This is a genomic window from Xylophilus sp. (assembly GCA_009914555.1).
Taxonomy (GTDB): domain Bacteria; phylum Pseudomonadota; class Gammaproteobacteria; order Burkholderiales; family Burkholderiaceae_C; genus WNDY01.
In genome coordinates, this window is sequence record WNDY01000020.1 from 1 (window position 1) to 54,880 (window position 54,880).

Sequence of the window (54,880 nt, forward strand, 5' to 3'; positions counted from 1 at the left end):
CACTGCGGACTGGGGCCGCGCAGCCAAGGAATGGCGCGAGGCGATGAATCAGTTCGCCGTGCTCTACGATGAACGCTTCACGAGGCACGCGCATGGCAGCCTGTGAGGGGCTGAGCCATGGGTCCATAGGCCAACCGGGGGGGCCTCCGGCGGCCTGGCAGGGGCCTGATAGATCAACAGCCAGAAACCAGTTCACCAACCGCCTCACACACAGAAATACTGACAGCCCCGCGGCGTGGCGGCTCCCGAGTCGGCCAACAACGCCGGCGCGCAGACCTCCTTCATCCCGCTGCTGACGCTGGGCATCCCGCCCAATGCCGTGATGGCGCTGATGGTGGGCGCGATGACCATCCACAACATCCAGCCGGGTCCGCAGGTCATGACCAGCAACCCCGCGCTGTTCTGGGGCCTGATCGCCTCGATGTGGATCGGCAACGCGATGCTCATCATCCTAAACCTGCCGCTCATCGGCATGTGGATCAAGCTGCTGACCGTGCCCTACCGCTGGCTGTTCCCGTCCATCGTGCTGTTCTGCGCGATCGGCGTGTACTCCACCAACAACAACACGTTCGACGTGTGGCTGGTGGGCGCCTTCGGCGTGATCGGCTACATCTTCCACAAGCTCGGCACCGAACCGGCGCCGCTGCTGCTGGGCTTCATCCTGGGCCCGATGATGGAGGAGAACCTGCGCCGCGCCCTGCTGCTGTCGCGCGGCGAATGGTCGGTGTTCGTGACCCGTCCGATCTCCGCCACCCTGCTGGGCGCCGCTGTCCTGCTGCTCGTGATCGTGCTGCTGCCGGCCGTGAAGAGCAAGCGCGAGGAAGCCTTCGTCGAGGATTGATGCATCCTTGCGGGACGGCCGGCCGTCCCGCGACGAACGAGACGGGCCCTGCGGGCCCGTTTTTCCTGGGGTGACCGAAAAAGCCCGGCTCCCTGCGCAGGAGCGTCGGCTTGCCGATAATCGGCAGGACCTGGCCGCGGGCCAGGTGCGTTCCGGACCGACCCTTGTCTTCTGCTTCTTCCTCCACCCTGTCCCCGCGCACTGCGGCCCGCCCGCTGGCAGCCGGCGGCATGCTGCTGGCCCTGCTTGGCTCGGTCACGTTCGCCGGCAAGGCCATCATCGTCAAGCTGGCCTTCCGCCACGGCGTGGACGCGGTCACGCTGATCATGTTGCGCATGCTGTTCGCGCTGCCGCTCTTCGCCGCGATGGCATGGTGGGCCGGGCGCGGCAGACCCCCGCTCGGCAGGCGCGACTGGGCCGGCGTGGTCTGGCTCGGCGCCACCGGCTACTACCTCGCGAGCTTCCTCGACTTCGCCGGCCTGGCCTATATCAGCGCCAGCCTGGAGCGGCTGATCCTGTATCTCAACCCGACGCTGGTGTTCGCGCTGGGCTGGGTCCTGTACCGCCGCCGCATCGCCCGCGCGCAGGCGGTCGGCATGGCCATCAGCTACCTCGGCGTGGTGCTGGTCTTCGGCCTGGAGGTGCACCGGCAGGGCGCGGATGCCGCCTGGGGCGCGTTGCTGGTATTCGCCAGCACGGTGAGCTATACCTTCTACCTCGTCCACAGCGGCGAGATGGTGCGCAAGCTCGGCGCCATCCGGCTCGTGGGCCTGGCCACGTCGGTGGCCTGCGTCCTGTGCATCGTGCAGTTCCTGCTGCTGCGGCCGCTGTCGGCCGCGCTGGAGGTGGCGGCGCCGGTGGTCTGGCTGTCGGTGCTCAATGCCACGCTGTGCACCGCCGCGCCGGTGGTCATGGTGATGATGGCGGTCGAGCGCATCGGCGCCGGGCCCACGGCGCAGATCGGCATGATCGGGCCGCTGGTCACCATCCTGCTGGGCGTGCTCATCCTCGGCGAGCCGCTGACGGCCTGGATCATCGCCGGCACGGTACTCGTCGTCGCCGGCATCCTGGTCTTCACGCGCGGCGCGCGGGTGGCGGCCCCGCCGATCGATTGAAGACCAGCCGCGCTTTCTTTCACACACACACTCCACCGGAGGCGAGGACATGGATTTCGGAATCGCAGGGCGCTGGGCGCTCGTCGGCGGCGCCAGCAAGGGGCTCGGCTACGGCTGCGCGCTCGCGCTGGTGCGCGAGGGCGTCAGCGTGGCCATCGTGGCCCGCAGCGCGCAGCCGCTGGAAGAGGCCGCGGCCCGGCTGCGGCAGGAGGCCGCGCACGGCGCGCAGGTGCTGCCGTTGGCGGCCGACATCACCACGGAGGAAGGCCGCGCGCGGGTCTTTGCGGCCCGCCAGGACTTCGACATCGTGGTCACCAACGCCGGCGGCCCGCCGCCCGGCGACTTCCGCGACTGGGACCGTGCGGCCTGGATCAAGGCCCTGGACGCCAACATGCTCACACCCATCGAGTTGATCCGCGCCACGGTCGACGGCATGGCCGCGCGCGGCTTCGGCCGCATCGTCAACATCACCTCCAGCGCGGTGAAGGCGCCGATCGAGGTCCTGGGCCTGTCCAACGGCGCGCGCAGCGGGCTGACCGGCTTCGTGGCCGGCGTGGCGCGCAACCCCGATCTGGTGTCGCGCAACGTGACCATCAACAACCTGCTGCCGGGCCGCTTCGAGACCGATCGCCTGCGCGCCGGCTGGAAGGCCGCGGCCGGCAAGACCGGCCGCGACGCGGCCGAGTTGCGCGCCGCGCAGGAGGCGCAGATCCCGGCCAGGCGCTTTGGCACGCCGGAGGAGTTCGGCGCGATCTGCGCCTTCCTGGCAAGCGTGCATGCCGGCTACATCACCGGCCAGAACATCCTGGCCGACGGCGGCATCTACCCAGGGACGTACTGAAGCCCCCGGCACCGGGCCGCGCCCGAAGGAGACCCACATGAGCAAAGCCGTCCGCATCGACCGCCACGGCGGCCCCGAGGAACTCAGGATCGTCGACGTGCAGGTCGGCGCGCCCGGCCCGGGCGAGATCCGCATCCGCCACCATGCGATCGGGCTGAACTTCATCGACGTCTACCAGCGCAGCGGCCTGTATCCGTTTCCGATGCCGCTCACGCTCGGCATGGAAGGCGCCGGCGTGGTCGAGGCGGTGGGCGAGGGCGTCACCCACCTGGCGGCCGGCGACCGCGCCGCCTATGCCAGCCATCCGCCCGGCAGCTACAGCGAGGTGCGCGTGCTGCCGGCCAGGACGGTCGTGCGGCTGCCCGATGCCATCCCGTTGGAGACCGGTGCGGCGATGATGCTCAAGGGCCTGACCGCGCAGTACCTGCTGAAGCATTCGCGTCCGGTCGAAGGGCTGCAAGCCGGCGACTACGTGCTGTTCCACGCGGCTGCGGGCGGCGTGGGCCTGATCGCCACGCAGTGGGCCAAGGCGCTGGGCCTGCGGCTGATCGCCACCGCGGGCTCCGACGAGAAGACCGCGCTGGCGAAGGCCAACGGCGCGGCGCACGCCATCAACTACCGCACGGAGAACTTCGCCGAACGCGTGAGGGAGATCACCGGCGGGCAGGGCGTGAAGGTGGTCTACGACTCGGTCGGCAAGGACACCTTCGAGGGCTCGCTCGACAGCCTGCGGCCGTTCGGCCTGCTGGTCAGCTTCGGCAGCGCGTCGGGGCCGGTGCCGCCGTTCCCGCCGTCGGCGCTGGCCAGGAATTCGCTCTACGTCACGCGGCAGACGCTGTTCTCGCACATCACCACGCGCGAGCGCACCCAGGCCATGGCGGACGACCTGTTCGAGGCCGTGACCAGCGGCAAGGTGAAGATCCGCATCGACCAGCGCTATGCGCTCGACGACGTGCAGCAGGCGCATCGCGACCTGGAAGCGCGCAAGACCACGGGCAGCACCATCCTGACCTTGGCATGAGCGCCGCCCGGCCGTACGAAGGCGCTGCTGGCTGCATAGGGAGTATAGGTCTCTAGGCCGTGTGGAATGTGCGTTGGCGGATGCCATGCCGGGGAGTATCAGGCCGCCAGGAAGCCGCGCAAGGCGCCCAGCACCGCATCCGGCGCCTCGGCCATCAGCGCATGGCCGGCCTCCAGCTCCACCACCTGCGCGCCCGCGATGCGCGCGGCCAGTGCCCGTCCGGCGTGCGGCGGCGTCATCTGGTCGCGCCGGCCCAGCACGGCGAGCGTGGGGCAGGTGACGGCCGCTGCGGCCGCGGCCCCGCCCTGGTAGCCGTCGCAGGCGGTGAAGCCGGCATGGAAGGCGTTGGCCTCGCGGCGGCCGGCCAGCACCCGGCGCATCAGCGCCCGCGTGCTGCCAGGCAGCCAGAGGCCGGCGGCGACCGCGCCAGCCGGCGGCGCGAGGGTGGAATGCGACAGCGCGGCCACCAGGTCGATGGCGCGCTGCGGCGTGCGCAGGGCGCTCTCCAGCAGCGCCGGTGCCACCGGCATCGGCCAGGCGGTGGCGACCAGCGCCAGGTGCGTCACCCGCCGCGGCGCGTCGGCCGCGGCCTGCAGCGCGATCAGCGACCCGAGGCTGTGGCCGACGAGCGCGGCGCGCTCCACGCCGGCCGCGTCGAGCAGCGCGACGGCGAAGCGGGCCGCGTCCTCCACGCTCGCGGGCGGCGCGCCGGCGCTCTTCGCATGGCCCGGCAGGTCGGGCGCGAGCACGTTCCAGCCGTGGTGGGCGAACCAGCGCGTCTGCAGGCCCCAGACGCTGTGGTCGCCCAGCACGCCGTGCAGGAACACGGCCGTGGGCTGGCCGGCCACGGACGGACGGCCTCCGGTGTAGACGAAGCTGCGCTGGCCGAGGACGTCGATTTCCATGGTCAGCTCCCTGCCTTTTCGGCTGCCTTCAGCGCGCGCTTCAGGTCGTCGATCAGGTCGGCCGGGTCTTCCAGCCCGATGGACAGGCGGATCGTGCCCTGCGCGATGCCGGCACCGGCCAGCGCCTCGTCGCTCATGCGGAAGTGCGTGGTGCTGGCCGGGTGGATCACCAGGCTGCGGCAGTCGCCCACGTTGGCCAAGTGGCTGAACACGCGCAGCGCCTCGACGAACGCCCGGCCCTGCGCCCGGCTGCCGCGGACGTCGAAGCTGAACACCGCGCCCGCACCGCGCGCGCCGCCGCGCAGCAGGCGCTCGGCCAGCGCATGGCTCGGGTGGCTGTCCAGCAGCGGATGGCCGACGCGCCCGACCAGCGGATGCGCGGCCAGGAATTCGACCACCTTTTCGGTGTTGCCCACGTGCCGCTCCATGCGCAGCGGCAGCGTCTCGATGCCCTGGAGGATCAGCCAGGCGGTGTGCGGGCTCATGCAGGCGCCGAAGTCGCGCAGGCCCTCGCGGCGGGCGCGCAGCAGGAAGGCGCCGACGGTCGATTCCTCGCTGAACACCATGCCGTGGAAGCCGTCGTAGGGCGCGGTCAGTTCGGCGAAGCGGCCCGCGGCCTCCCAGCCGAAGCCGCCGCCGTCCACCACGATGCCGCCGACGACGGTGCCATGGCCGCTCAGGAACTTGGTGGCCGAGTGGCAGACCAGGTCCGCGCCCAGGTCGAACGGCCTGACCAGATAGGGCGTGGTCAGCGTCGAGTCGACCAGCAGCGGCACGCCGGCGGCGTGGGCGATCTCGGCCACGGTCGGGATGTCGAGCACGTCGAGCCCCGGGTTGCCGACCGTCTCGCCGAACAGCAGCCTGGTCTCCGGCCGGATCGCGGCGCGCCAGCCGTCGATGTCGCCGGGGTGCACGAAAGTGGTGGCGATGCCGAAGCGCCGCAGCGTGTGGTGCAGCAGGTTGTGCGAGCCGCCGTAGAGCGCGGTCGAGGCGACGATGTGGCTGCCGGCGCCGGCCAGCGTAGCCACGGCCAGGTGCAGCGCCGCCTGGCCGCTGGCGGTGGCGATCGCGCCGATGCCGCCTTCGAGCGCGGCCACGCGCTGCTCCAGCACGGCGTTGGTCGGGTTGGAGATGCGCGAATAGACGTGGCCGCTGCGCTCCAGGTTGAACAGCGACGCGGCCTGCTCGCTGGATTCGAAGACGAACGAGGTCGTCAGGTGGATCGGCACGGCGCGCGCGCCGGTGGCCGGGTCGGGCGCGGCGCCGGCATGCAGCGCCAGGGTGTCGAAGCCGGGGGCGGAATAGCCGGGCATGCGATGGGTCTCCTTGGTGGGCATCGGTCCATCATAGGAGGCGCCGCACCCGCCGTGCCGGCCGTCGCCGGCTCAACTGTGGCAGACCAGCCCGTCCTGCAGCTGCGTGCTCTCGAAGCTCAGGTCGCCCACGCGGCGCTGCCGCGCCTCGGCCCAGGCGCCGCTACTGCGCCAGTAGCGCACCACGCGGTCGAGCAGTTCGGCCGACTGCGGATCGGCGCGGCGCAGCAGCACCTGCGCCGGCGCTCCGCTGGCAGCCACGCTGCCGTCGAGCGCGCGGTAGAAGCGCCATTCGGGCTGCTGGCGCAGGCGCGCCAGCACGGCCGGGTCTTCGACCAGCGCCTGGCATTCGCCGGCCATGAAGGCCGAGATCGCATGGATGGCCGACGGGTAGATGCGCGGCTCGGCCGCCAGGTCGCCGCGCAGGCTGCCGGCGTACGGGCTGCCTTGCGCGGCGCAGACGGCGCGCCGGTGCAGGTCGGCCGCGCGCTGCAGGGCGCTCTCGTTGCGCAGCACCAGCAGCTGGCCGGCGCTGTACACGTAGGGCGTGGCCACCGGCTGCGCGCCAGCGGGCAGTGCGGCCTGGGCGTCGGCGCCGGCGATCACGATGTCCAGCAGCGTGTCCGGCGGCTGGTAGGCATGGGTGCGGGCATCGGCTTCCAGGTTGACCAGCGTGACCGGCAGGCCCAGCCGCAGGCCGATGAAGCGGGCCAGATCGGCATCGAAGCGGTCGGGTTCCGACGGCGCCGGGCTGCCGGGCGGGGCCGGGCGCGGGTAGGCGCGCACGCCCACGCGCAAGCTGCCGCGTTCGCGGGCCGCGGCCAGTACCGGGCCGACGGGCAGGCTGCGCCAGGCCGGCTCGGGCTGCAGCCGGCCCAGCCATTCCTGGGCTTCGAGTGGCAGCAGTTCCTGTGCTTCGGGGTAGCGCACGGCGGCGAACGCGCCGGCGGCCAGCAGGCCGGCAGCGGCCAGGGCCGCGGCGCTCCAGCGCAGCCAGGTGGAGCGGCGTCGGTCAGCCATTCAAGGTCAGGCCCTTGCGCCAGCGGGTCAGGCGGCGCTCCACCAGCGCGAGCAGGTAGTTCAGCAGCAGGCCCAGCAGCGCCAGCAGCAGGATGCCGGCATACATCGTCGGAATCTGGAACACCTCCTGCGAGTTCAGCGTGAGAAAACCCAGCCCCGAATGCGCGCCGATCATCTCGGCGGCCACCAGCGCGGTGATGCAGTAGGTGCCGGCCAGCCGCACGCCGGTGAAGATGGACGGCGAGGCCGCCGGCAGCACGACCTTGGCGAACACGAACAGGTTGGACGCGCCCATGGACCGCGCCGAATGCACCAGCAGCTGGTCCACGCCCTTGACACCGCCGATGGTGTTGAGCAGCACCGGCCAGAACGAGGCCCAGAAGATGATCGCGACCTTCGACGTTTCGCCGATGCCGAAGAACAGGATGAACACCGGGAACAGCGCCAGCGCCGAGGTCTGGCGGAACAGTTGGAGGATCGGGTCCACCACCGTCTCGAAGCGCGAGAACCAGCCCATCAGCAGGCCCAGCACCACGCCGGACACGATGGCCAGCAGCAATCCGTAGAGCGAGCGCTGCAGGCTGGCGAACACGTGCCTGGCCAGGCTGCCGTCGCGCGCCAGGTCGGCGATGGCGGCGACCACGTGGCTCGGCGGGCTCAGGTAGGCGGTGCTGACCACGCCGAGGCGGGGCAGGGCTTCCCAGAGCAGCAGGAAGGCGGCGACGCCGGCCAGGCCCAGGCCGTGGTCGCGCAGGCGGCGCAGCCAGGCGGCCCGGCTGCGGCGCGGGTGCAGGCCGGCGCGCACGGAGGCGGGCGGTTGCACGGCGCTCACTGGATAACCTCCGCGCTGCGCGCTGCGGTGCGAGCGCCTTCGGGCGGCCGGGCGGCGCTCATGCTACGGTCTCCGCCGCAGGCGCGGCCACCCGGGCGCCGCGCCCCGCCGGGTGCAGCAGCTCCACCTCGTCCTTGAGCACGTCCCAGGCGCGCTGGCGCAGCCGCACGAAGGCCTCGCTGTTGCGCAGCTCCGGCAGGCGCGGGCGCGGAAGGTCGATCTCGATGATCTCCTTCAACGTGCCGGGCCGCTTGGTCATGACGGCCACGCGGTCGGACAGGAAGATCGCCTCGTCCAGGCCGTGGGTGATGAAGACGATGGTCTTGCGGTACTGCTCCCAGATGCGCAGCAGCTCGACCTGCAGGATCTCGCGGGTCTGCGCGTCGAGCGCGGCGAAGGGCTCGTCCATCAGCAGCACCTCGGGCCGGTAGGCCAGCGCGCGGGCAATGGCCACGCGCTGCTTCATGCCGCCGGAGATCTCGTGCGGATAGCGGCTGGCGAAAGCCTCCAGCCCGACCAGCGCGAGGAATTCGCGCGCGGTGCGGGTGCGCTCGGCCCGGTGCACGCGGCGGATCTCTAGGCCTACTTCCACGTTCTGCAGCACGGTGCGCCACGGGAAGAGGGCGTAGCCCTGGAACACCACGCCCTGGTGCGGGTTGATGCCCGCGAGCGGACGGCCGTCGAAGTCGATGGTGCCGCCGCTGCGCTCGGTGAGCCCTGCCAGGATGCTCAGGAAGGTGGATTTGCCGCAGCCCGAGGGGCCGAGGATGGAGATGAACTCGCCGTCGCGCACGTCGAGGTCGAAGTCGCGCAGCACGGTCAGCTCGCCGGGCTGGCCCTGCTCGTCGCGCACGGTGTAGTCCTTGCGCACGCCGCGGGCGGAAATCTTGGCCGTCATGCCCGCGCGCCTCAGGCCTTGGCGGGTGCCGGCCGGGCGTGGGGGTTGAACTCGTTGGTGTAGACGTCCTTGACCGCCACCTTGCCCGGCGGCAGCTTGCCCTCGCGCTCCAGCACGTCGATGTAGTACTGGATCGGCGGCTCGGTGATGACCAGGTCCTCGACGTAGGCGTAGCGGTCGACGAATTCGAGCTGGAGCTTGATGCGGTCGGAGATCAGCTTGCGCGCGTCCTCCGGGTTCGCGTTCACCCAGTTGCCGGCCTTGGCAATGGCGGTGACCACGTCGCGCACCGCCTCGGGATGCTCGCGGATGAACCTGCCGTGGGCGCTGTACGGCGCCATGCCGCCCAGGCCGCCGTCGAGGTCGTAGTCGCTCCACAGGCGGGTGAGTTCCTGCGCATGGTCGGCACGGCCGGAGAAGGGCGCGTGGATGATGGCCAGGTCGGTGTTGCGGGTGACCAGGGTCTGCTCGGCCTGCTCGTCGGGGATCACGACAAAGTTGACCTTCTTCACGTCCACGCCGTGCTGGCGCAGCCAGGTCTTGGTGACGAACTCGGCGCAGGCGCCGAAGCTGTTGAAGCCGATGGTCTTGCCTTCGAGGTCCTTGGGCTGGCTGATGCCGGAGTCCTTGCGCACGAAGTACTTCATGTGCGGCGCTTCCTGCAGCGTCTTGCCGCCGGCGGCCACCACCTTGAGGTCGGCGCCCGCGGCCAGGGCCGAGATCACCAGCGGCACCATGCGCGAGCCGAAGTCAATCTCGCCGGTGCCCACCAGCGGGATCACCTGGGGCGCCGCGACCTTGCCGATGTAGTTCGGCCGGGTGTTCGTGCCTTCGAAATAGCCGAGCTGGTCGGCCAGGTAGACCAGGTCGAAGCTCGGGTTGTCGGGGTACTTGAACTGCACCTTGTCGCCCACGGCCCGCACCACGGCCGGGCCGGCCGGCGAGGCGGCGGAAGCGGCCTTCTCCTCGCGGGAGCATCCCGCCAGCCAGAGGCCGGAGCCGGTGGCTGCCAGGGTGGCGAGGGTCTTGAGCGCCAAGCGGCGGCGCGGTTGCGGTGTGGACGTCATGGTTGTCGGAGGAATGGACGCGGGCCGGGGCGGGCAGGGCCGCCGCCGGGAAAGCCGGAAATTGTAGAAGCCGGCCCCGGGCTGCGGCAACGACGAAAACGGAGCATCGATATGCCGGCCGGCGCGGACGGGCGCGGCATGTTGCGAGGGCCCCGGGCGCTGGCCGATAATCCTCAGCCCACCCCCGTCTCACAAGGCCTCACCATGAAAGTCAGCGACATCCTCCGCGTCAAGGGCGGCACGCTCTACACCGTCACGCCGGACGAGCCGGTGGCCAAGGCGGTCGATATCATGGCCGAGAAGGACATCGGCTCCCTGGTCGTCATCGACCACGGCGACCTGGTGGGGGTGCTGACCTTCCGCGAAGTCATCCAGGCCATCGTGCGCAACGGCGGCTCGGTCGGCACGACGCTGGTGCGCACCGTGATGGACGGCGCGCCGCTCACCTGCACGCTGGAGACCGAACTCGACGAGGTGCGCCGCATGATGCTCGACCGCCATGCGCGCTACATGCCGGTCATGGACCGCCGCATGCTCATGGGCGTCATCAGCCTCTACGACGTGGCCAAGACCGTGGTGGACAGCCAGAACTTCGAGAACCAGATGCTCAAGGCCTACATCCGCGACTGGCCGGCCGAGGAAAACACGGCGAACTAGGGGTATGGGCCCACAGCGGGCTTTGTGCGCCCGCTGTAGCTGGTCAGGGCTGGGGGTATACGTACGCGGCTGCGGTAGCGCGAGTCGCTTGGCCGGCGAGGGATAATCGCCCCCCATGAGCGGCAACACCCTAGGTACCCTTTTTACCGTCACCAACTTCGGCGAGTCCCACGGCCCGGCCATCGGCTGTGTCATCGACGGCTGCCCCCCGGGGCTCGCCCTCTCCGAAGCCGACATCCAGGCCGACCTGGACCGCCGCCGCCCCGGCACCAGCCGCCACGTCACCCAGCGCGCCGAGCCAGACCAGGTCGAGATCCTCTCGGGCGTCTACGAAGGCCGTACCACCGGCACGCCGATCGCGCTGCTCATCCGCAACACCGACCAGCGCAGCAAGGACTACTCGGCCATCGCCGACAGCTTCCGCCCCGGCCATGCCGACTATGCCTGCTGGCACAAGTACGGCCTGCGCGACCCGCGCGGCGGCGGCCGCTCGTCGGCGCGGCTGACGGCGCCCACGGTGGCCGCCGGCGCGGTCGCCAGGCAGTGGCTGGCCGAGCGCCACGGCACCGTGGTGCGCGGCTGCATGACCCAGGTCGGCGAGGTCGCGATCCCGTTCGAGTCATGGGAGCACGTGCCGCACAACCCGTTCTTCGCGCCGGTGGCCGACGTGTCGGCGCTGGAGGACTACATGGATGCGCTGCGCAAGGCGGGCGACTCCTGCGGTGCGCGCCTGCGCGTGGTGGCCAGCCACGTGCCCGTGGGCCTCGGCGAGCCGCTCTACGACAAGCTCGATGCCGACATCGCCCATGTGATGATGGGCCTGAACGCGGTCAAGGCGGTGGAGATCGGCGCCGGCTTCGCGAGCGTGGCGCAGCGCGGCACGGTGCACGGCGACGCGCTCACGCCGCAGGGCTTCGCATCGAACAACGCCGGCGGCATCGTCGGCGGCATCAGCACCGGGCAGGACATCGAGGTGTCGATCGGCATCAAGCCGACGAGTTCGATCATCAGCCCGCGCCAGTCGATCGACACCGCCGGCCGCCCGGTCGAGGTGGTGACCAAGGGCCGCCACGACCCCTGCGTGGGCATCCGCGCCACGCCGATCGCCGAGGCGCTGCTCGCGCTCGTGCTGATCGACCATGCGCTGCGGCACCGGGCGCAGTGCGGCGACGTGGTGGCGGCGGTGCCGCCGATCGCGGCGTCGGCCGGCTGAGCGGGCGGGGCCGGACGAAGAAAAGGGCTGGCGTCGACCGGCCCTTTTCCTTTTGCCTTGGCGCTTGCCGTGGCCGCGCGGCCGCCTACTTGCGCACCTCGTCCACGAAGGTCTTGAACGCGTCGATGTCCTCGAAGCTGCGGTACACGCTCGCGAAGCGCACGTAGGCTACCTTGTCGAGCTTGCGCAGCTCGCGCATCACGAACTCGCCGAGGCGGCCCGTGGGCAGTTCGCGCAGGCCCAGGGCGAGCAGCTTCTCCTCGATGCGCTCGATGGCGCTGTCGACCTGCTCGGTGCTGACCGGGCGCTTGCGCAGCGCCAGGTTCATCGAGGCGCGCAGCTTCTCGCGCTTGTATTCGACGCGGCGGCCGTCCTTCTTGACCAGCGCGGGGAAGGTCAGGTCGGGCCGCTCGTAGGTGGTGAAGCGCTTGTCGCAGGCGCCGCACTGGCGGCGCCTGCGGATGAAGTCGGCCTCTTCCGAGACCCGCGTCTCGACGACCTGGGTCTCCAGATGGCCGCAGAACGGGCACTTCATGGCCGGAAGCGGGGCCTGCTTACTTGTAGACCGGGAAGCGCGAGGTCAGGGCCTCGACCTTGGCGCGCACGGCCTCGATGCTGGCCGCATCGCGCGGGTTGTCGAGCACGTCGGCCAGCAGGTTGGCCGTGGTGCGCGTTTCCTCTTCCCTGAAGCCGCGGGTCGTGATGGCCGGCGTGCCCACGCGGATGCCGCTGGTCACGAACGGCTTCTCGGGGTCGTTGGGGATGGCGTTCTTGTTGATCGTGATGTGGGCCTGGCCCAGCACGGCCTCGGCCTCCTTGCCGGTGATGCCCTTGGCGCGCAGGTCCACCAGCATGACGTGGCTTTCGGTGCGGCCGCTGACGATGCGCAGGCCGCGCGCGGCGAGCGTCTCGGCGAAGACCACGGCGTTCTTCACGACCTGCTGCTGGTACGCCTTGAACTCGGGCGCAGCCGCTTCCTTGAAGGCCACGGCCTTGGCGGCGATCACGTGCTCCAGCGGGCCGCCCTGGAGGCCGGGGAAGATGGCGGAGTTGATCGCCTTCTCGTGCTCTGCCTTCGTCAGGATGATGCCGCCGCGCGGGCCGCGCAGGCTCTTGTGCGTGGTGGAGGTGACCACGTCGGCGTGGGGAACCGGGTTCGGATACTGGCCTGCGACCACGAGGCCGGCGTAGTGGGCGATGTCCACCCAGAAGATGGCGCCGACCTCCTTGGCGATCTTCGCGAAGCGCTCGAAGTCGATGCGCAGGCTGTAGGCCGAGGCACCGGCGATGATGAGCTTGGGGCGGCTTTCGCGGGCCTTGCGCTCGACGTCGTCGTAGTCGATCTCTTCCTGGGCGTTGAGGCCGTAGGAGACGATGTTGAACCACTTGCCGCTCAGGTTCAGGGGCATGCCATGCGTGAGGTGGCCGCCTTCGGCCAGGCTCATGCCGAGGATGGTGTCGCCGGGCTTCAAAAAGGCCAGCAGCACGGCCTGGTTGGCCTGCGAGCCGGAATTGGGCTGCACGTTGGCCGCGTCGGCGCCGAACAGGGCCTTCACGCGGTCGATGGCGAGCTGTTCGACCACGTCGACGTACTCGCAGCCGCCGTAGTAGCGCTTGCCCGGGTAGCCTTCGGCGTACTTGTTGGTGAGCTGCGAGCCCTGGGCGGCCATGACGGCCGGCGAGGCGTAGTTCTCGCTGGCGATCAGTTCGATGTGCTGTTCCTGGCGGCGGTTCTCGGCCTGGATGGCGGCCCAGACTTCGGGGTCGGCCTGCTCGACGAGGATGTTGCGGTGGTACATGGATGGCAGTCCTGAAGAAATCTTCCCTTGACGTCAAGCAAGGGCTGCCCAGGCGAACGGCGGAACGCAGCGGAAGACCGGTGCGGCACGCTTCCCAGTGGTTGAGCGGAGGTGTCTTCTCCGGGGATTCCACGTCAGCGGCGGCACCGCGCTGAGGGTGCCGCGCCTATCGCCAGTCGCGTGCGGCCGTAAGTGTACCAGCGGGGCGCAGCGCCCCGGGATTCAGGAGGTCGCCGCCAGCGAGGCGATCTCCTCCGGCGCGGCTGCGGCCGGGCTGCCGGCGGGCGCCGTGGGGGTGTTGGCGATCACGGGGATCGGCTGCGGGGCGATCGGGCGCTCCAGCGCCGGCGGGATCACCGGCACGTTGCGGCCGGCGGCGACCTGGCGCAGGCGTTCGTGCTCGGCCATGACCTTGCCGGCGTAGCCGCCGTCGTCCTCCAGGTTGCCGGCGCCCACGTAGAAGCGCAGGCCGCCTTGCAGCGAGCCGGCGCGGGCGATGCATTCCTGCAGCACCTTCACGCCCACGCGCAGGTTGGTCACCGGGTCGAACGCGGCCAGATGGCCGCCGAAGTTGCGGTACTTGTCGGTGTGCACCGTGGTCATGACCTGCATCAGGCCCTGGGCGCCCACGGGGCTCTGCGCGAACGGGTTGAAGCCCGACTCGATGGCGACGATGGCGAGGATCAGCGTCGGGTCGAGCTTGGTGCGCCCGCCGATCTCATAGGCCTCGGTGACGAGCGCGCTCAGCGGCTCGGGCGCGACGCGGTACTTGCGGCTGAGCCAGTAGGCCACGGCCGCCTGCTGGCGCGGCAGGTTCTTGGGGTTGGCCGCGGTGGCGCGGTCGATCGCGCCCGGCTCGATCGGCATGCCGACGACGGCGACCTGGCGGGCCTGGAGCCAGCCGCGCAGGTGCTCCTCGCCGAGCTGGCGCAGGTCGGGGCGGGCGGCGAGGGTGATGCCGGCAAACGCGACAGCCAGCCCCAGGAGGGCGAAGCTGTTGTGGGTGATCACGAAGAAGCCTTCGGCGACGTCGGACAGACAAGTCCGCAAACCTCGGGCCAACTTGCCTGACGCTGTCATAGCTCTCCTTTCTACGCGGGGACGGCAGTCACCCGGCACGGCAACCCTTCATGGGGTGGCATGCAACGGGGTACGGACGTGCCTCGTTTGGATTGGTAACGCCATCAAGTTCGTGCGACGCCATCGGGTGAAGGATGGGGTGGCGTCTGAGGCACAGAACTGACTTAGCCGATAACGGCAGCGGGTTCGGTGGCGTCCCGGAAGGGTCGAATTCGGGACTGGCGGATTTTAGAGGCCGTCAAAATATCGAGTCAATACTTAAGAAGCCGATCGATGGATTTATTGGTTATTACAAATGCTGTATGGAAACGCAGATCGAGCATGCCGGGCCACATCGGAATCCGTCCTTTTTTCCAGCGTCAATGGCGAGCGCCGTGCCCATTTGAAAATGCCATTGGCCGGGCCTGGCAACCGGCGGTAACGTAGGAGTGCCTGAGTGATTCAGGCATCCGGCCCCGCAAGGACTGGCCCGCATGCTCGCACAGGCCGGCATGCCACCGGGACGGTCTCCAGGGGCAAACCGATGGAAGCAATAACTTGCTTCCTGCTCGGCGCGGACGGTTGAACTCCGTGCCTTGCAAAGATGGCAAAAGGCCGTTGTGCCCGCCGTCAAGCCCGGAAACGGTTCGCCGCTTCCGGGCTTTCCGTTTGTGGCGTGGCTGCTGGCTTATCCTCCAGCCGCACATACGCTCGAACGAGACCATGCCCAACAGCGCGCCGTCCCCAGTTCCGTTCTCCCCGCACTGGACCGTAGGCCGTCGGCGGTGGCTGCGCCGCGCGGCCTGGACGCTCGGCGCCATCGTGCTGCTCTGGGCCCTGGGCTGGCTGGCCGTGCCGCCGTTGCTGCGCATCCAGGGCGAGCGCATCGCCAGCCGCGAACTGGGCCGCGCGGTCACCATCGGCGCCGTCGATTTCCGCCCGTGGAGCCTGGAACTCACGCTGCGCGACGTGGCCGTCGCCGCGGCCGGCGGCCAGGGCGCGCCCCAGGTGGAGGTGGGGCGTATCTATATAGATGCGGCACTCCAGTCCCTGGCGCGGCTGGCGCCGGTGATCGATGCCGTCACGGTGGACCGGCCGGTGCTGCGCATCGCGCAGACGGCGCCCGGCCATTTCGACTTCGACGACGTCCTTGCCAAGCTGCGTGAGAAGTCGTCCGGGTCCGACGGTCCTCCGCCGCGCTTCGCTCTCTACAACATCGCTGTTCACGGCGGGCAGGTCGACGTGGACGACCGCGCCGTCGGCAGAGTGCACCGCTGGCGCGGCGTGGAACTGGGCGTGCCCTTCGTCAGCAGCCTGGATTCGCAGCGCGAGGTGACGGTCAGGCCCCGGCTGGCGTTCTCGCTCAACGGCACGGCCTTCGACAGCGCGGCCGAGACCACACCGTTCGCCGACAGCCGCCGCTCCGACGCCACGCTGCGCCTGGCCGGCCTGGACCTGTCGCCCTTTCTTGGCTACCTGCCGGCGGACCTGCCGGTGAAGGTGCAATCGGGCCGGCTCGATGCGGACCTGCGCGTTGCCTTCGAGCAGGCCGCCGACGGCCCGCGCCTGGCCGTCAGTGGCACGGCCGCGCTGCACGGATTGCGCGTGGCTCAGGCGGCGGACGGCGCGCCGCTGCTGTCGTTCGACCACCTCGCGCTGCGCGTGGCCGAACTGCGGCCGCTGGCGCGGGTGCTGCATGTGACGTCGGTCGAACTGTCCAGGCCGGTGCTGACCGTGCGGCGCGACGCCGGCGGCCGCGTCAACCTGGACATGGCGCCGCAGCGGCCTGATATACCCCCAGGGGACAAGGACGCTGGCGGGCAGGACAAGGGCGTTGAAGGGGCATACCCCTGGAGCATCGCCATCGACCGCATCGGCGTGCGCGGTGCCGAGGTGGCCTGGCGCGACGACGCCGTGCCCGGCGGCGCCGAGGCCGCGCTGCACGACCTGGCGCTCGACGCCCAGACCGTGGTGCTGCCGTTCGCCCAGCCGCTGCAGTTCGCGGCCAGCGCCGGCGTCGGGACCGGTGCCCGCATCGTGCTGCGCGGCGAGGCCGCCGACCGCATCGCCACGGCCGCCGTCTCGGTGCGGTCGCTGCCGCTGGCGATCGCCGCGCCGTACCTGGCCCGGCAGCTCGCGCCCCGGCGCGACGGCTCGCTTGATGCCGACCTCGGCATCGGCCGCAACGGCGACGCCATCGCCGTGCAGGTCGCGCGGCTCCAGGTGGACGATGCCCGCCTTGGCTGCGGCGCGGCCAAGGCGCCGTGCACGGCTGCGCTGAAGCAGCTGCGCGTCGAAGACGCGGCCATCGACCTGGCCCGCCGCCACGTCGTGGTCGGCAAGCTGGCGCTGGCCGCGCCCAGGCTCCAGGTCCGCCGCGACGCCGACGGGCGCTGGATGGCCGAGCGCTGGCTGGTCCGGCCGGCGGCCGCCGGCGGCGCTGCCGCCACGGTGCGGACGCCCGCCGGCACGCCCTGGGCGGTGCGCCTGGGCGATGTGGCCCTGGACGGCGGCGCACTGTCCTTCCGCGATGCGTCGCGCAGCGGTCCGGTGGCCGTCGACATCAGCGCGCTGCAGCTGCGCCTGCGCGACCTGTCGCCGCTGGGTGCCCGGGCCGGCGCCAGGCCGTCGCCGCTCACGGTATCGGCCCGCATCGCGGAGACCGGCCGCGGGCGCGTCGAGCCGGGCCGCCTGACCTTCGACGGCACGCTGGCGCTCGATCCGCTGGTCGCGCAGGGCCGCCTCACGGCCGAGCGGCTGCCGGTGCAGGCGTTCGAACCGTACTTCGGCGACGCACTCAACGTGCAGATCCGCCGGGCGGAGGCCGGCTTCAAGGGTACGGTGCGCTATGCGGCCGCGCCGGCCGGACCGCAGGTGGAGGCCGCGGGCGACGCCGCGCTCGACGAAGTGCGGGTGCGCAGTGCGCCCACCGCCGAGGCCGCCCAGGCCACTGGCACGGGGCCGTGGCCCAGGCCGAATCGGGCCGTGGCGAGGATCTGCTGCAGTGGAAGTCGCTCGGCCTGCGCGGCCTGCGGCTGGCGCTGGCCCCCGGCCGGGCCACGCAGGTGGAGGTCCGCGAGACCGCGCTGTCGGACTTCTTCGCCCGCCTCGTGGTGCAGGAGAACGGGCGCATCAACCTCCAGAACCTGGTCAAGTCCTCGGCCCGGACGCCGGCGGGGCAGGGAGCGGCGTCCACGCCGCCGCCGGCCGCGGCCGGCCCGTCGCCGAGGATCCGCTTCGGCCCGGTCACCGTCGCCAACGGCCGGGTCAACTTCTCCGACCGCTTCATCCAGCCCAACTACTCGGCCGACCTGACCGCACTGAGCGGCACGCTCGACTCCTTCTCTTCCGAGACAGCCGCCGGCCAGCCGCCGCAGATGGCGGCGCTGGAACTGCGTGGCCGTGCCGAGGGCACTGCCTCGCTCGAAGTGACCGGCCGCCTGAACCCGCTGGCCCAGCCGCTGGCGCTCGACATCGTCGGCAAGGTGCGCGACCTGGAACTGCCGCCGCTGTCGCCCTATACGGTCAAGTACGCCGGCCACGGCATCGAACGCGGCAAGCTCAGCATGGACGTGGCCTACCAGGTCGAGCCCGACGGCCGGCTCACCGCGCGCAACCGGCTGGTGCTCAACCAGCTGAAGTTCGGCGACGAGGTGGCTGGCGCGCCGGCCAGCCTGCCGGTGCGCCTGGCCACAGCGCTGCTGGCCGACCGCAACGGCGTGATCGACGTGGACCTGCCGATCAGCGGCTCGCTCAACGACCCGCAGTTCAGCATTGCCGCAGTGGTCTTCAAGGCGCTGGGCAACCTGATCGTCAAGGCGGTGACCGCACCGTTCTCGCTGCTGGCCAGCGCCATCGGCGGCGGCGACAGCGACGGTCGCGGCGGCGACGTCGCCTTCGCGCCGGGACGCGCCACGCTTGACGCGGCGGCGAAGGAGCAGCTCGACAAGGTGGCCTGGGCCCTGGCCGACCGGCCAGCGCTGCGGCTCACCGTCATCGGCCTGGCCAGCCCCGGAGCCGAGCGCGACGGCTGGAAACGCGCCCGGCTCGACGCCCTGGTCCAGGCCGAAAAACGCCGCGCCGCCCGCAGCGGCGGCGCCCGGGCCGCCGACGAGGTCGCGCCCTTCACCGCGGCGGAATATCCGGCGCTGCTCAAGGAGGCCTATGGCCGCGCCGACATCAGGAAGCCGCGCAACGCCGTCGGTTGGCCCAAGGACCTGCCGGTGCCCGAGATGGAGGCGCTGCTGCTGGCCGACATCGCCGTGCCCGAGGCCGCCATGCGCGAACTGGCCGTGGCCCGCGGCGTGGCCGTGCGCGATTACCTCGCCGGGCGGCAGCTGCCGGCCTCGCGCCTGTTCCTGGGCGCGCCGCGGGCCGACGTGCCGGCCGAAGGCGGCTGGAAGCCGCATGCCGAACTGAACCTCGAAGCCTCCTGACCGCGTCGCAAGCGGGCCTGAGCGTCGCGCTCGGGTACCTCCGCCGCGGACCGGGCCAAACCCGGTGAAAATAGCCCCTTTGCCTGCCCCGCCGCCGCCCGGCCGGCTCCACTTTCAGCCAAGAACACACCAGATGTCCGATACGCCCGATCACCAACCGTCGTCGTCCAAAGCCGCAGACGCGCACCCGCTCGACGCCCTGACCGGCGGCGCGTTCTCGGCAGCCACCTCCGGCGAGCGCGCCGCCCGCATCCGCGACTGGCTGGCGACCAACCCCACGCCCGAACAGCTCCAGGAAGTGTTCAGGGACCTGAGCCACCGCGACAAGGGTGCCGCCCGCCCGGTGCGCGAGCGCCTCGACGAACTCAAGCGCGCCCGCGGCCAGGAAGCCATCGCCGCCGAATGGGCCGCCCGCGCCCAGGCCCTGCTCGACGCGCCCAAGCTCAACATCGCCGACGCCCTGGCCTGGCAGCGCGACGCCGCCCGCGCCGGCGCGCCGCTGTCGCGCGAGCCGCTGTCGGCATTGAAGACCCGGCTGGCCGACCGCGTGAAGGTCATCGAGGACCTGCAGCACCGCGTGCAGGTCCAGCGCGAGGCCGCCGTGCTGCTGGCCCAGCGCATCGAGGTGCTCTCCACCAAGCCCTGGCGCGACGCCCAGGCCGCGCTGGAGCAGCTGCGCGCCGACGTGCAGCGCTGGCAGGACCAGGCCGCCGAGATCACCGGCGACGCTCACTGGGCCAGCGTCGAGGCGCGCTTCCCGCCACTGCTCGACGCCTCGCGCGGCCAGCTGCTGGTCGTCTGGGACGCCTTCCAGCTCGCCATTGGCCAAGCCGCCGCCGCGGCCGAGGATGCCGCCGCCCCGCTGCCGGCCGTGCCCGTCTGGGCCGACGAGATCACTGTCGCCCGGGGCGGCGCGCCGGCTGCGGCCGCGGTCGACGCCGCAGCAGCCGCAGGGGCCGAAGGCGCCGCCGCCCGGCCGGCCCGCGGCCCGCGCGCGCCGGTCGACCCGGCTGTGCGCGAGAAGGCCGTCGCCGCCGTGCGCGAGGCGCTCGCCAGGCTCGAACAGGAAACCGCCGAAGGCCACGGCAAGGCCAGCGCCGGTGCGGCCGCCGCGCTGCGCGCCGTGCTCAAGGACCACGGCCGCCACATCGACGACGCGCTGGAGCACCAGGTGCACACCGCGCTGGTTGCCGCCGGCGAACTCGAAGGCTGGCAGCGCTGGAGCGCCGACAAGGTCCGCGAGGATCTGATCGCCAAGGCCGAGGCCCTGCTCAACCGCCCCGAGGACCAGTCGCTCGGCGGCCGCAAGATGCAGGAAAGCCTGCGCGCCCTGCGCGAGCAGTGGAAGAAGGTCGACCAGGGCGGCGCCACACCCAACCACGCGTTGTGGAAACGCTTCGACGAAGCCTGCAACCAGGCCCACAAGGTCGTCGAGGCCTGGCTCGACAAGATCAAGAGCGAGACGGCCGAGCACAAGGCCCGGCGCGTCGCGCTGATCGACGAGGTGCGTGCCTGGGCCGCGGCCCAGGCCGGCTCGACCGACTGGAAGGGCATTCACCGGGCGCTGCAGCAGTTCGGCAGCCGCTGGCGCGAAGGCGGCCACGTCGGCGAGAAGATCTTCGCCGACCTGCAGCAGCAGTGGAAGCAGGTGATCGGCGAAGCCGCCGCGCCGCTCGAAGCCGCGCAGAAGGTCAGTCTGGAGCGCCGGCAGGCGCTGATCGCCGAAGCCGAAGCCATCGGTGCGGCGCCCGCCCTGCGCATCGACGCGGTCAAGAACCTCCAGCAGCGCTGGCAGGCCGAGGCCCAGTCGGTGCCGCTGGACCGCCGCCAGGAGCAGAAGCTCTGGGACGCCTTCCGCAAGCCGATCGACGACGCCTTCAACCGCAAGACCGCCGAGCGCGAGAAGACGGTCGGCGAGATCAGCGCGCGCGACCGCGCCGTGCTCGACGCCTCCAGGGCGCTCGAAGCCGCCAACGCCACCGGCGACGCCCAGCAGATCCGCGTGGCCGTGGCCGCGCTCGAAGCCGCGCTGCGCGGCCAGGCCGTGGGCGCGCCCGCAGCGCCGGCCGGCGATGCCTTCGCCCGTGCGGCCGAGCAGGCTGCCGCCGCCGAGTTCAGCGAGAGCGGCGAGCCCGCCGGCACGCCGGCGGAGGACCAGCCCGCGCCGCTGCCGGCGCCGGCCGCCGCACCCGGCGCCGACCTGGTCGCGCCGGACGGCGGCGCCGACGCATCGGCCACGGCCGATACCGGCTCCCGCGCTGCGGACGCTGCGCTCGAGGCCGCTGCGCCCGCGCCGGTTGCGGCCAGGCGCGTGGTCGCCGTGCGCGGCGACGACCGCCCGGGCAGCAGGAAGGACGCGCAGGCCGCGCCCGCGCGCGGCGGCAAGTTCGGCGACCGCCGCGGCGGCGGCCCGAACGACCGCGGCGGCCGCTTCGGGGACCGTCCGCCGCGCGAGGACCGCGGCCCGCGCCTGGGCGACGCCGCCTTCCGCGCCCAGCGCGATGCGCTCGAGCATGCCCAGTCCGCCCTGCGCAAGCTCGCGGCCCAGGCCCATGGCGAGGCGCTGACGCAGCTGCTCGGCGCGTGGGAACACCGCAACGCCGAGGAGGTGCCGGGCGCGCAGGACCTCGGCGGCCGCGTGGCCCCGGCCGTGCGCGCGTCGTGGACACAGGCGCTGTCCCGCGCTCCCGAGGGCGAGGCCGGCGAAGCCCTGCTGCGCCTGGAAATCGCGGCCGAGGTTCCCACGCCGGCCGAGCAGGTCGGCGCGCGCCGCGCGCTGCAGCTCCAGCTGCTGACCCGCCGCAACGACCCGCAGCCGGCCGAGACCTGGGGCCAGGACACGGCCCGCGTGCTGGCCAGCCCGAGCAGCGCAGGTCAGGCGCGACGACTCCAGGCGGCCCTCAAGGTGCTGCTCAGGAAATGACGGCGGCGACCGGGGCCGGCCTTGCCATCCGCTCGTTCGCCGACGCGGACGAGTCTGCCGTCATCGCGCTGTGGCATGCCTGCGGGCTGGTGCGGCCGTGGAACGATCCGCAGCGCGACATCGCCCGCAAGCGCACGGTGCAGCCGGAGCTGTTCCTCGTCGCCACGCTCGACGGCGCGGTGGTCGGCAGTGCGATGACCGGCTACGACGGCCACCGCGGCTGGGTCTACTACCTGGCCGTGGCGCCCGAGCGGCAGGGCCTGGCCATCGGCCGGCGCCTCATGGCCGAGGCCGAGCGCCTACTGCTGGCGCTGGGCTGCCCCAAGATCAACGTGCAGGTGCGCGGCACCAACCTGGGCGTGATCGCGTTTTACGACAAGCTCGGCTTCGCGCCCGATGGCGCAACCGGCCTGGGCAAGCGGCTGATTCCCGATGATTGAACGTCGTGCCGCGCGGCATGCCTGCTGCCGGTCGCCACGATCTTCGGTTATGGTGCGCACTGCTGCCTTGTCCAATCCGCATCCTCAACAGGAGATTCGCGCATGTTTTCCTTCATCGGCACGATCATCGTCGGTTTCATCGTGGGCCTGATCGCACGGGCCATCAAGCCCGGCGACGACAAACTCGGCTGGATCTGGACCATCTTGCTGGGCATTGCCGGCTCGCTGCTGGCCGGCTACGTGGGACAGGCGGCCGGCTGGTACGCCGCGGGCCAGCCGGCAGGCTGGATCGCCTCGGTGGTCGGCGCCATCGTGCTGCTGTTCATCGTGCAGGTGGTGCGCAAGAAGTAGTCCCGGCTGATGCCAGGCCGGGGGTATGTGCATGAGGCGCTTGAATACAGTGCGCATCAGATGCATACCCCTTAAATATCTTGGAGTCCGGCCAGTGCGCAGTGCCGGTCAGTAACGCGCTGGCTGGCATTCCTTTGGTACACCTACGCCGGGCCGTGCCAAGGAAAAAGGGAACGTGTTCAACACGTTCCCTTTTTAACCTGACTGGCGTTGCCCCGGGCGCTGCTTCGTTGTGGCTCCTCGACCTGGGCTCGAACCAGGGACCTACGGATTAACAGTCCGGCGCTCTACCGACTGAGCTATCGAGGAACAAGCCTTCAATTATATACACGGAATAAACGCGGTCCGATGCGGCCGGCGGCTTTTTCGTTCACGAAGCCAGGGCGGCCTGCAGCTGTGCAGCCGCCGCTTCCGGGTCGTCCGCCGCCACCAGCGCGCGGACCACGGCGATCGAGCCGACGCCCGTGGCCTTGATCTCGGAGAAGCGCGGCAGGTCGATGCCGCCGATGGCTACCAGCGGGTAGTGCGACAGCAGCCGCGCATACGCCGCGAGCCGGCCTACGCCCTGCGGCGCGGTGGGCATGCGCTTGAGCGTCGTCGGGAAGACCGCGCCCAGCGCGACGTAGCTCGGCGCCACCGCATCGGCCCGCAGCATCTCGGCATAGCCGTGCGTGCTCACGCCCAGCCGCACGCCGCTGGCGCGCAGCACGGCCAGTTCGGTCGGCGTGAGCGCGTCCAGGTCTTCCTGGCCGAGGTGCACGCCCCAGGCGCCGGCTGCGATGGCAGTGCGCCAGTGGTCGTTGATGAAGAGCTGCGCGCCGGTGCCGGCGACGGCTGCGATCGCGGCCTCGACTTCGCGCTTCACGGCTTCGGCATCGTCCGACTTGAAGCGCAACTGCACGGTCGGCACGCCGGCGCGGGCCATGCGGCCGACCCAGGCTGCGTCCGGCAGCACGGCATAGAGGCCGAGCGACTGCGGGCAGGCCGGGAAGCCGTCGGTGCGCAGGGTCGCCGGATCGCGCAGGCCGAAGTCCTGCGGCGCATCGGGCCAGGCCGCGGGGTCGAAGCGGCCGGTGCGCTCGCTGCGGCGCTGCCAGGCCCGGGCCAGCACTTCGGCGTCGATCGGGATGAAGCCCAGGGCGCTGCAGGCCTGCAGTGCGGCGCGGTAGACCGGCGCGTCGGACTGCGCTGGCGGTGCGGGCAACAGTTCCCAGCCGCTGCCGAAGCGGCCGCTGTGTGCTTCGACGATGGCTGCGGCCAGCTCGCCAATGTCCGGATCAGTCATGGTCGTGGTGCCAGAAAGGGGTGCCGAGCACCGGCGTGCTGGGCTGGGCGCTGCCCTGCGCCGCCATGGCGCCGGCACGGAAGGCCGCACGGCCGGCGGCCACGGCGTCGGCGAATGCGCCAGCCATGGCCACGGCATCCTGGGCCAGGGCCACCGCGGTGTTGAGCAGCACGCCGTCGTAGCCCCATTCCATGACTTGGCAGGCATGCGACGGCAGGCCGAGCCCGGCATCGACCAGCAGGGGCACGTCGAGCCGCTCGCGCAGCATCTGCAGCGCATACGGGTTGACCGGCCCGCGGCCGGTGCCGATGGGCGCGGCCCAGGGCATCACGGCCTGGCAGCCCACATCGACCAGGCGCTGGCAGAGCACGAGGTCCTCGGTGCAGTAGGGCAGCACCTGGAAGCCGTCGTTGACCAGCAGCCGTGCGGCCTCGACCAGGTTGAGCGTGTCGGGCTGCAGGGTGTAGTCGTCGCCGATGAGTTCGAGCTTGATCCAGGGCGTGTCGAACACTTCGCGCGCCATCTGCGCAGTGGCGACCGCTTCCTGGATGCCGTGGCAGCCAGCGGTGTTGGGCAGCACGGGCACGCCGAGCTTTCTCAGCAGCTCCCAGAAGCCGCTGCCCGATTCGGCCGGGTTGCTGCCCTGGCGGCGCAGCGATGCGGTCAGCATGGCCGGCCGGGCGCGCCGCACCGCGGCTTCGAGTACGGCCGGGGAGGCATAGCGCGCGGTGCCGAGCAGCAGCCGGCTCTGGAAGGTTTGCCCATAGAGGACGAGGGGGTCGGTGGATGCGGTACTCATGCTTTGCGGAAGGTTCAGCCGCCCGTCACGGGCGCGATGATTTCGACGCGGTCGCCGTCGTGCAGCGTATGCACGGCATGGCGGGTGCGCGGCACGAAGGTGGTATTGACCGCGACGGCGAACGGCGGCCTGGCCGCGATGCGCGCGATGGCGTCGGCGACGGTGGCGCCGTCCGGCAGGTCGTGCGGTGCCTGGTTGATGACAACGTTCATGGGCGGTCTCTCAAGCTTCTTCGATGCGCAGCTGCCATGCCTGGGCATGCGGCGTGGCGCCGGTGGCGATGACGTCGAGCGTGGCGTCCAGCAGCGCCGGCGAGATCATGAAGCCGTGGCGGTAGAGGCCGTTGACCTGCAGCCGCCGCGGGCCGATGCGCCGGATGGCCGGCAGGTTGTCCGGCAGCGTGGGGCGGGCCTGGGTTGCGATCTCGACGATGCGCGCTTCGGCGAAGCCGCTGTGCACCGCATAGGCGGCGCTCAGCAGTTCGAGCGTGGAGCGCACGGACGGCGGCGACAGGTCGTCGGACTCGATCTCGGTCGCGCCGATGACGAACAGGTGGTCTTCCTTCGGCGCGATGTAGATCGGGTAGCGCGGATGCACCAGCCGCGTGGGCCGCTGCAGCGTGACCTCGGGTGCATGCACGCGGGCGACCTCGCCACGGACGCCGCGCAGGTCCTTCCATGCGCCCCGTGCGCCCAGGCCGCGGCAATCGATCAGCCAGCCCGGTGCATCGGCGGCGAAATCCTCCGGCGTGCGCGGGCTGTTCCAGTGCAGCGCCACGCCCAGCCGCCGCAGCGTGACGAGCAGGGCGGACAGCAGCTGCCGGTTGTCGAGCTGGCCTTCGTCCGGCAGATACACCCCACGGTTGAATCGGCCAGCGAGTGCAGGCTCTGCGTTGGCAAGGCATACCCCGTCAAGCGCCTTCAATGCCGGTAGCCCGGGAATGCGCTGCTGGTTGTGCTCCAGCTGCCGCTGCAGGCGCGCCGCCTCGGCCGCGTCCTGCCGGTGCCAGACGATCAGCGTGCCGTTGCGCTGGAAGAAGACCGGCGCGTCGAGCTGCGCCAGCAGCTGCGGCCAGCGTTCCAGCGCGTAGCGGCCCATGCGCACGACGCCCGGCTCGGTGATGGCCGATTCGGCCAGCGGCGCGAGCATGGCTGCGGCCACGCGGGCGGCGGCGCCGTCGGCGTCGGGTCCGCCGGCGTCATGCACGGTGACCTGGTGGCCGTCGCGCGCCAGCGCCAGCGCCAGCAGCCGGCCCATGAGGCCGGCGCCGAGGAGGGTGAAGGAGGTGGGTGGGATGCTGCTGCTCATCTTTTTCTGATCGGCTCAGGACGACGCCATGCATCGCCCATAATTTTCACCATGACGAATTCCCACGCGCAGGCCGGCGCGCAGCGCTATGTGCGGCTGCTGTCCATCGCCGGCTCCGACAGCGGCGGCGGCGCCGGCATCCAGGCCGACCTCAAGACCTTCGCCGCGCTCGGCGGCTACGGCATGACGGCCATCACCGCGATCACCGCGCAGAACACGCTGGGCGTGCACGGCATCCACGGCATCCCGCCCGAGACGGTGCGCGCGCAGATCGACGCGGTGGCCGGGGACATCGGCGTCGACGCGGTCAAGATCGGCATGCTGGCGAGCCCCGGGATCGTGCGCGTGGTGGCCGAGGCCATCGACCGCCACGGCCTGTCCAACGTGGTGCTCGACCCGGTCATGGTCGCCACCAGCGGCGACCGGCTGATCGCCGAGGAGACGGTGGCCGTGCTGGTGCGCGAGCTGTTCCCGCGCGTGGCGCTGGTCACGCCGAACCTCGACGAGGCCGCGCTGCTGCTGGACCGCGCCATTCCCGACGCGCAGGCGCTCGATGCGGCGGCCGACGGCCTGCTCGCGCTCGGCGCACGCGCGGTGCTGGTCAAGGGCGGACACCTGCCGGGCGATGAGGTGACCGACGTGCTCGCGCAGGCCGGCGGCGCGCGCCTGCGGCTGGCGTCCCCGCGGATCGCCAGCGAGAACGTGCACGGCACCGGCTGCACGCTGTCGTCGGCCATCGCTGCGCATCTGGGCGGGGGTATGGGCCTGGAGCCGGCGGTACAAGCCGGCCGTGGTTACATACTTCGCGCCATCGCAGCGGGGGCCGACGTGCTGACGGGCCGGGGCCATGGTCCGCTCAACCATGGGCACGCGCCGCTGCCACAGCGGAAAGTGGCGGCGGGCTAGGCGCTCGGCGCGTCGCCCGCGCCAGCACGAAAGTCACCGCCAGGGTCGGCAATGCCGCGCCCCAGCCCGGCGCCCAGCGCGCCAGTGCGTGGTAGAGCGCGATGCCGCCGATCCACAGCGCGGCAGCGCGCCAGTCGGTGCGGCGTTCGGCCGAGGGCGCCGCGGCCGCGCCGGCGCCGAGCCGTCCGAGGATCACGCCATAGAGCGGCACGAAGACCGAACTCAGCAGCAGGAACGGCTCCAGGCTGTGCATCGGCAGCGCCAGCGCGAGTCCGGTGCACAGCACCGCCAGCAGCAGACCCCAGCGTCGGACGCTCCAGCGCGGCAGCAGGCTGTGGGCCGAGACCGAGCCCGAATACACATCGCCGTAGGCATTGTCGAGTTCGTCGATGAGGATCAGCCCCAGCGCCACCAGCCCGCCCTGGGCCAGCAGCAGGGCCGCGACCAGCTCGGTGCCGGGCGCCGACACGCTGGCCACCAGCACCCCCAGGCCGTAGCACCAGACGTTGGCGACCAGGTAGCCGAGCCAGGTGCCGCCGAAGGCGCCACGGGCCGACCTGCCATGCCGCGCATAGTCGGCCACCAGCGGCAGCCACGACACCGGCATGGCGACCACCAGGTCGATGGCCGAGAGCATGCCCATGCTGCCGTCGCCGCCGTGCCGCCAGAACGCGCCCCCATCCTGCTGCGCCAGCACCTGGGCGAACTGCCAGCTCAGCCAGGCCAGCGACACCACGACCAGCGGCAGCCCGAAGCGTCCGACGAAGCGGCGCACCAGCCCGAGCATCGAGCCACCGAGCAGTGCCACCAGCACCGCGCCCCAGAGCAGCGTGGCGGCCACCGTCGCGCCGCCGAGGCCGAAGGCCCGCTGCGCGATGGCCGCCGTACCGTCGCGCATGACGACGATCTCGAACGTGGTCCAGCCGACGAGCTGCACGATGTTGAGCACCACCGGCAGCCGGGCGAACGCGCTGCCGTAGGCAGCGTGCATCAGGCCCGCGCTGGAGAGGCCGCTGGTGCAGGCGATGCGCGCGGTCCAGCCCAGCAGCGCCGCGCCCAGGGCCGAGCCGGCCAGGATGGCAGCGGCCGCTTCGCGCGTTCCCACGGCCGGCACCAGGTAGGCGCCGACCTGCATCACCAGCAGGCCCACGCCCAGGCTGAACCAGAGCGCGGCATGCGTGTTCCAGCCGAAGACGCGCTGCTCGGCCGGCACCGGCGCGAGCGCCGCGTTGGCGGGGGAGGTGGATGTTGGCATGTCGGCTCCGTCTTTGCAGGCGCAAGCAGGAGGAGCGAACGACGGGGGCCGGGACGGCATGCGGCGGCATGCGGTGGAGAACGCGCCCGGTCCGGGCCTGCTTCCCTGCGCGAGGATTAACTCTTCAGGTTCAAAGGGTGTGATCTCAGCCGGGCCCGCAAGCAGGCCCGGCACCCCCAGCACGACCGCACCTGGGGCGCGGACCGGCCTATTGTACCGGCGTGGTCCCGCATGCCCCGCTGTGCTGCGTCAACCCATGTGTCGGCAGGTGCCCACAGGTGAATCATCGGAGTCCGACACCGGGGGCAGGGCCGTTTGGCTTGAAATCGCAGGCGACGCCACCGAGATTCCAAGTCCATGCGTGCCGCCCCGACCCGCTGCGAGCCTGTTTGCACCGCCCCGTTGCGGCCAGGGACCGCCGCCGCGCCGCGGCATCCGCAGGGACGGCGATCCCCGCGCCATGTCGTGCGGTACGGCGTCTGGTGCGCGATGGCCGCGGCCGCGCCGGCCTGCTGGGCCGACGGCGGCTGGGGCGAGACGGTGGCGCTGGCAGTCCAGGCGGCACCGCAGACGCAGCAGGCGACCCGCATCCAATGGGAGCGCGCCGCGCTGTCGGAGCAGGCCCCGCGCCGGCCTGCCGAAGGCTCGCAGGCCATGCGCGACGCGGCTGCCTCGGGCAGCCTGGCCTCCACGCGCATCGAACTCTCCGGCTGGACGGCCGATGCACGGCAGCACGGCGTCGGCGTGGCGATGGGCGTGACCTCGCCCGCGGCCGGGGCGGATGCCGCGACGCTGCACTACCGCCGCGTCGAACCCGCGCTGGACCTGGGCTTGCGCTGGCGCTCGGCGCCGGCGAGCGGCCATCGCATCGACATCGCCGCTTGGCGGCGCCTCCATCCGGAGCCCGATGCGTACACACTGGTCCACACGCGCGGCAGCGCGTTCGGCGACAGCGGTGCCACCACCTATTCGGCCCGGGTCGAGACGCAGTTCTCGCGCGCCCGCGGCCGCGGCATCGCGCCGGAACTCGGCGCCGTGGGCTTCCAGATGAACAGCGGGGCCAAGCTGGTGCTGCGCAGCAAGCGCGGCGGCCCGATGGTGTACTACCGCTCGACCTTCTGACCGCCCTGGCCGAGCAGCGCGTGCAGACGCGTCGAAGTGGTCGTGTACTGCAGCGGCGCGCGGCGTTCGGGAAACAGCCGGTCGGCGATGGCAAAGGCCGCGAGCGTGGCTTCGTGAAAGCCGCAGAGGATCAGCTTGCGCTTGCCCGGGTAGGTGTTGATGTCGCCCACGGCGAACACGCCGGGCATGGCGGTGGCGAAAGTGGCGGTGTCCACCGGCAGCTGCTTGCGTTCCAGCGCCAAGCCCCAGCCGGCGATCGGCCCGAGCCGCGGCGAAAGGCCGAGCGCCACGACCAGCACGTCGGCCGGGAGCCGGCGTTCGCCGCCGTCGGGTCCGGCGATGCGAAGCGCCGCCAGCCGGCCATCCCGTGATTCGGGGGCGGTGATCTGGCCCGCGACGACGGCCACGCGGCCCGCGTCGCGCAGTGCCTGGAAGACCGCGGCGGCGGCCGGCTCGGCCTGGAAGACGTCGCGGCGGAACACCACGGTCACCGCGGCGGGGCGGCGATCGGCCGTGGCTTCGGCCAGCGCGATCGCGTGGCCCAGGGCGATGTCGTCGCCGCCGTAGATCACGACCTGCCGGCCCGCCAGGGCGGCCGGGTCGTCACTGCGGTAGAGCAGCTGCGTTCCGGTGAAGGCGTCCAGCCCCTCGACCTTGAGCTGCCGCGGCACGAAGGCGCCGACGCCGGCGGCCACGACCACGTTGCGCGCCAGCAGGCGCGTGCCGCGCGTGGTTTCGAGCAGGAAGCGGCCGTCCGGCTGCGGCGTGAAGCCGGCCACTTCCTGGCCCAGATGGCAGGTCGGCGCGAACGGTGCGGCCTGGGCCTGCAGGCGCCGGGCCAGCTCGCGGCCGGTGCAGGCCGCGATGCCGGGGATGTCGTAGATGGGCTTGTCGGGATAGAGCTCGGCGCACTGGCCGCCCACATGGGGCAGGGCGTCGACCACATGCGCGTGGACTTCGTGCAGGCCGAGCTGGAACACCTGGAACAGCCCGACCGGGCCGGCGCCGATGATGGCCGCGTCGGTCTCGATGGGCTGGGCGGTGCCGGTCACGCGCAGGGGAGGATCAGCGGATCAGGTCGGCGATCTTGCCGGGCTTGCCGTTCCATTCGTCGGCGTCGGGCAGCGAGGCCTTGCGCTTGGTGATGCTCTTCCAGCCGGCAGCCGACAGCTCGGCGTTGATCTTGATGAACGCGATCTGGTCGGCCGGCACGTCTTCCTCGGCATAGATGGCGTTGGCCGGGCATTCGGGGATGCAGACCGCACAGTCGATGCACTCGTCCGGATCGATGATGAGGAAGTTCGGGCCTTCGCGGAAGCAGTCCACGGGGCAGACATCCACACAATCGGTGTATTTGCACTTGATGCAGTTCTCGGTGACGACGTGAGTCATGAGGGAAGCGGCTTGATCGGGGGAGAACCCGCTATTTTAGAGCGTGCCCCCCACAGGGTTTTGCAGATGGGCCGGATTCAGGCGACGAGCACGGCGCCGGCCGTGCGGTGGCTGGCGGTGTCCACGAGGATCAGCGAGCCCAGCGTGCGGGCCTGGGCGAACGGCAGCACGGCCAGCGGCTCCTGGAAGGCCAGTTCCACATGGCCGATGGCATTGGCCGGCAGTTCGGCTGCAGGCTCTTGGGCCAGCGTGTTGATGTCCACGCGGTGCAGCACGCGCTTGACGCGGGCCTTGACCCAGCGGTGCCCATGCAGTGCCCAGTATGTGCGGCCAGCCAGCAGCTGTGCGTCGTCCAGCCATGCTACTGTCGCCAGTATTCCTCGCTGCGGCGCGATGGCGCCGGGCGCCCGCAGCCAGTCGCCGCGCGACACGTCGAGTTCGCGGTCCAGCACGATGCCGGCGCTGTGGCCGGCTTCGACCGTGCCTGGGCGGCGCACGGTGTCCAGCACCTGGGCCACGGTGGCCGTCCTGCCGCCCGGGAACACGGTGATCTCCTGGCCCGGCGCGACCGTACCCGCGGCCACACGGCCCCAGAACACGCGGCGGCCCTGCGAGGTGTCGCTGGAGGACGAGGCCGGGTGCGGCGCCGGGCCGCGCCCAAGCGCACCCGCGGCCCCCTCGGGGGGCAGCGCAGTACGCGAAGCGACAAGCGTGGGGGCGGCAGGTTTCTCGACCCATTGCACCGGGAAGGCGAAGGGCTGGGCCATGTCGGCCGGCGTGGCCGGCAGCTGTTCGAGCAGCTGCAGCAGACCGGGTCCTTCGTAGCCGGCCCAGCCCGGCTTGGCGTCGACCACGTTCCAGCCCTTCAGCGCCGAGACGGGCACGGTGGCGCGCACGGTGATGCCGGCGGCTGCGGCGAACGCCTCCAGCGCGCCGGCGATGTGGGTAAAGGCGAGTGCCGCGTCTTCTACCGCGTCGAGCTTGTTGACCGCGAACACCAGCGAGGGCACGCGCAGCAGGTGCACCAGCAGCGCATGGCGGCGGGTCTGGGCCAGCAGCGCGAGGCCGGGGTTTTTCCAGTCGAGCTTGGTCGCATCGACCAGCACCACGGCGGCGTCGGCACCCGAGGCGGCGGTGACCATGTTGCGGGTGTACTGCTCGTGGCCCGGCGCGTCGCCGATAATGAACTTGCGCGTCTCGGTGGCGAAGTAGCGGTAGGCCACGTCGATGGTGATGCCCTGCTCGCGCTCGGCGGAGAGGCCGTCGGTCAGCAATGCGAGGTCGGTCTCGCCGGAGCGCTGCACGCCGGCCAGGTGGTCCTGCAGCACGGCGCGGCTGTCCACGAGCAGGCGGCCGATCAGCGTGCTCTTGCCGTCGTCGACGCTGCCGCAGGTGATGAAGCGCAGCGCGGCCGCGTGGTCCTCATGCGCCGGCGCGGCGGATACGGGAGAGGTGAGGGTGCTGCTGCTCATCAGAAATAACCGTCCTTCTTGCGCTTTTCCATCGAAGCGTCGGATGTCTTGTCGTCCATGCGGGTGGCGCCGCGCTCGCTGACCTCGGCCGCGAGCGTCTCGACCACGATGTCGGCCGCGCTGGCGGCCGTGCTCGGCACCGGGCAGGTGCAGGTGATGTCGCCCACGGTGCGGAAGCGCACGTCGCGCGTGACGACCGTTTCGCCCTCGCGCGGCGGCGTCAGCGGCGTGACCGGCACCAGCAGGCCGCGCCGCTCCACCACCTCGCGGCGGTGGGTGTAGTAGATCGAGGGAAGGGCGATGGCCTCGCGGTCGATGTACTGCCAGACGTCGATCTCGGTCCAGTTGCTGATCGGGAACACGCGGAAGTGCTCGCCGGGCGCAAGCCGCGTGTTGAACAGCGTCCAGAGTTCAGGCCGCTGGTCCTTGGGCTGCCACTGGCCGAAGCTGTCGCGGTGGCTGAAGATGCGCTCCTTGGCGCGGGCCTTCTCCTCGTCGCGGCGGGCGCCGCCGACCAGCGCGTCGAAGCGGAACTCCTCGATCGCTTCGAGCAGCGTGACCGACTGGTGCACGTTGCGCGATTCGTCGGGGCGCGCGAGGCGCACCGTGCCGCGGCGGATGGAGTCCTCGACGTTGCGCACGATCAGTTCGGCGCCGAGTTCCTGCGCGCGCCGGTCGCGAAAGCCGGTCACCTCGGGAAAGTTGTGGCCGGTGTCGATCATCAACAGCGGATACGGCGGGCGGCCCGTGCCGAACGCCTTCTCGGCGAGCTTGAGCAGCACCAGGGAGTCCTTGCCGCCCGAGAAAAGCACGGCCGGGCGCTCGAAGGCCGCGGCCACCTCGCGCAGGATGAAGATGCCTTCCTCTTCGAGGGCGTCGAGGTGGGCGTTGCTGAGCTGGTGCAGTTCGGGCGGAGTGTCGATGCGGGCGTTCATCGGGGCGGGTATGGAGGCGTTGCGGAGTGGGGGCCATCAGTGCGCGAGGTGCAGGCCGCATTCGCGGTTGTCCTCGGCCTTGGTCGGGTCCACGTAGTCGAAGTTGTTGGGCAGGCCGTGGGCCTTGCCGTAGTCGTGCAGGTCCTTGGACGACCAGTGCAGCAGCGGCGCGACCTTGATCAGGCCGTCGGGGTTGAGGCTGACCGGCTCCATCTGCGCGCGCACCGCCGTGTCGCTGGCGCGCAGCGCGGTGAACCAGACGCGGGGCGCCGTCTCGCGCAGGGCGCGGGCGAAAGGCTCCAGCTTCACCTCCTCGGTGAAGGCGGCGTGGCGCGGGTCGTCGATGGCGGGCGTCGGGCCGTCCACCGCCTCGCGGTGCGCGCGAGTGCGGCGCGGCACATAGATCTTCAGGTTGAGCTTCAGCAGCTTCGTGACTTCGTCGGCGAAGCGGTAGGTGGCCTCGGTGTTGTAGCCGTTGTCCATCCAGACCACCGGCACGTCGGGCCGGGCGCGCGTGACCAGATGCAGGATCACGGCCTCGAACGGGCGGAAGTTGGTCGTCACGATGGCCGGCTGGCCCAGGCCGATGGCCCAGTCCACGAGGCCCTGGGCATTGCGGCCGAGGTCGGCGTTGATCCTGGCGAGGTCGATGGTCATGGGGTCAGGCCGCGGCCTTGAAATGCGGCTGGTGCGCCACGTCGCCCTGGTAGAAGCCGGGGAAGCGGTCGAACTGGCGCTGCGCGTCGGCGGCGTCGACGCCTTCCTTCAACACGGCCGAGCTGAAGCCGGTGCGCGCCATCTGCACGAGCTGGTCGATCAGCACGTCGCCGGTGGCGCGGATATCGCCGGCGAAGCGGCGGCGGCGGCGCAGCAGGTAGGCCTGGCTGTAGGCCCGGCCGTCGGTGAAGTTCGGGAAATGCAGGTCGATGCGTTCGACGCCTTCGAGCGGCAGCGCGAGCGGATCGGCGTCGTTGGCCAGCGCGACGACGCGGGCGTCGCCTTCGGCCGGCGGGGTGTGGTCGTGGGATGCGAGGAGCTTCATGTCTGTCGTGGTGCGTGCGCAAGCTCAGGCCGGCTCGGCCACCTTGATGCGCGCGGCGTTGGCCGCGGCCTTGAATGGGTCGAGCCCGACGCGGCGCAGCGTGCGGATGAAGGTTTCGCCCGATTCACGCTGGTCGCGGTAGGTGGTGAGCACCGCCTCGATCACGTCGGGCACCTCGGCCGCCGAGAACGACGGGCCGATCACCTTGCCGGCCACCGCGTCGCCCGAGAGCGTGGAGCCGTCGGAGCCGCCGAGCGTGACCTGGTACCACTCCTTGCCGTCCTTGTCGACGCCGAGGATGCCGATGTGGCCGCTGTGGTGGTGGCCGCAGGAGTTGATGCAGCCGCTGATGTGCAGACCGATGTCGCCGATGTCGTCGAGTTCGTCCAGGTCCTGGTAGCGCTCGGTGATGGCGGCTGCGATCGGCAGCGAGCGGGCGTTGGCCAGCGCGCAGAGGTCGCCGCCGGGGCAGGCGATCATGTCGGTCAGCAGGTGTACGTTGGCACTGGCCAGGCCCAGGTCGCGGGCGGCCTGCCACAGGTCGAACAGCTCTTCGGCATGCACCCAGGGCAGCACCACGTTCTGGTCGTGGGTCACGCGGGCCTCGCCGGCCGAGAAGCGGTCCACCAGTTCGGCCAGCGCGTCGAGCTGGTCGGCCGAGGCGTCGCCGGGCGCCTGGCCCACGCGCTTGAACGACAGCGTGACCGCGCGCAGCGCCGGGTTCTTGTGCTCGGCCACATTGCGCTGCAGCCAGCGGGCGAACGCGGGATTCGACTCGACCTGGCGCTGCAGCGCGGCGTTGGCCTGCTCGGCATCGCGCGGCGGGCGGGCGGCCAGCGCCGGCGGCACGAACGAGGCGGCCACGCGGTCGAACTCGGCCTGCGGAATGGTGTGCGGGCCGCCGTCGATCTCGACGATCTGGCGGAACTCCTCCTCGACCTCGTCGAAGTAGCGCTGGCCCTCGGCTTTCACCAGGATCTTGATGCGGGCCTTGTACTTGTTGTCGCGGCGGCCGAAGCGGTTGTAGACGCGCACCACCGCTTCGAGGTAGTTCATGATCTGGTTCCAGGGCAGTAACTCGCGGATCACGGTGCCGATGACCGGCGTGCGGCCCATGCCGCCGCCGACCAGCACGTGGTAGCCGATCTCGCCGGCGTCGTTCTTCACCAGGTGCAGGCCCACGTCGTGCCAGCCGGTGGCGGCGCGGTCCTCGGCGGCGCCGGAGACGGCGATCTTGAACTTGCGCGGCAGGAAGGCGAACTCCGGATGCAGCGTGGTCCACTGGCGCAGAATCTCGGCATAGGGGCGCGGATCGACGATCTCGTCGACGGCGATGCCGGCGCGCTCGTCGGTCGTGGTGTTGCGGATGCAGTTGCCGCTGGTCTGGATGCCGTGCATGCCGACCGAGGCCAGCAGGTCCATCACGTCGGCCGACTTCGACAGCGGGATCCAGTTGAACTGCACGTTGGTGCGCGTGGTGAAGTGCGCATAGTGCGAAGGCAGGTAGGTCGTGCCCAGCGCGCCCTGCGTGGCCAGGGCGTTTCGGTAGACCTCGGCCTCGGGCTCGTCGTATTCGCGGGCGATGCGGGCCAGCACGCGGATCTGGGCGCTGGAGATCTCGCCGTAGGGCACGGCCACGCGCAGCATGGGCGCGTAGCGCTGCACGTACCAGCCGTTTTGCAGGCGCAGCGGCCGGAATTCGTCCTCGGTGATCTTGCCGGCCTGCCAGCGTTCGAGCTGGTCGCGGTACTGCGCCGCGCGCTGGCGAACGAACTGGCGGTCGAATTCGGTGTATTGGTACATCGTGTCTTTGCTTGTCTGTGCGGACGGCCCGCACCAGCCGCCCGGCGAAACGTGACTGTAGAAGCGGGCCTTAGATGCGCAAACTATTTATTTTTCCGCGCTTTATGCGGATAAGCTTATGCGCCAATGTTCATGCGGCTTCCGGGGTGGTTGGAAGCTTATTCTGGATAAAGGGAAAAACCCGCCGCCGACGCCGGGAACAGGGATCCGGCGGGGCGATAGCGTAGCAGCTTCGCCGGATCAGGCGTGGCGGTGCAGGTCCAGCGCCTGGGCCAGGGCGGCCGGCAGCGGCAGCGGCTCGCCGTGCCAGCGGGCCGCCAGCAGCTCGGCGCAGAGATGGGCGAAGGTCAGTCCGCGCGACCCCAGGGCCGTCAGCGCCCAGAGGCTGCCCGACCCATCGACCGGGCCGACCAGTGGCCGCCGGTCGCGCGAGGTGCAGCGCACGCCGGCCCAGCCACAGGCCTTGCCGGCGGCGAAGGCCGGCGCCAACGCCTCGGCCGCCGCGGGGTGGAGCCTGGCCAGCCTGTCGAGGCTGGCCGGCAGGTCGGCAGGGCGCACGTCGCTGCCGGTATCGCCGCGCTCGAAGCTGGCGCCCGCCACCCAGCGTGTTCCGGCACCGCCGTCGGACGCGACGGGATGGATGAAGTGCCCTTCGCCATTGAATACGCCCTCGGGCAGCGGCGGCGCATCGGCCGTCCAGCCCCAGGCGAGCTGGCCGCGCACGGCGCGCAGATCCAGGCCGGGCGTCAGGTCGCGGCTGGCCACGCCGGCGGCCAGGACGACGCGGTCGGCCGTCTCCAGCGCGCCGCCGGCATCGTCCAGCAGCCGCCAGCCTGTGCCGGCCGAAGCCAGCCGGGCCACGCGGACCCGGGTGCGTACGGTGACGCCGGGCTGCGCCAGCCAGGCGGCGACCAGGCGCTCCGGGCGCACCCAGCCAGCGACAGTATGGAAAAAGGCAGGAGTATGGGTTCCCAGGCGCGCTTCTTGCGAGCGCTCTGGGGTAGTAGTCCAGGTGGTATTCCTTCCGCCGGCGCTCCAGCCCGCCGGCAGGCGCAGCGTGTCCGCCGTGCGGCGCTCGATCACGCCGCGGCGGTCGTCCCACTCCTGTCCGGGGATGGCACGGGCTTGCAGCTCCGTATGCAGCATCGCCACGCCGGCACGGCTCAGGCGCGACAGCGGCGCGTCGTCGGGCGAGGTGTGGGGTGCGAACACGGCGGCCGGCGCGCCCGAGGCGCCCCGGGCCGGGCCGTCGGCGGCATCCAGCACGGTGACGCGCCAGCCGCGCCGCGCCAGGCTGGCCGCGCAGGCGGCACCGGCCAGGCCGGCGCCGACCACCACGCAGCGGCCCGGCGCGGCGACCGGCGGCAGCGCCGGCGTGCTGCGCCGCGGCTCCCAGTGCGGATCGAAGGTGCCGCGCAGCGCGTCGCGCTTGGGCGGTGCGCCGGGCGCGCGCTCCAGCACGAAGCCCTGCTGCGCCAGCGCGTCGCGCACGGCGCGGGCATAGGTCCAGGTGCCCAGGCGGGTGCCGCGGCGCGCGAAGCGGGCGACGGCCTGCATCACCGCGGGCGACCACATCTCCGGGTTCAGCCGCGGGCTAAAGCCGTCCAGGTAGACGCTGTCGGCCTCGAAGCGCTGGCTGCGCAGCATCGGCAGGACCTCGCCGATGGCGATCGTCAGCAGCACGCGGCCATCGGCGAAGGCCAGGCGGTGCGTGCCCGGCAGCAGCCCGCGCCATTGCGCCGCCAGCTGTTCGGCCAGCGGCAGCAGCCGGGGCTGGGCCGCGGCGGCGCGCAGCAGGTCGGCCGCGGCGACGGGGTAGGCCTCGACCGAGAAGAAGTGCAGCAGCCCGGGGCGCCCTGGATCGTCCTGCCAGGCGGCCCAGGTGGCCAGGAAATTCAGGCCCAGGCCGAAGCCGGTTTCGAGGATGCTCCACTGGCGCTGGCCGGCCCAGGCGGCCGGCAGGCCGCAGCCGCCGAGGAAGACGTGCCGGGCCTGGACGAGCGCGCCGGCGCAGGAATGGTAGATGTCGCCGAAGCGCTCGCTGCGCGGGGCGCCGTCGGCGTCCCAGGCGACCGGCTCATGGCCGGGCGCCACGTTCTCAGGCGCTCGGCGGAACGTAGCCCGCGGCCGCGTCGGCGCCGGTGCCGAAGAAGTGGTTCTCCATCTGGCGGGCCAGGTACTGGCGGGCGCGCTGGTCGGCCAGGTTCAGCCGGTTCTCGTTGACCAGCATCGTCTGCTGCTTGAGCCAGGCGGCCCAGGCCTCCTTGCTGACGTTTTCCCAGATGCGCTTGCCCAGCTCGCCGGGGTAGGGCGGGAAGTCCAGGCCCTCGGCAACCCGTCCGAGCTTGATGCAATTCACCGTGCGTGCCATGTGCGTGTCCGTGCTTTCTTTGTCGCCAAAGACGAAATTATGAATAACAAACTGACTTCTTATTTGTTTCTGTTTTCAAGGCGGGCTTTGAGAATCCAGTCGCTCGTCGAATTTCCACAACCACCCGAGAACCATGAAGCTCCGCCGCAACTTTATCAAAGCTCCCCTGTTCGCCGCCCTGGCCGCCTCCTTCGCCCTGGCGCTGCCGGTGCAGGCGCAGCAGGTCAACCTGCTGAACGTGTCCTACGACCCGACGCGCGAGCTCTATGTGGAATACAACGCGGCCTTCGCCAAGTACTGGAAGGGCAAGACCGGCCAGGACGTGACGATCAAGCAGTCGCACGGCGGCTCCAGCAAGCAGGCCCGCTCGGTGCTCGACGGCCTGGATGCCGACGTGGTCACCCTGGGCCTGGCGCCCGACGTCGACGCCCTGGTCAAGGCCGGCCTGGTGCATGCCGACTGGCAGAAGCGCCTGCCGCACAACTCGGCGCCCTACACCTCCACCATCATCTTCCTGGTGAAGAAGGGCAATCCCAAGGGCGTGAAGGACTGGGACGATCTGATCAAACCCGGCGTTGCCGTGATCACCCCCAATCCCAAGACCTCGGCCGGCGCCCGCTGGAACTACCTGGCCGCCTGGGACTACGGCAAGCGCAAGTACGGCGGCGATGCCGGCGCCAAGGACTACGTCGCCAAGCTGTTCGCCAACGTGCCGGTGCTCGACACGGGCGCCCGCGGCTCCACCATCACCTTCGCCCAGCGCGGCGTGGGCGACGTGCTGGTGGCCTGGGAGAACGAGGCCTTCCTCGTGCTCAAGGAGTTCGGCGCCGAGAAGTTCGACATCGTCGTGCCCTCGACCAGCATCCTGGCCGAGCCCACCGTGGCCGTGGTCGACAAGAACGCCGACAAGAAGGGCACCCGCAAGGTGGCCAAGGAATACCTGAAGTACCTGTACTCCGACGAAGGCCAGGAGATCGCCGCCAAGAACTACTACCGCCCGACCGGCGAGAAGGCCAAGGCCAAGTACGACAAGCAGTTCCCCAAGCTGACGCTGGCCACCATCGACAAGGACTTCGGCGGCTGGCCCAAGGCCGACAAGGAGCATTTCTCCGACGGCGGCACCTTCGACCAGATCTACGCCAAGAAGTAACCGGCGCACAGCCATTGCGCCAGCCACGGGAGCCCCAACGGTCATGACGGTCTTGCTCATCGCAGGCGGTCCCTCGCAGCGGTCGCGCTCCGGCGCGCTGCTCGATGCCGTGGGGCAGCGCGTCGGCGCACGGGGCGGTCGCGTCGGGCGCATCGACGTCGCGGCGCTGCCGCCCCAGGCGCTGGTGGAGGGCGACGCCGCCCACCGCAGTCTGGCTTTGGCGATCGATCAGGTCGCCGCCGCGCAGGCGGTGGTGCTGGCGACGCCGGTGCAGCGCGCCTCGTATGGCGGGCTGCTCAAGCTTTTCATCGACCTGCTGCCGCAGGCCGCGTTCCGCGGCAAGACGGTGCTGCCGCTGGGCACGGCCGGCACCGCGGCGCAGGCGCAGGGCCTGGACGAGGCCTTCCGGCCGGTGCTGCTGTCGCTCGGCACCGAGAAGCTGCTGCCCGGCATCTATGCGGCCGACGCCGAAGTCGCGCTGACGCCCGAGGGTGCCCACCTGATCGGCCCGCGCGTGGCGCAGCGGCTGGACCATGCCGCCGGCCAGCTGGCCGGCTGGGCCGCGGCGGGCGAGGCCATCGTCGTGCAGCCGTCCCCCTCGTTTGCGCCGGCCGCATCCATGCGGCACGCCCCGGCGGGGTGTCACGCCTGACACGGGGCTCGCCCGGCGCCGGCCGGGCCGGCTGCGCAGGCAGCCAGACCGCACACAGCAAGAAACAGGGAAGGACAAGAACACCATGAGCACGAACGACAAACAAGCGTCCGCGACCGGCGCGCGCCGCCGCACCGTGGTGGCCGCCGGCGTCGCAGCCGCGGCCGTCGCCGCCTTCGGGGGCGCTTGGTATTGGAAGACCCGCACGCCGGCGCTGCCGCCGCGCCAGCTACGCATCGGCCACCAGAAGGGCTTCCTCTCGCTGCTCAAGGGCCGCGGCACCCTCGAAGCGCTGCTGGCCCCGCTCAACGTGGCGGTGACCTGGACCGAGTTCACCGCCGGCCCGGTGCAGCTCGAGGCGCTCAACGTCGGCTCGATCGACTTCGGCGACGTGGGCGAGGCCCCGCCGATCTTCGCCCAGGCCGCCGGCGCGCCGCTGGCCTACGTGGCCGCGACCGTGCCGCGCCCGGCCTCCGAGGCGGTGCTGGTGCCCAAGGGCTCGGCGATCCAGTCGGTGGCCGACCTCAAGGGCAGAAAAGTGGCCTTCAACAAGGGCAGCAACGTCCACTACTTCCTGGTCAAGCTGCTGGAGAAGAACGGCCTGGCCTACGGCGATGTCGAGGCCGTGTTCCTGCCGCCGGCCGATGCGCGCGCGGCCTTCGAGAAGGGCTCGATCGACGCCTGGGTGATCTGGGACCCGTTCCTCGCCGCGGCCGAGAAGACGCTCGACGCCCGCATCCTGGCCGATGCGAAGGATGTGGTGAACAACCGCGCCTACTACTTCTCGTCGCTCGACTACGTCGCCAGGAACCAGGACGTGATCGACTTGGTGGTGGCCGAGGTCGGCAAGCTTGATGCCTGGGCCAAGGACAACCGCGACGCCCTGGCCGGCGAGCTGTCCACGCTGTTCGGCATTCCCAAGCCGGTGATCGACCTGTCGGTCGCGCGCTCCGACTACGGCACCGGCCCGATCACCAAGGCCATCCTGGCCGAGCAGCAGCACATCGCCGACGCATTCTTCGAACTCAAGCTGCTGCCCAAGCAGATCAACGTGCTCGACGCCGCAGGCGCCAGCGTGGCCTGACCGCCGCAACGAGCGAGCCAACCGCAGGAGACCGCTGTAGTGACCATCCGTGTACCGCAGAACCCCGCGGCCGAACGCATCGTCCGCACCACCGCCGAAGCCTGGGGCATCGACCTCCAGGCCGCGCGCCGCACGCCGCTGCGCGCCCCGTCGCTGCTGCTGCCCAGCCGCCGCCGCCGCACGCGCGCGCTGCTGCTGCGCCCGGCCGGGCCCTCGCGCGGCTTTCCGTTCCTGGCCTTCGCGGTCTAGTCCGGCACGCCGCATGGGCATCCATTCGATCAACCATGTGCAGTTGGCGTTCCCGGCCGGCGAAGAGGCCGAGGTGCGCCGCTTCTACGGCACCCTGGTCGGCCTGACCGAGCTGAACTATTCCAGCGGCGGCGCGCTGCACTTCGTGGCCGGCAGCCAGCGCATCGACCTGGTGCCCTCGGCCCAGTGGCAGCCGCCGCCGGCCGCGTCGGTGCTGGCCTTCGAGGTGCAGAACCTGCCGCGGCTGCGCAGCCAGATGATCGCCGCCAACCTGCCGATCGAGGAGCGCCAGCCGCTGCCGGGCTACCTGCGCTTTCGCGTGCTGGATCCGGCCGGCAACCTCATCGAATTCATCGAACCCGATCCGTCCCAGTCCACCGTATGAGCCGCGTCTCCGTCCAGGAAGTCCCCGTCACCCCGCTGCCGCAGGAAGGCTCCGAGCCCTCGCGCTGGGCCGCCGGCGCGGCCGCGTTCGGCCGCGGTGTGCTGGCGCGGCTGGTGCCTTGGATCGTGCCGCTGCTGCTCATCGTGGTCTGGCAGGTCGCCTCGTCGCGCGGCTGGCTCTCCACCCGCGTGCTGCCGGCGCCGGTCGACGTGGTCAAGGCCGCGTGGACGCTGACTGCCTCCGGCGAGCTGTGGACCCATGTGAAGGTCAGCGCCGGCCGTGCGCTGCTCGGCCTGCTGGTCGGCGGCGGTCTGGGCCTGGTGCTGGGCCTGCTGACCGGCTCGATCCGCTTCTTCGAGACGCTGCTGGATTCCAGCATCCAGATGGTGCGCAACATCCCGGCACTGGCGCTGATCCCGCTGGTGATCCTGTGGTTCGGCATCGACGAGATGGCCAAGCTGTTCCTCATCGCCGTCTCGGTCTTCTTCCCCATCTACCTCAACACCTTCCACGGCATCCGCAACGTGGACCAGGGCCTCATCGAGATGGGCCGCACCTACGGCCTGTCGCAGTGGCAGCTCTACCGCGAGGTGATCCTGCCGGGCGCGCTGTCGTCCATCCTTGTCGGCCTGCGCTTCTCGCTCGGCCTGATGTGGGTGATCCTGATCGTGGCCGAGACCATCTCGGCGCAGTCCGGCATCGGCTACCTGACGATGAACGCACGCGAGTTCCTCCAGACCGACGTGGTGCTCGTGGGCATCCTGCTCTACGCGCTGCTCGGCAAGCTGGCCGACGTGTTCGCGCGTGCGCTGGAGCACTTCTGGCTGCGCTGGCATCCGGGCTACCAGAACAAGCGCTGATCCGGCCGGCCTGCCGGGCCCGGCCTCGCATCCCCTCCGAGACATCCCATGACCGATCCTTCGAACCTCGCCTTCCCCAGCCGCCGCACCGCACTGGCCGCGCTGGCCGCGCTCTCGGGCGGCGCCGCCTTCGCCCAGGGCAGCGGCGCGCAACCAGCCGTATTGCGCATCGGCTACCAGAAATCGTCCACGCTGACCGTGGTGCTCAAGACCCGCGGCACGCTGGAGCAGCTGCTCGCGCCGCAGGGCGTGAAGGTGGGCTGGCACGAGTTCACCAGCGGCCTGCCGCTGCTGGAGGCGCTCAACCTCGGCAACATTGACTTCAGCGCCGACGTGGCCGACACCGTGCCTGTCTTCGCCCAGGCCGCCGGCGCCGAGCTGACCTTCGTCGCGCTCGAAACCCCGTCGCCCACCGCGCAGGCCATCGTCGTGCGGCAGGATTCGCCGATCCGCACGCTGTCCGACCTCAAGGGCCGCAAGGTCGGCTTCGCCCAGGCCGCCGGCGCGCACTACCTGCTGATCGCCGCGCTCGACAAGGCCGGCTTGACCTTCAAGGACATCGAGCCGGCCTACCTCACGCCGGACGACGGCCGCGCCGCCTTCGAGAAGGGCGCGATCGACGCCTGGGTGATCTGGGACCCGTTCCTCTCGGCCGCGCAGCGCCAGTCCAACGTGCGCGTGGTGGCCGACGGCACCGGCCTGGCCGCGTACACCCGCTACTACCTGGCCAGCACCCGCTATGCGCAGGCACAGCCGGCCGTGCTGCGCACCGTCTTCGCCGAGCTGCGCAAGGCCGGCCAGTGGGTCAAGCAGAGCCCGAAGGACGCCGCCGCGCTGCTGGCACCGGTCTGGGGGCTGGACGCCGCGACCGCCGAGCAGGCCAACGCCCGCCGCAGCTACGACGTGCGCCCGGTGGTGGCCGCCAGCCTCGGCGAGCAGCAGAAGATCGCCGATGCCTTCCTGGCCGAGAAGCTGCTGCCGCGCCGCGTCGATACGCAGAAGGTTGCGCTGTTCGAGCCGGGAGCCGCCTGACATGTCCACCGTGCTCGAACGTCCCGGAACGTCCACGACCGCCCGCAGCGGCGTGGGCGTCGCCATCCGCCACCTGTCCAAGCGCTACGGCAGCCGCGATGTGCTGCGCGACACCGACCTCGTGATCGAGCCGGGCCAGTTCGTCGCCATCGTCGGGCGCAGCGGCTGCGGCAAGAGTACGCTGCTGCGGCTCGTGGCCGGGCTGGAGGAGGCATCCTCCGGGGAGTTGGTCGTCGGAGCGAGCCCGGTCCATGGGCTGCACGGGGATACCCGCATCATGTTCCAGGACGCGCGGCTGCTGCCGTGGCGCCGCGTGATCGACAACGTCGCCCTCGGCCTGCCCGCCTCGCAGCGCGACGCCGCTGCGCGCGTACTGAGGCAGGTGGGCCTGGGCGACCGGCAGGGCGACTGGCCGGCGCAGCTCTCTGGCGGCCAGCGCCAGCGCGTCTCGCTGGCCCGCGCGCTGGTGCACGAGCCGCGCCTGCTGCTGCTCGACGAGCCGCTGGGCGCGCTCGATGCGCTCACCCGCATCGAGATGCACCGTCTCATCGAGGGTCTCTGGCAGAAGAACGGCTTCACCGCGCTGCTCGTCACCCACGACGTGCAGGAGGCCGTGGCCCTGGCCGACCGCGTGATCCTGATCGAGGAAGGCCACATCGCGCTCGACCAGGCCATCAACCTGCCGCGCCCGCGCTCGCAGGGCGACGCCGCTTTCGCCGCGCTGGAGAAGCGCATCCTCGACCGGGTGCTCCAGCAGCCGGGCCAGGAGCCGGCCGACGCCGTCTGGCCGTCCACGCCGGCGCATGCGCTGCGCTGGGCCGTCTGACCTTCCGTCCACCACCCCTGCCGCCAACCCGGGAGCCGCCATGTCCGAACGCGATACGAGCCAGTGGAAGTTCGAAACCCTGTCGGTCCACGCCGGCTATTCGCCTGACCCCACCACGCGCGCCGTGGCGCCGCCGCTCTACCAGACGGTGGCCTTCGCGTTCGACAGCGCCCAGCACGGCGCCGACCTGTTCGACCTGAAGGTGCCCGGCAACATCTACAGCCGCATCAACAACCCGACGCAGGACATCCTGGAGCAGCGCGTGGCCGCGCTCGAAGGCGGCATCGCCGCGCTGGCGCTGGCCTCGGGCCAGGCGGCGGTCACCTACGCGATCCAGACCATCGCCGAGGCCGGCGACAACATCATCAGCAGCACCGCGCCCTACGGCAGCACCTATAACCTGTTCGCGCACACGCTGCCGCAGTTCGGCATCACCACGCGCTTTGCCGACCACCGCGATCCCAAGAGCTTCGACGAGCTGTTCGACGAGAAGACCAAGGCCGTCTTCGTCGAGTCGCTGGGCAACCCGGCCGGCAACGTGACCGACATCGCCGCCATCGCGGCGATCGCGCACCGCCACGGCGTGCCGCTGATCGTCGACAACACCGTGCCCTCGCCGTACCTGAGCCGGCCGATCGAGCACGGCGCCGACATCGTCGTGCATTCGCTCACCAAGTACCTGGGCGGCCACGGCACCAGCATCGGCGGCGCCATCGTCGATGCGGGCAGGCTCCCGTGGGCCGAGCACAAGGAACGCTTCAAGCGCCTCAACGAGCCCGACGTGAGCTACCACGGCGTGGTCTACACCGAAGCGCTCGGCCCGGCGGCCTACATCGGACGCGCCCGCGTCGTGCCGCTGCGCAACACCGGCGCGGCGATCTCGCCGTTCAATGCCTTCCTGATCCTGCAGGGCATCGAGACGCTGGCGCTGCGGCTCGACCGCATCAACGACAACGCCATCGCCGTCGCCAAGCACCTGCAGTCGCACGGCAAGGTCAAGTGGGTCAACTACGCCAGCCTGCCAGAGCACCCCGACCATGCGCTGGCGCAGAAGTACCTGGGCGGCAAGGCTTCGGGCGTGCTCACCTTCGGTATCGAAGGCGGCCGGACGGCCGGCGCGCGCTTCCTCGATGCGCTGCAACTGTTCACCCGCCTGGTCAACATCGGCGACGTGCGCTCGCTGGCCACGCATCCGGCCTCGACCACGCACCGCCAATTGTCCCCGCAGGAACTGGCCCGGGCCGGCGTGTCGGAAGATACGGTGCGGCTGTCGATCGGCATCGAGCACATCGACGACCTGCGCACCGACCTCGACCGCGCGCTGGAGGCCGCCTGAAGAGTCCGTCCTTCCACACCTCCGTTCACCTACCCACTACCGACGCCATGACCGCTTCCCTGCAACGCCTGCCCGACGCTTCCCTGGATCAGCTGTTCCGCAACGCACGCACCGTGCATGCCTTCCAGCCAGTGCCGGTGAGCGACGAGACCCTCCACGCGCTCTACGACCTCCTCAAGTGGGGCCCGACCGCGTTCAACGCCCAGCCGGCGCGCTTCGTCTTCGTGCGCAGCCCCAAGGCCAAGGCCCGCCTGAAGCCGGCGCTGTCGGCCGGCAACCAGGCCCAGACCGATGCCGCGTCGGTCTCGGTCATCGTGGCCGAGGATGCGCGCTTCCACGAGCACCTGCCGACCCAGTTCCCGGCCTACGACGCCAAGCCGCTGTTCGATGCCAATGCCGAGCTGGCCAAGTCCACCGCCTTCCGCAACAGCAGCCTGCAGGGCGCCTACCTGATCCTGGCCGCGCGCGCGCTCGGCCTCGATGCCGGCCCGCAGTCCGGCTTCAACGCCGAGCTGGTCGACAAGGAATTCTTCCCCGACGGCCGCTGGCACGCCAACTTCATCGTCAACCTCGGCGTGGCCGATGCCAAGGGCATCTTCCCGCGCGGCCCGCGGCTGTCGTTCGAAGAGGTCGCGCAGATCCTCTGACGGTGGCGCCGGCCGGCCTTTCTTTCTTCCGTTTCCTCCCCGTCCTTCCCCATCCACATCAAGGAGTACACAACATGTCCATCCAGGCCATCAACGTCCGCAACCAGTTCCGCGGCAAGGTCAAGGAAATCATCCGCGGCGACGTCGTCTCGGAAGTCGATGTCGAGACGCCCTGGGGCGTCGTCACCTCGGTCATCACCACCCGCTCGGTCGACGAACTGGCCCTGGTGCCGGGCTCCGACGTCGTCGCCCTGGTGAAGTCCACCGAAGTCTCGATCGCCAAGATCTGAGCGCTTTCCGACCCGGCGCCGGCGCAGTTCCTCCGCATCGCCGGGGCGGCGCCGGCGTCGTCGTTCCTGCTCCTCCCAGACAAGACAAGAAGAACATGCTGTCGAACATGCGCACTTCCTTCGATCCTTCCCATGCCGCCAGCCGCCGCGGCTTCCTGGCCGGCGCCCTCGCGGCGGCCGTGCCGGGCATCGTCCAGGCCCAGAGCGGCACTTCGCGCATCCTCGTCGGCTTCGCGGCCGGAGGCGGCGGCGACCTGGTCGCGCGCCTGCTGGCCGAGCGCCTGCCCCGGCACCTGGGCGCGGCTGGCCAGAACGTGCTCGTCGACAACCGCCCGGGGGGCGCCGGCAAGATCGCGGTGGATGCCCTGCGCAACGCGCCGCCCGACGGCAACACCCTGCTGCTGGCGCCGCTGGTCACGCCGGTGCTGTCGCAGCTCGTCTTCCGCAACCCGGGCTACGACCCGGCGCGGGACTTCGCCCCGGTCGGCGTGGTCGGCCACTTCCAGTTCGGCCTGGCCGTGCCGGCGTCGCATCCGGCGCGCGACGTGCCCTCGTTCATCGCTTGGCTCAAGGCCAACCCGGCCAAGGCGTACTTCGGCAGCCCCAGCCCCGGCAGCCTGCCGCACTTCTTCGGCCTGCTGCTCGGCGAGGCGGCCGGCGTCGATTACACGCACGTCTCGTACCGCGGCGGCGCGCCCATGCTCAACGACCTGGCCGCCGGCCAGATTACCTCGGGCATCGACACGGTGCAGAAACTGCTGGAGCTGCACCGCAGCGGCCGCATCCGCGTGCTCGGCGTGTTCGCGCCGCGCCGTGTGCCGCAGCTGCCCGATGTGCCCACGCTCGCCGAGCAAGGCTACCCGAAGGCCACCGGCAGCGGCTGGTACAGCCTCTGGGCCGTGGCCGGTACCCCGGTGGCGCGCCAGCGCGAATGGAATGCCGCGCTCAATGCCACGCTGCGCGAACCCGCGGTGCAGAAGAAGTTCGACGAATGGGCGCTGGAGCCGGCGCCGGGCACGCCGGAGCAGCTGGAGGCCCTGCGCCGGTCCGACATCGAGAAGTGGCGCCTCGTGATCGCCGCATCGGGTTTCAAGGCAGACTAAAGCCCATGACTGCAACACCCAGGCAACCCAACATCCTCTTCATCCTGGCCGACGACCTCGGCTGGGCCGACCTCGGTGTCTATGGCCAGCGCGACTACGCCACGCCGCACCTCGACGCGCTGGCCGACGAAGGCGTGCGCTTCACCCAGGCCTATGCCAACTCGGCCGTGTGCTCGGCCACGCGGCTGGCGCTGATCACCGGGCGCTACCAGTACCGGCTGCGCGCCGGGCTGGAGGAGCCGATTCCCACCGCCGCGCGCAGCATCGGTCTGCCGCCGGAGCACCCGACGCTGCCCTCGCTGCTGCGCGGCGCCGGCTACGACACGGCGCTGATCGGCAAGTGGCACCTGGGCCGCCCGCCCGAGTTCAGCCCCTTGAAGAGCGGCTACGACCGCTTCTTCGGCAACCTGGGCGGTGTGGTGGACTACTTCACCCACAAGGCCGGCGTAGGCGACCACGTGCCGCGCGACCTGTTCGAAGGCGACGTGCCGGTGGAGCGTACCGGCTACTACACGCAGATCCTGGCCGACGAGGCCGAGAAGTACGTGCGCGGGCAGGCCGGCTCCGGCAAGCCCTTCTTCCTGTCGCTGCACTTCACCGCGCCGCACTGGCCGTGGGAGGGGCCGGGCGACGAGGCCGTCTCGGGCGAACTCAAGGACCTGTTCCACTACGACGGCGGCAACCTGCGCACCTACGGCCGTATCGTGGCCGCACTCGACGAGGCCGTGGGCCAGGTGCTGGCCGCGCTCGACGCGACGGGGCAGGGCGACGACACCATCGTCGTTTTCACCAGCGACAACGGGGGCGAGCGGTTCTCCAACACCTGGCCCTTCACCGGTCAGAAGACCGAGCTGCTCGAAGGCGGCCTGCGCGTACCCACGCTGCTGCGCTGGCGCAAGCGGCTCGCGCCGCAGGTGCAGGACCAGGTCACCGTCAGCGCCGACTGGCTGCCCACGCTGCTGGCCGCGGCCGGCGCCGCGCCGCATGCCGACTATCCCCCCGACGGCGAGGACATCCTGCCGGTGCTCGAAGGCCGTGCGCCGGTGCGTCCGCGCACGCTGTACTGGCGCTACAAGGCCCAGGCCCAGCGCGCGCTGCGCGAGGGCGACTGGAAGTACCTGAAGATCAACGACAACGAGTTCCTGTTCGACGTGGTGAACGATCCGCGCGAGCGCGCCAACCGCAAGGACCGCGAGCCCGAAGTCTTCGCCCGGCTGCGCCGGCGCTGGGAGGAGATCGACGCGGGCTTTTTGCCGATCACCGACGAGGTGTTCACCCACGGCATCACGCCCGACGTGCAGGCCGACCGTTATGTGCCGCACACGGCCAAGCGGTTCAAGCGGCCGGGTTGAGGGACATACTCCCCCACTGAATGCCGCTTTGCGCCTTCCAGACGGTCGCCTGCGGCATATACCCCTTTCAATGCAAAAAGGGGCGCAGCCGGAATCGTGTAACGGTGCGGGCTGGTCGCCGAAAAGCCGGTCGCCCTGGGTAGGATATCGGCCGCAGGTAAGCGAATGTGATTTTGCTTATCCAGCATCGTTCGTTGGCCCGTCCGCAGGCCGCTCTAGACTGCTGCTGCCCCGCCGGGTGGCGCGGAGGGCCGTGATCCTGCCTGGGCCCCGCGGCCTGCCAGGCCCCACCCGCCGGATTCCACCAGATGCCTCACCACGCCCCGTCCTTTGCCGCCGCCGCCGTGCTACCCGCCCGCCTGCTGCCGCTCGTGCTGGGCGTGGCCGCCACGCTGCCGGCCGCCCTCCATGCCCAGCAGGCGCCCGCTGCCGGCCCGGCCGCCCAGGCCGTCGAGCCGCCGGCCTCGCTCGGCTCCATCCAGGTCACGGCCCGCCGCCGCGAAGAGAGCGCGCAGGACGTGCCCACGCCCATCTCCTCGCTGTCGGGCGACGAACTGGAGACCCAGCGCGTCACGCTGATGCAGGACCTCCAGCAGATCGGCCCGGCATCAACGCCAACTACGTGCATGCGCGCCAGTCGTCGCTCGCGATCCGCGGCATCGGCAACAACTTGGCCAACGAGGGGCTGGAGGGCAGCGTTGGCTTCTACGTCGACAATGTCTACCTCGGCCGCCCCGGCGCCGTGATCTTCGATCTGCTCGACATCGAGCAGATCGACCTGCTGCGCGGCCCGCAGGGTACGCTGTTCGGCAAGAACACCACGGCCGGCGTGCTCAACATCGCCACGCGCAAGCCGACCTTCGAGCCCGACAACACCATCGAAGTCTCGGCCGGCAACCGCGGCACCTACCAGGCGCGCGCCACGTTCTCGGGCGCACTGTCGCCGACGCTGGCCGCCCGCGTCTCGCTGTCGAAGGTGCATGACGACGGCTGGATTCAACGACGGCCGCAGGGTCGACAGCATCGACCGCGACGGCATCCGCGGCCAGCTGCTGTGGCAGCCGCACGGGCGGTTCAGCCTGCGCCTGACCGGCGACTACAACAGCGCGGTGGACACCCAGGGCTCCGGCGTCATCACCGGCCTGGGCCCGGTCCAGGCCGGCAGCCGCACGCTGGCCCAGGCCAATGCCATCGCGGGCGGACTGCCGCTGAGCGCCGACTGGCAGCGCTACGAGTCGGGGATCAACGACCCGCAGACCTCGGCCGTGCGCCAGAGCGGACTGTCGGCCGAGGCCGACTGGACGCTGCCGGGCGGCTACCGGCTCACCTCCATCAGTGCCGTGCGCACATGGCATTCGCACCCGCACAACGACCCGGACCTGACCTCGGTCTCGGCCGTGGCCGACCTGTACAACAACTCCGACGCCCGGCAGGCCTCGCAGGAGCTGCGGCTGGCCTCGCCCACCGGCGGCGCGTTCGACTACGTGGTCGGCGGCTACTGGTTCTGGCAGGACTCGCAGAACCACTACACCACCGTCGGCGGCCCCTATGCCGACCTGTTCCTGCTGCCCACGTCGGTGCCGCTGGGCTACAACTTCCTCGGCGACATCACCTCCAACAGCCTGGGCCGCGTGCGCACCAACAGCTGCGCGCTGTTCGGCCAGGGCAACTGGCACATCGACGAGCGCTGGGACGTCACCGCCGGCCTGCGCGGCACGTACGAGGAAAAGCACGCCCGCGTTACCCGCGACGACCCGATCGGCGGCACCGCGCTGCCGGTGTTCACCGGCCCGTACGCCTCGCTCAACACCATCCGCCCCGGCCAGTATGCGGCCTGGGATTCGGGCGCGCTCGGCCTCTCCAACTTCGGCCCGTCGGCGCTGGTCGGCACCAGCTACAAGCTCCGGCCCGGCATGCTGGCCTACGTGTCGCTCTCGCACGGCGAGAAGTCCGGCGGCTTCAACGCCAACGGCGTGGGCAGCGGCCCGGCGCTCGGCGTCGATTCGCTGCGGGTGGGCCCCGAGCGGGCCAACAACCTGGAGCTGGGCTTCAAGAGCACGCTGTGGGACAGGCGCCTGCTGTTCAACGCCAACGCCTACACCACCCGCGTCACCGGCTACCAGGCCGTCGGCATGGTTACGCCGGCCGGCTCGCTGGTGCCGGTGCAGACGCTGTCCAACGTCGGCAGCGTCGAGAGCAAGGGCTTCGAATGGCAGCTCCAGGCTCAGCCTGCGCGCGGCTGGCTGCTCAACCTGAACGGCGCCTTCAACGACGCGCGCTACCGGTCCTTCGCCAACGCGCCGGTCCCGGCCGAGGCCTATGCCAACGGCGCCGCGCCCACGGTGCAGGACCTGAGCGGCCAGCGCGTCTACGGCGCGCCGCGCTGGACCTTCAACATCGGCGGCAGCTACCGCTGGGGCTGGAGCCCGCAGCTGAGCCAGACCGTGGCCGCCAACTACGCCTGGCGCTCGGAATCCTTCGGCTACCTCGACAACTCCATCTACAGCCGCATCCCGGCCTACGGCCTGCTCAACCTGTCCACCGGCTGGCAGTTCACCGTGCAGGGCACCAACTTGGTGGAGCTGTCGCTCTGGGCCCGCAACGCCCTCGACAGGCGCTACCTGCTGGCGGTGCAGCCCACCATCCAGGGCGCCTACCTCGGCTCCGTCGGCGCGCCGCGCACCGTGGGCGCCACGCTGCGCTACAGCTTCGTCTGATCGCATGGCGCCTGGCGGATACCCCCGGAGCAATGCGTGGAAAGCCAGCGTGAAATGTGAGCCTGCAATGTATACCCCCGTCGCCCTACCAGGGAGAACCCCGCCGTGACCCTTCAGAAGATCCCGCTGCGCATCGAGCCGATCGACATCGCCGCGCGCTACCACCACATCCGCTCCGTGCCGCAGCAGCCCAACTTCGCTGCGCGCATCGAAGGGCTGGACCTGACCCGGCCGATCGGCGACGCGGTGCGGCGCGAGCTGTACCAGGCGCTGCTCGACTTCGAGGTGCTGTTCTTCCCGCCGCAGCAGATCACCCCCGAGCAGCACGTGGCCCTGGCCGGCGTGTTCGGAGAAATCGCGCCCGGCGCCTTCTTCCCGCGCAAGGACGGGCATCCGGACGTCGAGGTCATCGAGTTCAACGCGCAGCGCCCTCCCGAGATCAACATCTGGCACAGCGACCTGACCTGGCTGCCCGAGCCGCCCAACGGCACCGTCATCCAGATCACCGAGCTGCCGGCGCAGGGCGGCAACACCGCCTGGGCCAGCCTCAGCAAGGCCTTCGCCGCGCTCTCGCCCGGCCTGCAGACCTACCTCGAAGGTCTGAGCGCCACCCACACCTGGGAGATCAGCGGCTGGCGCGACGCGCTGGAGAAGTATGCCGGCGTCGACGCCCTGGCCGACGCGCTGCGCAAGTACAAGCCCGTGTCGCGCCCGGTGGTGCGGGTGCATCCCGAATCGGGCAGGAAGGTCCTGTTCGTCAACGAGAACTTCACCAAGCACATCGACGGCGTGCACTTCCGCGAAAGCCGCGGCCTGCTGGAGTTCCTGCGCGAATGGATCGTGCAGCCCGAGTTCACCTACCAGCACAAGTGGGAGCCGAACGGCCTGGCCGTGTGGGACAACCGCACGACCCAGCACTACGCGCTGACCGACTACTGGCCGCACCGCCGCGTCACCCAGCGCGTCACGTTCAACGCCTTCGGCTCCGCGCCCACCACGCAGAGCACGCGCGCGGCCGTCGTGGCCGACGCGCGGGCCGGCGCCATCACCGCCTGAGCTGCCCGACGGACGGAAGCGAGCCATGCTGCTGCGCCGCGAAGGCCGCCACCTCGACGCCGCCGCGCGCCGCGAGGTGTGCGACGCCATCGTGGCCAATCCCGCGCTCGGCAGCGCCGCAGCCCGGGCCGCACCGGCCCTGTGCGACGCGGGCTGGCTCCAGACCTGGCCCGACGGCGCCCTCGTCGTCGCCCAGGGCGCGCCCTGCGACGACGTGCAGGTCGTGCTCTCCGGCACGGTCGAGATGGGCGTGGCCCGCGCCGACGGCAGCCGCGTCGTCATCTCGTACATCCAGCCGCAGGAAATCATCGGGATCATCGGCGCCATCGACGGCCGCGGCTCGCTGCACGACCACCGCGCCCACGGCACGACCACGCTGTTCCACATCCCGCGCGAGGCGCTGCTGGCGCAGCTCACCGCCGATCCGGCGCTGCTCTTCGGCACCTTCGCGCTGATCTGCGCGCGCGCCCGGCTGCTCTACGACGGCATCGAGAAGATGGTGCTGTCCACCCTGCGCGCGCGGCTGGCCGGCCGGCTGCAGTGGCTGGCCGCCACGCACGGCCGCGAAACGCCCGAAGGCACGGAGCTGACGATCCGCCTGTCGCAGGAGGACCTGGCGTCCATGCTCGCCACCTCGCGCCAGAGCGTGAACAAGGAACTGCGGCGGCTGGCGGCGGAGGAGGTGATCGACATCCGGTACAGCCGGGTGGTGGTGCGGGATATGGAGAGGCTGCGGCGGATCAGCGTGAAAGAGGGGTAGCGGCCGCCCGTGGCCCGGCCTGCGCCGTGGCCGGCTCCCGCGTCAGGCTGCCGAGCCGTCCGGTGCCCGACCGCGCGGCATTGCGCTGCCCCACACGGTCAGCCCGATCAACACCGCCTGGAACGGCAGCCGCGCCACCAGCAGCCAGTACGGCACTGCCGGACACTCCACAGCGTGCTGCAGCATCACCACGTTCGCCGGCGTCACCGCGATTGTCAGCAGCACCAAGCCCCAGCCGGCCGCCCGGCGCACCGGCCGCCACAGCAGGCCGAACGCCCCGAGCAGTTCGAACACTCCACTGGCCAGCACCGCCTCGCGCGACCACGCAATCCATGACGGCACGATGCGCAGCTCGGCCTCGGTGGCGGCGAAGTGCGCGATGCCGCCCAAGAAGAACCAGAGAAAGACGAAGCCCAAGGCAGCCTTGCGGCTCCGGCTGAGCGCAGGATGAGTGGGTGAGGAAGAAAGCGGTGCGTGCATGCCGACCCACAGTATCGGACGCAGCCCGGCCTGAGAAGCACCACTACAGGCACGCATGGCGCATTCCCACAGCCGTGGCGGGGCGGCGTGCTCGGCGGACTGGAAGCCGATCTGGGCGCCGAGGTCAAGGCCGTGGCGTGGAGGATGTGGTCGACACCAGCGCAGGCGCGGCCCCGGCTCAGGACGGCCGTGAAGATCCAGCTCGAACACAGGGCCTGCAAAGAGCGGTCGCGCCGAACCGGCGGATCGGGCCTGCCGTCGCAGGTGCGCGATCCCTGCACTCCGGCAGGAGCCGGCGGGTCCTTCGGGGCGGTCAGTCAGTGCGCGGACGGGCTTGCGCCCCCACGCGGCCCTGCCAGCCCGAAGTGGGCCGCCAGCGTATCCACTACGTTCTCGGCCATGGCGCGGCGCGTTTCCTCGGTGCCGGATCCGATATGCGGCGCGAGGACCAGCCGCCGGTCGTTGGCCAGCGCCGCCGGC

52 protein-coding genes, 1 tRNA gene, 3 pseudogenes and 1 riboswitch (1 of these 57 cut by a window edge) are annotated in these 54,880 nt (G+C 71.0%); of the genes and pseudogenes, 30 read left to right on the forward strand and 26 right to left on the reverse strand.

All coding sequences use genetic code 11. The features are described from left to right. Window positions 1-229: 229 nt before the first annotated feature. From GAK38_RS10835 to GAK38_RS10850, 4 genes and pseudogenes are all read left to right on the forward strand, one after another. Window positions 230-841: pseudogene (locus tag GAK38_RS10835) on the forward strand (tripartite tricarboxylate transporter permease); the annotation flags it as partial. A 230-nt stretch (window positions 842-1,071) separates the two neighbouring features. Next, window positions 1,072-1,956 carry a DMT family transporter gene (locus tag GAK38_RS10840; RefSeq protein ID WP_325344097.1) on the forward strand — a complete coding sequence of 295 codons (885 nt, stop codon included), beginning with the start codon at window positions 1,072-1,074 and terminating at the stop codon, window positions 1,954-1,956. A gap of 49 nt (window positions 1,957-2,005) precedes the next feature. Then, on the forward strand, window positions 2,006-2,797 hold the full coding sequence (locus tag GAK38_RS10845; RefSeq protein WP_325343988.1) for an SDR family oxidoreductase: 792 nt from the start codon (window positions 2,006-2,008) through the stop codon (window positions 2,795-2,797). 37 nt (window positions 2,798-2,834) lie between these two features. Continuing rightward, a complete protein-coding gene (locus GAK38_RS10850; protein WP_325343990.1) occupies window positions 2,835-3,818 on the forward strand; it encodes a quinone oxidoreductase family protein in 984 nt (327 codons plus the stop codon). Between the two features lie 98 nt (window positions 3,819-3,916). On the opposite strand, the gene GAK38_RS10855 is transcribed toward GAK38_RS10850, so the two are convergent. From GAK38_RS10855 to GAK38_RS10880, 6 genes are all read right to left on the reverse strand, one after another. Further along, window positions 3,917-4,723, reverse strand: a complete 807-nt coding sequence (locus GAK38_RS10855; RefSeq protein WP_325343992.1) for an alpha/beta fold hydrolase — start codon at window positions 4,721-4,723, stop codon at window positions 3,917-3,919. A 2-nt stretch (window positions 4,724-4,725) separates the two neighbouring features. After that, the gene (locus GAK38_RS10860) at window positions 4,726-6,036 is read right to left on the reverse strand and encodes an O-acetylhomoserine aminocarboxypropyltransferase (protein ID WP_325343994.1); all 1,311 of its coding nucleotides are present in this window, start codon (window positions 6,034-6,036) and stop codon (window positions 4,726-4,728) included. Window positions 6,037-6,108: 72 nt separating this feature from the next. Further along, window positions 6,109-7,056, reverse strand: coding sequence for a substrate-binding periplasmic protein (locus GAK38_RS10865; protein WP_325343996.1), 948 nt, complete (start codon window positions 7,054-7,056; stop codon window positions 6,109-6,111). Next, window positions 7,049-7,888: an ABC transporter permease gene (locus GAK38_RS10870; protein ID WP_443089195.1), complete on the reverse strand. Its 840-nt coding sequence runs from the start codon at window positions 7,886-7,888 to the stop codon at window positions 7,049-7,051. The genes GAK38_RS10865 and GAK38_RS10870 overlap by 8 nt, the downstream gene beginning before the upstream one ends. Window positions 7,889-7,946: 58 nt before the next feature. After that, window positions 7,947-8,786: an ABC transporter ATP-binding protein gene (locus GAK38_RS10875; RefSeq protein WP_325343999.1), complete on the reverse strand. Its 840-nt coding sequence runs from the start codon at window positions 8,784-8,786 to the stop codon at window positions 7,947-7,949. An 11-nt stretch (window positions 8,787-8,797) separates the two neighbouring features. Then, window positions 8,798-9,853 (reverse strand): ABC transporter substrate-binding protein, encoded by a 1,056-nt coding sequence (locus GAK38_RS10880; RefSeq protein WP_325344001.1) that lies wholly within the window; start codon window positions 9,851-9,853, stop codon window positions 8,798-8,800. 204 nt (window positions 9,854-10,057) lie between these two features. Here GAK38_RS10880 and GAK38_RS10885 point away from each other — a divergent pair, with 204 nt between their 5' ends. Both GAK38_RS10885 and aroC read left to right on the forward strand, forming a co-directional pair. Then, on the forward strand, window positions 10,058-10,510 hold the full coding sequence (locus GAK38_RS10885; RefSeq protein ID WP_325344003.1) for a CBS domain-containing protein: 453 nt from the start codon (window positions 10,058-10,060) through the stop codon (window positions 10,508-10,510). Window positions 10,511-10,625: 115 nt separating this feature from the next. Then, window positions 10,626-11,723: a chorismate synthase gene (gene aroC, locus GAK38_RS10890; protein ID WP_325344005.1), complete on the forward strand. Its 1,098-nt coding sequence runs from the start codon at window positions 10,626-10,628 to the stop codon at window positions 11,721-11,723. A gap of 85 nt (window positions 11,724-11,808) precedes the next feature. Here aroC and nrdR read toward each other — a convergent pair whose 3' ends face one another. The 3 genes from nrdR to GAK38_RS10905 all read right to left on the reverse strand — a co-directional run bounded on the left by nrdR (window position 11,809) and on the right by GAK38_RS10905 (window position 14,602). Further along, entirely contained in the window at window positions 11,809-12,258 is a 450-nt protein-coding gene (gene nrdR / locus GAK38_RS10895) for a transcriptional regulator NrdR (protein WP_325344007.1), read from the reverse strand. A gap of 19 nt (window positions 12,259-12,277) precedes the next feature. Further along, entirely contained in the window at window positions 12,278-13,522 is a 1,245-nt protein-coding gene (gene glyA, locus GAK38_RS10900) for a serine hydroxymethyltransferase (protein ID WP_325344009.1), read from the reverse strand. Window positions 13,523-13,561: 39 nt separating this feature from the next. Beyond that, window positions 13,562-13,712: riboswitch (ZMP/ZTP riboswitch) on the reverse strand. A 32-nt stretch (window positions 13,713-13,744) separates the two neighbouring features. After that, a complete protein-coding gene (locus tag GAK38_RS10905; RefSeq protein WP_325344010.1) occupies window positions 13,745-14,602 on the reverse strand; it encodes a lytic transglycosylase domain-containing protein in 858 nt (285 codons plus the stop codon). A gap of 702 nt (window positions 14,603-15,304) precedes the next feature. Between GAK38_RS10905 and GAK38_RS10910 the strand changes: the two are divergent. The 5 genes and pseudogenes from GAK38_RS10910 to GAK38_RS10930 all read left to right on the forward strand — a co-directional run. Beyond that, window positions 15,305-17,437, forward strand: a pseudogene (locus GAK38_RS10910) (DUF748 domain-containing protein); the annotation flags it as partial. Window positions 17,438-17,544: 107 nt separating this feature from the next. Continuing rightward, window positions 17,545-19,017, forward strand: coding sequence for a DUF748 domain-containing protein (locus GAK38_RS10915; protein ID WP_443089196.1), 1,473 nt, complete (start codon window positions 17,545-17,547; stop codon window positions 19,015-19,017). A 133-nt stretch (window positions 19,018-19,150) separates the two neighbouring features. Beyond that, window positions 19,151-21,940: a DUF349 domain-containing protein gene (locus tag GAK38_RS10920; protein WP_325344012.1), complete on the forward strand. Its 2,790-nt coding sequence runs from the start codon at window positions 19,151-19,153 to the stop codon at window positions 21,938-21,940. Then, window positions 21,937-22,380, forward strand: a complete 444-nt coding sequence (locus GAK38_RS10925; RefSeq protein ID WP_325344014.1) for a GNAT family acetyltransferase — start codon at window positions 21,937-21,939, stop codon at window positions 22,378-22,380. The genes GAK38_RS10920 and GAK38_RS10925 overlap by 4 nt, the downstream gene beginning before the upstream one ends. A gap of 102 nt (window positions 22,381-22,482) precedes the next feature. Next, the gene (locus GAK38_RS10930) at window positions 22,483-22,731 is read left to right on the forward strand and encodes a GlsB/YeaQ/YmgE family stress response membrane protein (RefSeq protein WP_325344015.1); all 249 of its coding nucleotides are present in this window, start codon (window positions 22,483-22,485) and stop codon (window positions 22,729-22,731) included. Between the two features lie 233 nt (window positions 22,732-22,964). Here the strand turns inward: GAK38_RS10930 and GAK38_RS10935 are convergent. The 5 genes from GAK38_RS10935 to GAK38_RS10955 all read right to left on the reverse strand — a co-directional run bounded on the left by GAK38_RS10935 (window position 22,965) and on the right by GAK38_RS10955 (window position 26,123). Continuing rightward, a tRNA-Asn gene (locus tag GAK38_RS10935) sits at window positions 22,965-23,040 on the reverse strand. 61 nt (window positions 23,041-23,101) lie between these two features. After that, window positions 23,102-24,016, reverse strand: a complete 915-nt coding sequence (locus GAK38_RS10940) for a thiamine phosphate synthase (protein WP_325344017.1) — start codon at window positions 24,014-24,016, stop codon at window positions 23,102-23,104. Continuing rightward, the gene (locus tag GAK38_RS10945; protein WP_325344019.1) at window positions 24,009-24,815 is read right to left on the reverse strand and encodes a thiazole synthase; all 807 of its coding nucleotides are present in this window, start codon (window positions 24,813-24,815) and stop codon (window positions 24,009-24,011) included. The genes GAK38_RS10940 and GAK38_RS10945 overlap by 8 nt, the downstream gene beginning before the upstream one ends. A gap of 14 nt (window positions 24,816-24,829) precedes the next feature. Continuing rightward, window positions 24,830-25,027 carry a sulfur carrier protein ThiS gene (gene thiS / locus GAK38_RS10950; RefSeq protein ID WP_325344021.1) on the reverse strand — a complete coding sequence of 66 codons (198 nt, stop codon included), beginning with the start codon at window positions 25,025-25,027 and terminating at the stop codon, window positions 24,830-24,832. Between the two features lie 10 nt (window positions 25,028-25,037). Beyond that, complete coding sequence (locus GAK38_RS10955; protein ID WP_325344023.1) at window positions 25,038-26,123, reverse strand: FAD-dependent oxidoreductase; 1,086 nt, start codon at window positions 26,121-26,123, stop codon at window positions 25,038-25,040. Between the two features lie 51 nt (window positions 26,124-26,174). On the opposite strand from GAK38_RS10955, the gene thiD reads away from it, so the two are divergent. After that, window positions 26,175-27,029, forward strand: a complete 855-nt coding sequence (gene thiD / locus GAK38_RS10960) for a bifunctional hydroxymethylpyrimidine kinase/phosphomethylpyrimidine kinase (protein ID WP_325344025.1) — start codon at window positions 26,175-26,177, stop codon at window positions 27,027-27,029. Here the strand turns inward: thiD and GAK38_RS10965 are convergent. After that, window positions 26,980-28,284, reverse strand: a complete 1,305-nt coding sequence (locus tag GAK38_RS10965; protein ID WP_325344027.1) for a purine-cytosine permease family protein — start codon at window positions 28,282-28,284, stop codon at window positions 26,980-26,982. The two genes, thiD and GAK38_RS10965, sit on opposite strands and share 50 nt — an antisense overlap. A 465-nt stretch (window positions 28,285-28,749) precedes the next feature. Here GAK38_RS10965 and GAK38_RS10970 point away from each other — a divergent pair, with 465 nt between their 5' ends. Beyond that, window positions 28,750-29,406, forward strand: coding sequence for a hypothetical protein (locus GAK38_RS10970; protein WP_325344029.1), 657 nt, complete (start codon window positions 28,750-28,752; stop codon window positions 29,404-29,406). On the opposite strand, the gene GAK38_RS10975 is transcribed toward GAK38_RS10970, so the two are convergent. The 9 genes from GAK38_RS10975 to GAK38_RS11015 form a co-directional block, all read right to left on the reverse strand. Next, window positions 29,388-30,464 carry an NAD(P)/FAD-dependent oxidoreductase gene (locus GAK38_RS10975; protein ID WP_443089197.1) on the reverse strand — a complete coding sequence of 359 codons (1,077 nt, stop codon included), beginning with the start codon at window positions 30,462-30,464 and terminating at the stop codon, window positions 29,388-29,390. The genes GAK38_RS10970 and GAK38_RS10975 overlap by 19 nt on opposite strands. Window positions 30,465-30,471: 7 nt before the next feature. After that, the gene (gene fdxA, locus GAK38_RS10980; RefSeq protein WP_325344033.1) at window positions 30,472-30,798 is read right to left on the reverse strand and encodes a ferredoxin FdxA; all 327 of its coding nucleotides are present in this window, start codon (window positions 30,796-30,798) and stop codon (window positions 30,472-30,474) included. A gap of 77 nt (window positions 30,799-30,875) precedes the next feature. Continuing rightward, entirely contained in the window at window positions 30,876-32,270 is a 1,395-nt protein-coding gene (locus GAK38_RS10985) for a sulfate adenylyltransferase subunit 1 (RefSeq protein WP_325344035.1), read from the reverse strand. Beyond that, window positions 32,270-33,205, reverse strand: coding sequence for a sulfate adenylyltransferase subunit CysD (gene cysD / locus GAK38_RS10990; RefSeq protein ID WP_325344037.1), 936 nt, complete (start codon window positions 33,203-33,205; stop codon window positions 32,270-32,272). The genes GAK38_RS10985 and cysD overlap by 1 nt, the downstream gene beginning before the upstream one ends. A 36-nt stretch (window positions 33,206-33,241) precedes the next feature. Beyond that, window positions 33,242-33,862, reverse strand: a complete 621-nt coding sequence (locus GAK38_RS10995; protein ID WP_325344039.1) for a phosphoadenosine phosphosulfate reductase domain-containing protein — start codon at window positions 33,860-33,862, stop codon at window positions 33,242-33,244. A 4-nt stretch (window positions 33,863-33,866) separates the two neighbouring features. Further along, entirely contained in the window at window positions 33,867-34,247 is a 381-nt protein-coding gene (locus GAK38_RS11000) for a DUF934 domain-containing protein (RefSeq protein ID WP_325344041.1), read from the reverse strand. A 24-nt stretch (window positions 34,248-34,271) separates the two neighbouring features. Next, entirely contained in the window at window positions 34,272-36,050 is a 1,779-nt protein-coding gene (locus GAK38_RS11005) for a nitrite/sulfite reductase (RefSeq protein ID WP_325344043.1), read from the reverse strand. 240 nt (window positions 36,051-36,290) lie between these two features. Continuing rightward, window positions 36,291-38,144, reverse strand: a complete 1,854-nt coding sequence (mnmC, locus tag GAK38_RS11010; RefSeq protein ID WP_325344045.1) for an FAD-dependent 5-carboxymethylaminomethyl-2-thiouridine(34) oxidoreductase MnmC — start codon at window positions 38,142-38,144, stop codon at window positions 36,291-36,293. A 4-nt stretch (window positions 38,145-38,148) separates the two neighbouring features. Continuing rightward, window positions 38,149-38,421 carry an oxidative damage protection protein gene (locus GAK38_RS11015; protein ID WP_325344047.1) on the reverse strand — a complete coding sequence of 91 codons (273 nt, stop codon included), beginning with the start codon at window positions 38,419-38,421 and terminating at the stop codon, window positions 38,149-38,151. Between the two features lie 133 nt (window positions 38,422-38,554). On the opposite strand from GAK38_RS11015, the gene GAK38_RS11020 reads away from it, so the two are divergent. From GAK38_RS11020 to GAK38_RS11100, 17 genes and pseudogenes are all read left to right on the forward strand, one after another. After that, on the forward strand, window positions 38,555-39,571 hold the full coding sequence (locus tag GAK38_RS11020) for a sulfate ABC transporter substrate-binding protein (protein WP_325344049.1): 1,017 nt from the start codon (window positions 38,555-38,557) through the stop codon (window positions 39,569-39,571). A 43-nt stretch (window positions 39,572-39,614) separates the two neighbouring features. Continuing rightward, window positions 39,615-40,223 (forward strand): NAD(P)H-dependent oxidoreductase, encoded by a 609-nt coding sequence (locus GAK38_RS11025; protein WP_325344051.1) that lies wholly within the window; start codon window positions 39,615-39,617, stop codon window positions 40,221-40,223. Between the two features lie 85 nt (window positions 40,224-40,308). Then, window positions 40,309-41,307 carry a sulfonate ABC transporter substrate-binding protein gene (locus GAK38_RS11030; protein ID WP_325344053.1) on the forward strand — a complete coding sequence of 333 codons (999 nt, stop codon included), beginning with the start codon at window positions 40,309-40,311 and terminating at the stop codon, window positions 41,305-41,307. 39 nt (window positions 41,308-41,346) lie between these two features. Then, window positions 41,347-41,556 (forward strand): hypothetical protein, encoded by a 210-nt coding sequence (locus tag GAK38_RS11035; RefSeq protein WP_325344055.1) that lies wholly within the window; start codon window positions 41,347-41,349, stop codon window positions 41,554-41,556. 13 nt (window positions 41,557-41,569) lie between these two features. Next, a complete protein-coding gene (locus GAK38_RS11040; RefSeq protein WP_325344057.1) occupies window positions 41,570-41,941 on the forward strand; it encodes a VOC family protein in 372 nt (123 codons plus the stop codon). Beyond that, complete coding sequence (gene ssuC / locus GAK38_RS11045; RefSeq protein WP_325344059.1) at window positions 41,938-42,801, forward strand: aliphatic sulfonate ABC transporter permease SsuC; 864 nt, start codon at window positions 41,938-41,940, stop codon at window positions 42,799-42,801. The genes GAK38_RS11040 and ssuC overlap by 4 nt, the downstream gene beginning before the upstream one ends. A 48-nt stretch (window positions 42,802-42,849) precedes the next feature. Next, entirely contained in the window at window positions 42,850-43,833 is a 984-nt protein-coding gene (locus GAK38_RS11050) for an aliphatic sulfonate ABC transporter substrate-binding protein (RefSeq protein WP_325344061.1), read from the forward strand. 1 nt (window position 43,834) lies between these two features. Continuing rightward, complete coding sequence (locus GAK38_RS11055) at window positions 43,835-44,659, forward strand: ATP-binding cassette domain-containing protein (RefSeq protein WP_325344063.1); 825 nt, start codon at window positions 43,835-43,837, stop codon at window positions 44,657-44,659. Between the two features lie 40 nt (window positions 44,660-44,699). After that, window positions 44,700-45,995, forward strand: a complete 1,296-nt coding sequence (locus GAK38_RS11060) for an O-acetylhomoserine aminocarboxypropyltransferase/cysteine synthase family protein (RefSeq protein ID WP_325344065.1) — start codon at window positions 44,700-44,702, stop codon at window positions 45,993-45,995. 47 nt (window positions 45,996-46,042) lie between these two features. Further along, complete coding sequence (locus GAK38_RS11065) at window positions 46,043-46,642, forward strand: malonic semialdehyde reductase (protein ID WP_325344067.1); 600 nt, start codon at window positions 46,043-46,045, stop codon at window positions 46,640-46,642. 74 nt (window positions 46,643-46,716) lie between these two features. Continuing rightward, window positions 46,717-46,932 carry a TOBE domain-containing protein gene (locus tag GAK38_RS11070; RefSeq protein ID WP_325344069.1) on the forward strand — a complete coding sequence of 72 codons (216 nt, stop codon included), beginning with the start codon at window positions 46,717-46,719 and terminating at the stop codon, window positions 46,930-46,932. A gap of 95 nt (window positions 46,933-47,027) precedes the next feature. Further along, window positions 47,028-48,035 (forward strand): Bug family tripartite tricarboxylate transporter substrate binding protein, encoded by a 1,008-nt coding sequence (locus GAK38_RS11075; protein ID WP_325344070.1) that lies wholly within the window; start codon window positions 47,028-47,030, stop codon window positions 48,033-48,035. A gap of 5 nt (window positions 48,036-48,040) precedes the next feature. Next, complete coding sequence (locus GAK38_RS11080) at window positions 48,041-49,387, forward strand: sulfatase family protein (RefSeq protein ID WP_325344071.1); 1,347 nt, start codon at window positions 48,041-48,043, stop codon at window positions 49,385-49,387. Between the two features lie 70 nt (window positions 49,388-49,457). Continuing rightward, window positions 49,458-50,159 (forward strand): annotated as a pseudogene (locus tag GAK38_RS23925) (hypothetical protein); the annotation flags it as partial. A gap of 208 nt (window positions 50,160-50,367) precedes the next feature. Beyond that, on the forward strand, window positions 50,368-52,104 hold the full coding sequence (locus GAK38_RS11090) for a TonB-dependent receptor (protein ID WP_325344076.1): 1,737 nt from the start codon (window positions 50,368-50,370) through the stop codon (window positions 52,102-52,104). 105 nt (window positions 52,105-52,209) lie between these two features. Next, window positions 52,210-53,160, forward strand: coding sequence for a TauD/TfdA dioxygenase family protein (locus GAK38_RS11095; RefSeq protein ID WP_325344078.1), 951 nt, complete (start codon window positions 52,210-52,212; stop codon window positions 53,158-53,160). 25 nt (window positions 53,161-53,185) lie between these two features. Continuing rightward, window positions 53,186-53,920 carry a Crp/Fnr family transcriptional regulator gene (locus GAK38_RS11100; protein WP_325344080.1) on the forward strand — a complete coding sequence of 245 codons (735 nt, stop codon included), beginning with the start codon at window positions 53,186-53,188 and terminating at the stop codon, window positions 53,918-53,920. Window positions 53,921-53,962: 42 nt separating this feature from the next. Here GAK38_RS11100 and GAK38_RS11105 read toward each other — a convergent pair whose 3' ends face one another. Together GAK38_RS11105 and GAK38_RS11110 are read right to left on the reverse strand one after the other, a co-directional pair. Beyond that, window positions 53,963-54,337, reverse strand: coding sequence for a DoxX family protein (locus tag GAK38_RS11105; RefSeq protein ID WP_325344082.1), 375 nt, complete (start codon window positions 54,335-54,337; stop codon window positions 53,963-53,965). Window positions 54,338-54,717: 380 nt separating this feature from the next. Next, window positions 54,718-54,880: the end of a 2-hydroxyacid dehydrogenase gene (locus tag GAK38_RS11110; RefSeq protein ID WP_325344084.1), read on the reverse strand. The gene runs 797 nt beyond the window's last position; 163 of the gene's 960 nt are visible here — the last part of the coding sequence; its start codon lies off the right edge, out of view; its stop codon occupies window positions 54,718-54,720.

What these genes read in the sequence shown, in the direction of transcription:
- GAK38_RS10955 (WP_325344023.1), bottom strand. Translation starts at nt 26,123, where the DNA reads ATGAGCAGCAGCATCCCACCCACCTCCTTCACCCTCCTCGGCGCCGGC.
- GAK38_RS11050 (WP_325344061.1), top strand. Translation starts at nt 42,850, where the DNA reads ATGACCGATCCTTCGAACCTCGCCTTCCCCAGCCGCCGCACCGCACTG.
- thiS (WP_325344021.1), bottom strand. Translation starts at nt 25,027, where the DNA reads ATGAACGTTGTCATCAACCAGGCACCGCACGACCTGCCGGACGGCGCC.
- GAK38_RS10885 (WP_325344003.1), top strand. Translation starts at nt 10,058, where the DNA reads ATGAAAGTCAGCGACATCCTCCGCGTCAAGGGCGGCACGCTCTACACC.
- cysD (WP_325344037.1), bottom strand. Translation starts at nt 33,205, where the DNA reads ATGAACGCCCGCATCGACACTCCGCCCGAACTGCACCAGCTCAGCAAC.
- glyA (WP_325344009.1), bottom strand. Translation starts at nt 13,522, where the DNA reads ATGTACCACCGCAACATCCTCGTCGAGCAGGCCGACCCCGAAGTCTGG.
- GAK38_RS11005 (WP_325344043.1), bottom strand. Translation starts at nt 36,050, where the DNA reads ATGTACCAATACACCGAATTCGACCGCCAGTTCGTTCGCCAGCGCGCG.
- GAK38_RS10940 (WP_325344017.1), bottom strand. Translation starts at nt 24,016, where the DNA reads ATGACTGATCCGGACATTGGCGAGCTGGCCGCAGCCATCGTCGAAGCA.
- ssuC (WP_325344059.1), top strand. Translation starts at nt 41,938, where the DNA reads ATGAGCCGCGTCTCCGTCCAGGAAGTCCCCGTCACCCCGCTGCCGCAG.
- GAK38_RS11100 (WP_325344080.1), top strand. Translation starts at nt 53,186, where the DNA reads ATGCTGCTGCGCCGCGAAGGCCGCCACCTCGACGCCGCCGCGCGCCGC.
- fdxA (WP_325344033.1), bottom strand. Translation starts at nt 30,798, where the DNA reads ATGACTCACGTCGTCACCGAGAACTGCATCAAGTGCAAATACACCGAT.
- GAK38_RS10930 (WP_325344015.1), top strand. Translation starts at nt 22,483, where the DNA reads ATGTTTTCCTTCATCGGCACGATCATCGTCGGTTTCATCGTGGGCCTG.
- GAK38_RS11060 (WP_325344065.1), top strand. Translation starts at nt 44,700, where the DNA reads ATGTCCGAACGCGATACGAGCCAGTGGAAGTTCGAAACCCTGTCGGTC.
- aroC (WP_325344005.1), top strand. Translation starts at nt 10,626, where the DNA reads ATGAGCGGCAACACCCTAGGTACCCTTTTTACCGTCACCAACTTCGGC.
- GAK38_RS10850 (WP_325343990.1), top strand. Translation starts at nt 2,835, where the DNA reads ATGAGCAAAGCCGTCCGCATCGACCGCCACGGCGGCCCCGAGGAACTC.
- GAK38_RS10965 (WP_325344027.1), bottom strand. Translation starts at nt 28,284, where the DNA reads ATGCCAACATCCACCTCCCCCGCCAACGCGGCGCTCGCGCCGGTGCCG.
- nrdR (WP_325344007.1), bottom strand. Translation starts at nt 12,258, where the DNA reads ATGAAGTGCCCGTTCTGCGGCCATCTGGAGACCCAGGTCGTCGAGACG.
- GAK38_RS10865 (WP_325343996.1), bottom strand. Translation starts at nt 7,056, where the DNA reads ATGGCTGACCGACGCCGCTCCACCTGGCTGCGCTGGAGCGCCGCGGCC.
- GAK38_RS10845 (WP_325343988.1), top strand. Translation starts at nt 2,006, where the DNA reads ATGGATTTCGGAATCGCAGGGCGCTGGGCGCTCGTCGGCGGCGCCAGC.
- GAK38_RS10840 (WP_325344097.1), top strand. Translation starts at nt 1,072, where the DNA reads ATGCTGCTGGCCCTGCTTGGCTCGGTCACGTTCGCCGGCAAGGCCATC.
- GAK38_RS11015 (WP_325344047.1), bottom strand. Translation starts at nt 38,421, where the DNA reads ATGGCACGCACGGTGAATTGCATCAAGCTCGGACGGGTTGCCGAGGGC.
- GAK38_RS11055 (WP_325344063.1), top strand. Translation starts at nt 43,835, where the DNA reads ATGTCCACCGTGCTCGAACGTCCCGGAACGTCCACGACCGCCCGCAGC.
- thiD (WP_325344025.1), top strand. Translation starts at nt 26,175, where the DNA reads ATGACGAATTCCCACGCGCAGGCCGGCGCGCAGCGCTATGTGCGGCTG.
- GAK38_RS11090 (WP_325344076.1), top strand. Translation starts at nt 50,368, where the DNA reads ATGACGACGGCTGGATTCAACGACGGCCGCAGGGTCGACAGCATCGAC.
- GAK38_RS10985 (WP_325344035.1), bottom strand. Translation starts at nt 32,270, where the DNA reads ATGAGCAGCAGCACCCTCACCTCTCCCGTATCCGCCGCGCCGGCGCAT.
- GAK38_RS10925 (WP_325344014.1), top strand. Translation starts at nt 21,937, where the DNA reads ATGACGGCGGCGACCGGGGCCGGCCTTGCCATCCGCTCGTTCGCCGAC.
- GAK38_RS10880 (WP_325344001.1), bottom strand. Translation starts at nt 9,853, where the DNA reads ATGACGTCCACACCGCAACCGCGCCGCCGCTTGGCGCTCAAGACCCTC.
- GAK38_RS11040 (WP_325344057.1), top strand. Translation starts at nt 41,570, where the DNA reads ATGGGCATCCATTCGATCAACCATGTGCAGTTGGCGTTCCCGGCCGGC.
- GAK38_RS10860 (WP_325343994.1), bottom strand. Translation starts at nt 6,036, where the DNA reads ATGCCCGGCTATTCCGCCCCCGGCTTCGACACCCTGGCGCTGCATGCC.
- GAK38_RS11080 (WP_325344071.1), top strand. Translation starts at nt 48,041, where the DNA reads ATGACTGCAACACCCAGGCAACCCAACATCCTCTTCATCCTGGCCGAC.
- GAK38_RS10945 (WP_325344019.1), bottom strand. Translation starts at nt 24,815, where the DNA reads ATGAGTACCGCATCCACCGACCCCCTCGTCCTCTATGGGCAAACCTTC.
- GAK38_RS11070 (WP_325344069.1), top strand. Translation starts at nt 46,717, where the DNA reads ATGTCCATCCAGGCCATCAACGTCCGCAACCAGTTCCGCGGCAAGGTC.
- GAK38_RS10995 (WP_325344039.1), bottom strand. Translation starts at nt 33,862, where the DNA reads ATGACCATCGACCTCGCCAGGATCAACGCCGACCTCGGCCGCAATGCC.
- GAK38_RS10905 (WP_325344010.1), bottom strand. Translation starts at nt 14,602, where the DNA reads ATGACAGCGTCAGGCAAGTTGGCCCGAGGTTTGCGGACTTGTCTGTCC.
- GAK38_RS11030 (WP_325344053.1), top strand. Translation starts at nt 40,309, where the DNA reads ATGAGCACGAACGACAAACAAGCGTCCGCGACCGGCGCGCGCCGCCGC.
- GAK38_RS11075 (WP_325344070.1), top strand. Translation starts at nt 47,028, where the DNA reads ATGCTGTCGAACATGCGCACTTCCTTCGATCCTTCCCATGCCGCCAGC.
- GAK38_RS10855 (WP_325343992.1), bottom strand. Translation starts at nt 4,723, where the DNA reads ATGGAAATCGACGTCCTCGGCCAGCGCAGCTTCGTCTACACCGGAGGC.
- GAK38_RS11065 (WP_325344067.1), top strand. Translation starts at nt 46,043, where the DNA reads ATGACCGCTTCCCTGCAACGCCTGCCCGACGCTTCCCTGGATCAGCTG.
- GAK38_RS11025 (WP_325344051.1), top strand. Translation starts at nt 39,615, where the DNA reads ATGACGGTCTTGCTCATCGCAGGCGGTCCCTCGCAGCGGTCGCGCTCC.
- GAK38_RS11000 (WP_325344041.1), bottom strand. Translation starts at nt 34,247, where the DNA reads ATGAAGCTCCTCGCATCCCACGACCACACCCCGCCGGCCGAAGGCGAC.
- GAK38_RS11020 (WP_325344049.1), top strand. Translation starts at nt 38,555, where the DNA reads ATGAAGCTCCGCCGCAACTTTATCAAAGCTCCCCTGTTCGCCGCCCTG.
- GAK38_RS10875 (WP_325343999.1), bottom strand. Translation starts at nt 8,786, where the DNA reads ATGACGGCCAAGATTTCCGCCCGCGGCGTGCGCAAGGACTACACCGTG.
- GAK38_RS10920 (WP_325344012.1), top strand. Translation starts at nt 19,151, where the DNA reads ATGTCCGATACGCCCGATCACCAACCGTCGTCGTCCAAAGCCGCAGAC.